Annotated in this window: 51 protein-coding genes, 3 tRNA genes, 3 rRNA genes and 6 pseudogenes (1 of these 63 only partly in view); 42 read left to right on the plus strand and 21 right to left on the minus strand. The window is 45.3% G+C overall.

Annotated elements, in window-relative coordinates:
• From ubiD to CCZ37_RS00595, 9 genes are all read left to right on the plus strand, one after another.
• Positions 1-222, plus strand: partial view of a 4-hydroxy-3-polyprenylbenzoate decarboxylase gene (ubiD, locus tag CCZ37_RS00550; protein WP_094499500.1) — the 3' portion only. The gene continues 1,635 nt to the left of window position 1, outside the view; the window shows 222 of its 1,857 coding nt (coding positions 1,636-1,857); the start codon falls outside the window, past its left edge; its stop codon occupies positions 220-222.
• Positions 219-488 carry a 2Fe-2S iron-sulfur cluster-binding protein gene (locus tag CCZ37_RS00555; RefSeq protein WP_094499501.1) on the plus strand — a complete coding sequence of 90 codons (270 nt, stop codon included), beginning with the start codon at positions 219-221 and terminating at the stop codon, positions 486-488. Before ubiD ends, CCZ37_RS00555 begins: the two co-directional genes overlap by 4 nt.
• A gap of 14 nt (positions 489-502) precedes the next feature.
• Positions 503-1,210 (plus strand): NAD(P)H-flavin reductase, encoded by a 708-nt coding sequence (gene fre, locus CCZ37_RS00560; protein WP_094499502.1) that lies wholly within the window; start codon positions 503-505, stop codon positions 1,208-1,210.
• Positions 1,211-1,791: 581 nt separating this feature from the next.
• Positions 1,792-3,350, plus strand: a 16S ribosomal RNA gene (locus tag CCZ37_RS00570).
• Positions 3,351-3,438: 88 nt separating this feature from the next.
• Positions 3,439-3,514 (plus strand) — tRNA-Glu (locus CCZ37_RS00575).
• Positions 3,515-3,821: 307 nt separating this feature from the next.
• Positions 3,822-6,713: ribosomal RNA gene (locus CCZ37_RS00580) — 23S ribosomal RNA — on the plus strand.
• Between the two features lie 87 nt (positions 6,714-6,800).
• Positions 6,801-6,916, plus strand: a 5S ribosomal RNA gene (gene rrf / locus CCZ37_RS00585).
• The 16S, 23S and 5S rRNA genes sit together here with 3 tRNA genes alongside, the layout of an rRNA operon.
• 79 nt (positions 6,917-6,995) lie before the next feature.
• Positions 6,996-7,072: transfer RNA gene (locus CCZ37_RS00590), tRNA-Asp, on the plus strand.
• Between the two features lie 60 nt (positions 7,073-7,132).
• A tRNA-Trp gene (locus CCZ37_RS00595) sits at positions 7,133-7,209 on the plus strand.
• 257 nt (positions 7,210-7,466) lie between these two features.
• Here the strand turns inward: CCZ37_RS00595 and CCZ37_RS19245 are convergent.
• From CCZ37_RS19245 to hemC, 5 genes and pseudogenes are all read right to left on the minus strand, one after another.
• Positions 7,467-7,595: pseudogene (locus CCZ37_RS19245) on the minus strand (helix-turn-helix domain-containing protein); the annotation flags it as partial.
• Positions 7,596-7,735: 140 nt separating this feature from the next.
• The gene (locus CCZ37_RS00605) at positions 7,736-8,917 is read right to left on the minus strand and encodes a heme biosynthesis protein HemY (RefSeq protein WP_094499504.1); all 1,182 of its coding nucleotides are present in this window, start codon (positions 8,915-8,917) and stop codon (positions 7,736-7,738) included.
• Complete coding sequence (locus CCZ37_RS00610; RefSeq protein WP_094499505.1) at positions 8,917-10,098, minus strand: uroporphyrinogen-III C-methyltransferase; 1,182 nt, start codon at positions 10,096-10,098, stop codon at positions 8,917-8,919. Before CCZ37_RS00610 ends, CCZ37_RS00605 begins: the two co-directional genes overlap by 1 nt.
• Positions 10,082-10,843 (minus strand): uroporphyrinogen-III synthase, encoded by a 762-nt coding sequence (locus tag CCZ37_RS00615; RefSeq protein WP_017042042.1) that lies wholly within the window; start codon positions 10,841-10,843, stop codon positions 10,082-10,084. Before CCZ37_RS00615 ends, CCZ37_RS00610 begins: the two co-directional genes overlap by 17 nt.
• A 3-nt stretch (positions 10,844-10,846) precedes the next feature.
• The gene (gene hemC, locus CCZ37_RS00620) at positions 10,847-11,785 is read right to left on the minus strand and encodes a hydroxymethylbilane synthase (RefSeq protein ID WP_094499506.1); all 939 of its coding nucleotides are present in this window, start codon (positions 11,783-11,785) and stop codon (positions 10,847-10,849) included.
• Positions 11,786-12,135: 350 nt separating this feature from the next.
• Between hemC and CCZ37_RS00625 the strand changes: the two genes are divergently transcribed.
• Entirely contained in the window at positions 12,136-14,664 is a 2,529-nt protein-coding gene (locus tag CCZ37_RS00625; protein WP_094499507.1) for a class I adenylate cyclase, read from the plus strand.
• A gap of 44 nt (positions 14,665-14,708) precedes the next feature.
• Here CCZ37_RS00625 and cyaY read toward each other — a convergent pair whose 3' ends face one another.
• On the minus strand, positions 14,709-15,023 hold the full coding sequence (gene cyaY / locus CCZ37_RS00630; protein WP_017044535.1) for an iron donor protein CyaY: 315 nt from the start codon (positions 15,021-15,023) through the stop codon (positions 14,709-14,711).
• 75 nt (positions 15,024-15,098) lie between these two features.
• Here cyaY and lptM point away from each other — a divergent pair, with 75 nt between their 5' ends.
• From lptM to yigB, 6 genes are read left to right on the plus strand one after another with little or no spacing between them, the layout of a single operon-like run.
• On the plus strand, positions 15,099-15,218 hold the full coding sequence (gene lptM, locus CCZ37_RS19650; RefSeq protein ID WP_033197445.1) for an LPS translocon maturation chaperone LptM: 120 nt from the start codon (positions 15,099-15,101) through the stop codon (positions 15,216-15,218).
• 29 nt (positions 15,219-15,247) lie between these two features.
• Entirely contained in the window at positions 15,248-16,501 is a 1,254-nt protein-coding gene (gene lysA / locus CCZ37_RS00640; protein WP_094499508.1) for a diaminopimelate decarboxylase, read from the plus strand.
• Positions 16,502-16,512: 11 nt separating this feature from the next.
• Entirely contained in the window at positions 16,513-17,343 is an 831-nt protein-coding gene (gene dapF, locus CCZ37_RS00645) for a diaminopimelate epimerase (RefSeq protein ID WP_010319875.1), read from the plus strand.
• A gap of 24 nt (positions 17,344-17,367) precedes the next feature.
• Entirely contained in the window at positions 17,368-18,072 is a 705-nt protein-coding gene (locus tag CCZ37_RS00650) for a DUF484 family protein (RefSeq protein ID WP_094499509.1), read from the plus strand.
• Positions 18,044-18,976 (plus strand): tyrosine recombinase XerC, encoded by a 933-nt coding sequence (gene xerC, locus CCZ37_RS00655; protein WP_094499510.1) that lies wholly within the window; start codon positions 18,044-18,046, stop codon positions 18,974-18,976. The genes CCZ37_RS00650 and xerC overlap by 29 nt, the downstream gene beginning before the upstream one ends.
• 3 nt (positions 18,977-18,979) lie before the next feature.
• Complete coding sequence (gene yigB / locus CCZ37_RS00660) at positions 18,980-19,693, plus strand: 5-amino-6-(5-phospho-D-ribitylamino)uracil phosphatase YigB (RefSeq protein WP_017049936.1); 714 nt, start codon at positions 18,980-18,982, stop codon at positions 19,691-19,693.
• On the opposite strand, the gene CCZ37_RS00665 is transcribed toward yigB, so the two are convergent.
• The 4 genes from CCZ37_RS00665 to CCZ37_RS00680 all read right to left on the minus strand — a co-directional run bounded on the left by CCZ37_RS00665 (position 19,679) and on the right by CCZ37_RS00680 (position 23,479).
• Positions 19,679-20,284 carry a tRNA-uridine aminocarboxypropyltransferase gene (locus tag CCZ37_RS00665; protein ID WP_088728528.1) on the minus strand — a complete coding sequence of 202 codons (606 nt, stop codon included), beginning with the start codon at positions 20,282-20,284 and terminating at the stop codon, positions 19,679-19,681. The two genes, yigB and CCZ37_RS00665, sit on opposite strands and share 15 nt — an antisense overlap.
• Positions 20,285-21,313, minus strand: a complete 1,029-nt coding sequence (locus CCZ37_RS00670) for a COG3650 family protein (protein ID WP_094499511.1) — start codon at positions 21,311-21,313, stop codon at positions 20,285-20,287. It abuts the gene before it with no gap.
• A 189-nt stretch (positions 21,314-21,502) separates the two neighbouring features.
• Complete coding sequence (locus CCZ37_RS00675; protein WP_094499512.1) at positions 21,503-22,330, minus strand: Cof-type HAD-IIB family hydrolase; 828 nt, start codon at positions 22,328-22,330, stop codon at positions 21,503-21,505.
• A gap of 150 nt (positions 22,331-22,480) precedes the next feature.
• Entirely contained in the window at positions 22,481-23,479 is a 999-nt protein-coding gene (locus CCZ37_RS00680) for an alpha/beta fold hydrolase (RefSeq protein WP_094499513.1), read from the minus strand.
• Positions 23,480-23,553: 74 nt separating this feature from the next.
• Here CCZ37_RS00680 and rhtB point away from each other — a divergent pair.
• Positions 23,554-23,667, plus strand: a pseudogene (gene rhtB, locus CCZ37_RS00685) (homoserine/homoserine lactone efflux protein); the annotation flags it as partial.
• A gap of 17 nt (positions 23,668-23,684) precedes the next feature.
• Positions 23,685-24,911, plus strand: coding sequence for an EAL and HDOD domain-containing protein (locus tag CCZ37_RS00690; RefSeq protein WP_094499514.1), 1,227 nt, complete (start codon positions 23,685-23,687; stop codon positions 24,909-24,911).
• Between the two features lie 69 nt (positions 24,912-24,980).
• Here the strand turns inward: CCZ37_RS00690 and CCZ37_RS00695 are convergent, their stop codons facing one another.
• Positions 24,981-25,451 (minus strand): Dps family protein, encoded by a 471-nt coding sequence (locus tag CCZ37_RS00695; RefSeq protein ID WP_010319865.1) that lies wholly within the window; start codon positions 25,449-25,451, stop codon positions 24,981-24,983.
• Positions 25,452-25,674: 223 nt separating this feature from the next.
• Here CCZ37_RS00695 and CCZ37_RS00700 point away from each other — a divergent pair, with 223 nt between their 5' ends.
• Positions 25,675-26,688 (plus strand): acyltransferase, encoded by a 1,014-nt coding sequence (locus CCZ37_RS00700; RefSeq protein ID WP_094499515.1) that lies wholly within the window; start codon positions 25,675-25,677, stop codon positions 26,686-26,688.
• Here the strand turns inward: CCZ37_RS00700 and CCZ37_RS00705 are convergent.
• Positions 26,685-27,014, minus strand: a complete 330-nt coding sequence (locus tag CCZ37_RS00705; RefSeq protein WP_010319863.1) for a DUF2500 domain-containing protein — start codon at positions 27,012-27,014, stop codon at positions 26,685-26,687. The genes CCZ37_RS00700 and CCZ37_RS00705 overlap by 4 nt on opposite strands.
• A gap of 221 nt (positions 27,015-27,235) precedes the next feature.
• Here CCZ37_RS00705 and CCZ37_RS00710 point away from each other — a divergent pair, with 221 nt between their 5' ends.
• The 3 genes from CCZ37_RS00710 (at position 27,236) to CCZ37_RS00730 (ending at position 29,838) form a co-directional block, all read left to right on the plus strand.
• Positions 27,236-27,610 carry a hypothetical protein gene (locus tag CCZ37_RS00710; protein WP_010319862.1) on the plus strand — a complete coding sequence of 125 codons (375 nt, stop codon included), beginning with the start codon at positions 27,236-27,238 and terminating at the stop codon, positions 27,608-27,610.
• Positions 27,611-28,526: 916 nt separating this feature from the next.
• Positions 28,527-29,150, plus strand: a complete 624-nt coding sequence (locus CCZ37_RS00725; RefSeq protein WP_010316907.1) for a lysoplasmalogenase — start codon at positions 28,527-28,529, stop codon at positions 29,148-29,150.
• A 100-nt stretch (positions 29,151-29,250) separates the two neighbouring features.
• Positions 29,251-29,838 (plus strand): YhgN family NAAT transporter, encoded by a 588-nt coding sequence (locus CCZ37_RS00730; protein ID WP_094499517.1) that lies wholly within the window; start codon positions 29,251-29,253, stop codon positions 29,836-29,838.
• Between the two features lie 75 nt (positions 29,839-29,913).
• Here the strand turns inward: CCZ37_RS00730 and CCZ37_RS00735 are convergent, their stop codons facing one another.
• Together CCZ37_RS00735 and rsmD are read right to left on the minus strand one after the other, a co-directional pair.
• Positions 29,914-30,180: a DUF1145 domain-containing protein gene (locus CCZ37_RS00735; protein ID WP_088731368.1), complete on the minus strand. Its 267-nt coding sequence runs from the start codon at positions 30,178-30,180 to the stop codon at positions 29,914-29,916.
• Positions 30,177-30,776, minus strand: coding sequence for a 16S rRNA (guanine(966)-N(2))-methyltransferase RsmD (gene rsmD, locus CCZ37_RS00740; RefSeq protein WP_094500777.1), 600 nt, complete (start codon positions 30,774-30,776; stop codon positions 30,177-30,179). The genes CCZ37_RS00735 and rsmD overlap by 4 nt, the downstream gene beginning before the upstream one ends.
• A 206-nt stretch (positions 30,777-30,982) precedes the next feature.
• On the opposite strand from rsmD, the gene ftsY reads away from it, so the two are divergent.
• The 6 genes from ftsY (at position 30,983) to glpG (ending at position 36,487) form a co-directional block, all read left to right on the plus strand.
• Positions 30,983-32,191, plus strand: coding sequence for a signal recognition particle-docking protein FtsY (gene ftsY / locus CCZ37_RS00745; RefSeq protein ID WP_094499518.1), 1,209 nt, complete (start codon positions 30,983-30,985; stop codon positions 32,189-32,191).
• A gap of 62 nt (positions 32,192-32,253) precedes the next feature.
• On the plus strand, positions 32,254-32,928 hold the full coding sequence (ftsE, locus tag CCZ37_RS00750) for a cell division ATP-binding protein FtsE (RefSeq protein WP_010316903.1): 675 nt from the start codon (positions 32,254-32,256) through the stop codon (positions 32,926-32,928).
• Positions 32,918-33,886, plus strand: a complete 969-nt coding sequence (gene ftsX, locus CCZ37_RS00755) for a permease-like cell division protein FtsX (protein ID WP_094499519.1) — start codon at positions 32,918-32,920, stop codon at positions 33,884-33,886. The genes ftsE and ftsX overlap by 11 nt, the downstream gene beginning before the upstream one ends.
• A 176-nt stretch (positions 33,887-34,062) precedes the next feature.
• Positions 34,063-34,920: an RNA polymerase sigma factor RpoH gene (rpoH, locus tag CCZ37_RS00760; protein WP_010316901.1), complete on the plus strand. Its 858-nt coding sequence runs from the start codon at positions 34,063-34,065 to the stop codon at positions 34,918-34,920.
• A 404-nt stretch (positions 34,921-35,324) separates the two neighbouring features.
• Positions 35,325-35,645: a thiosulfate sulfurtransferase GlpE gene (gene glpE, locus CCZ37_RS00765; RefSeq protein ID WP_094499520.1), complete on the plus strand. Its 321-nt coding sequence runs from the start codon at positions 35,325-35,327 to the stop codon at positions 35,643-35,645.
• A gap of 8 nt (positions 35,646-35,653) precedes the next feature.
• Positions 35,654-36,487, plus strand: coding sequence for a rhomboid family intramembrane serine protease GlpG (gene glpG / locus CCZ37_RS00770; RefSeq protein ID WP_094499521.1), 834 nt, complete (start codon positions 35,654-35,656; stop codon positions 36,485-36,487).
• Between the two features lie 36 nt (positions 36,488-36,523).
• On the opposite strand, the gene CCZ37_RS00775 is transcribed toward glpG, so the two are convergent.
• On the minus strand, positions 36,524-36,931 hold the full coding sequence (locus CCZ37_RS00775) for a flagellar basal body-associated protein FliL (RefSeq protein WP_094499522.1): 408 nt from the start codon (positions 36,929-36,931) through the stop codon (positions 36,524-36,526).
• Positions 36,932-37,166: 235 nt separating this feature from the next.
• Between CCZ37_RS00775 and CCZ37_RS00780 the strand changes: the two genes are divergently transcribed.
• Entirely contained in the window at positions 37,167-37,721 is a 555-nt protein-coding gene (locus tag CCZ37_RS00780; RefSeq protein ID WP_094499523.1) for a chorismate lyase, read from the plus strand.
• Positions 37,718-38,572, plus strand: coding sequence for a 4-hydroxybenzoate octaprenyltransferase (ubiA, locus tag CCZ37_RS00785; protein ID WP_094499524.1), 855 nt, complete (start codon positions 37,718-37,720; stop codon positions 38,570-38,572). Before CCZ37_RS00780 ends, ubiA begins: the two co-directional genes overlap by 4 nt.
• Before the next feature lie 69 nt (positions 38,573-38,641).
• Here the strand turns inward: ubiA and plsB are convergent, their stop codons facing one another.
• Positions 38,642-41,056, minus strand: coding sequence for a glycerol-3-phosphate 1-O-acyltransferase PlsB (gene plsB, locus CCZ37_RS00790; protein WP_094499525.1), 2,415 nt, complete (start codon positions 41,054-41,056; stop codon positions 38,642-38,644).
• A gap of 319 nt (positions 41,057-41,375) precedes the next feature.
• Between plsB and lexA the strand changes: the two genes are divergently transcribed.
• The 3 genes from lexA to dinF all read left to right on the plus strand — a co-directional run bounded on the left by lexA (position 41,376) and on the right by dinF (position 44,318).
• Positions 41,376-41,999 (plus strand): transcriptional repressor LexA, encoded by a 624-nt coding sequence (lexA, locus tag CCZ37_RS00795; protein ID WP_026028591.1) that lies wholly within the window; start codon positions 41,376-41,378, stop codon positions 41,997-41,999.
• 94 nt (positions 42,000-42,093) lie between these two features.
• The gene (locus tag CCZ37_RS00800) at positions 42,094-42,912 is read left to right on the plus strand and encodes a class I SAM-dependent methyltransferase (protein ID WP_081480662.1); all 819 of its coding nucleotides are present in this window, start codon (positions 42,094-42,096) and stop codon (positions 42,910-42,912) included.
• A 62-nt stretch (positions 42,913-42,974) separates the two neighbouring features.
• Positions 42,975-44,318: an MATE family efflux transporter DinF gene (dinF, locus tag CCZ37_RS00805; protein ID WP_094499526.1), complete on the plus strand. Its 1,344-nt coding sequence runs from the start codon at positions 42,975-42,977 to the stop codon at positions 44,316-44,318.
• A gap of 103 nt (positions 44,319-44,421) precedes the next feature.
• On the opposite strand, the gene sthA is transcribed toward dinF, so the two are convergent.
• The gene (gene sthA, locus CCZ37_RS00810; protein ID WP_094499527.1) at positions 44,422-45,822 is read right to left on the minus strand and encodes a Si-specific NAD(P)(+) transhydrogenase; all 1,401 of its coding nucleotides are present in this window, start codon (positions 45,820-45,822) and stop codon (positions 44,422-44,424) included.
• 286 nt (positions 45,823-46,108) lie between these two features.
• On the opposite strand from sthA, the gene fabR reads away from it, so the two are divergent.
• Positions 46,109-46,750: an HTH-type transcriptional repressor FabR gene (gene fabR, locus CCZ37_RS00815; RefSeq protein ID WP_017048583.1), complete on the plus strand. Its 642-nt coding sequence runs from the start codon at positions 46,109-46,111 to the stop codon at positions 46,748-46,750.
• On the plus strand, positions 46,750-47,127 hold the full coding sequence (locus tag CCZ37_RS00820; protein WP_094499528.1) for a YijD family membrane protein: 378 nt from the start codon (positions 46,750-46,752) through the stop codon (positions 47,125-47,127). Before fabR ends, CCZ37_RS00820 begins: the two co-directional genes overlap by 1 nt.
• A 59-nt stretch (positions 47,128-47,186) precedes the next feature.
• On the opposite strand, the pseudogene CCZ37_RS00825 reads toward CCZ37_RS00820, so the two are convergent.
• A pseudogene (locus CCZ37_RS00825) lies at positions 47,187-48,515 on the minus strand (IS4 family transposase).
• Positions 48,516-48,612: 97 nt separating this feature from the next.
• On the opposite strand from CCZ37_RS00825, the pseudogene CCZ37_RS19250 reads away from it, so the two are divergent.
• The 6 genes and pseudogenes from CCZ37_RS19250 to tnpC all read left to right on the plus strand — a co-directional run.
• Positions 48,613-48,708: pseudogene (locus tag CCZ37_RS19250) on the plus strand (GNAT family N-acetyltransferase); the annotation flags it as partial.
• A gap of 9 nt (positions 48,709-48,717) precedes the next feature.
• The gene (locus CCZ37_RS19255) at positions 48,718-48,921 is read left to right on the plus strand and encodes a hypothetical protein (RefSeq protein ID WP_029627189.1); all 204 of its coding nucleotides are present in this window, start codon (positions 48,718-48,720) and stop codon (positions 48,919-48,921) included.
• 99 nt (positions 48,922-49,020) lie between these two features.
• Positions 49,021-49,339: pseudogene (gene tnpA / locus CCZ37_RS00835) on the plus strand (IS66 family insertion sequence element accessory protein TnpA).
• Positions 49,340-49,423: 84 nt separating this feature from the next.
• On the plus strand, positions 49,424-49,519 hold the full coding sequence (locus CCZ37_RS19655; protein WP_425275058.1) for a hypothetical protein: 96 nt from the start codon (positions 49,424-49,426) through the stop codon (positions 49,517-49,519).
• Positions 49,503-49,691 (plus strand): IS66 family insertion sequence element accessory protein TnpB, encoded by a 189-nt coding sequence (gene tnpB, locus CCZ37_RS19660; protein ID WP_162097693.1) that lies wholly within the window; start codon positions 49,503-49,505, stop codon positions 49,689-49,691. The genes CCZ37_RS19655 and tnpB overlap by 17 nt, the downstream gene beginning before the upstream one ends.
• 59 nt (positions 49,692-49,750) lie before the next feature.
• Positions 49,751-50,931, plus strand: a pseudogene (tnpC, locus tag CCZ37_RS00845) (IS66 family transposase).
• 244 nt (positions 50,932-51,175) lie between these two features.
• Here the strand turns inward: tnpC and CCZ37_RS00850 are convergent.
• Entirely contained in the window at positions 51,176-52,708 is a 1,533-nt protein-coding gene (locus CCZ37_RS00850; RefSeq protein WP_094499529.1) for a BCCT family transporter, read from the minus strand.
• 638 nt (positions 52,709-53,346) lie between these two features.
• Between CCZ37_RS00850 and dhaR the strand changes: the two genes are divergently transcribed.
• Positions 53,347-55,311 carry a dihydroxyacetone kinase operon transcriptional regulator DhaR gene (gene dhaR / locus CCZ37_RS00855; protein ID WP_157729192.1) on the plus strand — a complete coding sequence of 655 codons (1,965 nt, stop codon included), beginning with the start codon at positions 53,347-53,349 and terminating at the stop codon, positions 55,309-55,311.
• Here the strand turns inward: dhaR and dhaL are convergent, their stop codons facing one another.
• Positions 55,312-55,950, minus strand: a complete 639-nt coding sequence (gene dhaL / locus CCZ37_RS00860) for a dihydroxyacetone kinase subunit DhaL (protein ID WP_094499531.1) — start codon at positions 55,948-55,950, stop codon at positions 55,312-55,314. It lies immediately after the preceding gene.
• Between the two features lie 24 nt (positions 55,951-55,974).
• Positions 55,975-57,033, minus strand: a complete 1,059-nt coding sequence (locus tag CCZ37_RS00865) for a dihydroxyacetone kinase subunit DhaK (protein ID WP_094499532.1) — start codon at positions 57,031-57,033, stop codon at positions 55,975-55,977.
• Between the last annotated feature and the right edge of the window lie 226 nt (positions 57,034-57,259).

Genomic DNA, 57,259 nt, shown 5'->3' on the forward strand with positions numbered 1-57,259 from the left:
CGAGATTGGAATGATGTGATTTGGGCGATAACCACGCGCATGGATCCGTCTCGAGATACTGATCGTATAGAAGCTAATGAAGGGCAATGTTCCAAGCTCTTACTGGATGCAACCAACAAACTCTTTGGTGAAGTTCAGCGAGAGTGGGGGACGCCAATCAAAAAAGATCACGAGGTAGTCACTAAAATAGACTCTATCTGGGATGAGTTAGGTATTTTATGACCTACACGGTGATCTTGCTGCCGAAAGGCGATACTTTTGAAGTACAAGACGGTACAACGGTGTTGGAAGCTGCGCTCAAAAAGAACATCTCTTTTCCACACCGTTGTCAAATAGGTGCATGCGCTATGTGTATGTGCAGAAAATTAGAAGGTGTAGTGGAATATAACTTAGAGCCGATGTTGACTGACGAAGAGCAGCGACAAGGTTGGATATTCCCTTGCCAAGCCTTTGCAACAAGTAGCTTAGTACTTACTTTTGCAGAGTAAGTCAGAGGAAAAACATGACCACCCAATGTAAAGTAAAGTCAATTGAGCCATTAGCCTCTAATACTTATAAAATCATCCTCCAACCTGAAAGCGTTCTTGCATTTAAAGCTGGGCAATATCTCATGGTAGAAATGGGTGAGAAAGATAAACGTCCATTTTCTATCGCAAGCAGCCCTTGCCGTTCTGGTGAACTAGAGCTGCACATTGGTGCCGCCGAGCATAATGCTTACGCACAGGAAGTAGTTGAGAAAATGAAAACGGCATTAAGCAACAAGGGTTTCGTCAACATAGATGCACCTCACGGTGATGCGTGGGTAAAAGAAAATGAGCGCCCTCTACTACTCATTGCTGGAGGAACAGGTTTTAGCTATGTACGCTCGATTTTAGATCACTGTATTAGCCAAAAAAAAAGTAACGCTATCTATTTGTACTGGGGAGCAAAAGACGTTTACCAACTCTATGCAAAAACAGAACTGAGTGAGATTGCTCAGCAATTTGAGAACATCCACTTTGTACCTGTTGTTGAAACGGCTGATGAAGGTTGGAATGGCAAGGTTGGCAATGTACTCCAAGCGATCAATGATGATTTCGAGTCGTTAGAAGCGTACGACATTTATATTGCAGGTCGTTTTGATATGGCTGGAGCAGCAAGAGAACAGTTTACCCAATACAAAAATGCAAAAAGCGATCACATGTTTGCTGATGCCTATGCTTTTATTTAAGATCGAGAGAGGTTAAAGCCTATCAAAAGAGAGCGAAATGCTCTCTTTTGACGCTTTGTGGCTGCTATTTAAACAAAATAGATGTTTTTCTTGTTTTTTATTAAAAACCGCTTGCACTCATCTCCGTTCTCCCTATAATGCCGCCTCACTGACACGGCACAGCCAGTAAGGGTTCAAACCCAACTAGCCAGCCAATCAGTAGGTCAAATCAGTAAGACGAAATAATGTAAAAAAGTGTTTGACACTCACAATTATCTCGCTAGAATGGCCGCCTCTTCAAAGGAAGCCTCGGCAACCCAACGAAGAACGCTCTTTAACAATATAAACCTATCAATCTGTGTGGGCACTCGTTGATGATAATCGAAAAAGATTTATCAATGAACTGAGTGACCTGAACTAGCAATAGTTCGAATGCTTTTTGATTTCACTTTTTCTTAAAAAGTGAAGACCAAGAAGCGGCACAGTCAATTCATTGTTGTTCTGTTGGAACAACAATAGCTTTAAAATTACTTTTTTACTTTCGAGTAAGAGCAGTTTTGAAGTCAGTATTCATTGAGCCGGTCTTAGGACCAACAAAACTTTAATTGAAGAGTTTGATCATGGCTCAGATTGAACGCTGGCGGCAGGCCTAACACATGCAAGTCGAGCGGCAGCACAGAGGAACTTGTTCCTTGGGTGGCGAGCGGCGGACGGGTGAGTAATGCCTAGGAAATTGCCCTGATGTGGGGGATAACCATTGGAAACGATGGCTAATACCGCATGATGCCTACGGGCCAAAGAGGGGGACCTTCGGGCCTCTCGCGTCAGGATATGCCTAGGTGGGATTAGCTAGTTGGTGAGGTAATGGCTCACCAAGGCGACGATCCCTAGCTGGTCTGAGAGGATGATCAGCCACACTGGAACTGAGACACGGTCCAGACTCCTACGGGAGGCAGCAGTGGGGAATATTGCACAATGGGCGCAAGCCTGATGCAGCCATGCCGCGTGTATGAAGAAGGCCTTCGGGTTGTAAAGTACTTTCAGTCGTGAGGAAGGTGGTGTTGTTAATAGCAGCATCATTTGACGTTAGCGACAGAAGAAGCACCGGCTAACTCCGTGCCAGCAGCCGCGGTAATACGGAGGGTGCGAGCGTTAATCGGAATTACTGGGCGTAAAGCGCATGCAGGTGGTGGATTAAGTCAGATGTGAAAGCCCGGGGCTCAACCTCGGAACCGCATTTGAAACTGGTTCACTAGAGTACTGTAGAGGGGGGTAGAATTTCAGGTGTAGCGGTGAAATGCGTAGAGATCTGAAGGAATACCGGTGGCGAAGGCGGCCCCCTGGACAGATACTGACACTCAGATGCGAAAGCGTGGGGAGCAAACAGGATTAGATACCCTGGTAGTCCACGCCGTAAACGATGTCTACTTGGAGGTTGTGGCCTTGAGCCGTGGCTTTCGGAGCTAACGCGTTAAGTAGACCGCCTGGGGAGTACGGTCGCAAGATTAAAACTCAAATGAATTGACGGGGGCCCGCACAAGCGGTGGAGCATGTGGTTTAATTCGATGCAACGCGAAGAACCTTACCTACTCTTGACATCTACAGAATCCTGCGGAGACGCGGGAGTGCCTTCGGGAACTGTAAGACAGGTGCTGCATGGCTGTCGTCAGCTCGTGTTGTGAAATGTTGGGTTAAGTCCCGCAACGAGCGCAACCCTTATCCTTGTTTGCCAACGAGTAATGTCGGGAACTCCAGGGAGACTGCCGGTGATAAACCGGAGGAAGGTGGGGACGACGTCAAGTCATCATGGCCCTTACGAGTAGGGCTACACACGTGCTACAATGGCGCATACAGAGGGCAGCAAGCTAGCGATAGTGAGCGAATCCCAAAAAGTGCGTCGTAGTCCGGATTGGAGTCTGCAACTCGACTCCATGAAGTCGGAATCGCTAGTAATCGTAGATCAGAATGCTACGGTGAATACGTTCCCGGGCCTTGTACACACCGCCCGTCACACCATGGGAGTGGGCTGCACCAGAAGTGGTTAGTTTAACCGCACTTTCTTCGGAGAGAGTGGAGGACGATCACCACGGTGTGGTTCATGACTGGGGTGAAGTCGTAACAAGGTAGCGCTAGGGGAACCTGGCGCTGGATCACCTCCTTATACGAAGATTACACTGATGAGTGTCCACACAGATTGATGGTTTATACAGTTTAAGAGACGAGGATGTTGCCAAACATTCTTACTTAGTGTCCCGTTCGTCTAGAGGCCTAGGACACCGCCCTTTCACGGCGGTAACAGGGGTTCGACTCCCCTACGGGATACCATCTTTAAATGTTCTTACGAGAATCTTTAAAAATGGTTTCTTTCTTTAGTAGAAAGTCAAATCGTGCTCTTTAACAATTTGGAAAGCTGACTGATAACAACGAACGTGTTTGTTGTTATCAAATAAAAGTTCTCAACATCAATGCGTTTAACGTATTGATACCAAACACATTCAAGTGTTCTTGGGAAAGCTTACTGCGGTAAGTTTTCAAAATTGAGTCCGGCAAAATCAAACGTCTCTCGCTCATTCAAATAATGAGAGACAACCTTGGTGACTTGTCTGCAACACGAAACTTCTTCGGGTTGTATGGTTAAGTGACTAAGCGTACACGGTGGATGCCTTGGCAGTCAGAGGCGATGAAGGACGTAGTAACTTGCGATAAGCGTAGATTAGGCAGTAACAGCCACTTGAGTCTACGATTTCCGAATGGGGAAACCCACGTGCATAAGCACGTATCCTTACCTGAATACATAGGGTAAGGAGGCAAACCGGGGGAACTGAAACATCTAAGTACCCCGAGGAGAAGAAATCAACAGAGATTCCGAAAGTAGCGGCGAGCGAAATTGGACTAGCCCTTAAGCTTTTAATGATGCAGGTGAAGCCTCTGGAAAGTGGCGCAATAAAGGGTGATAGCCCCGTAACTGTTCCATCATTATAAGTGAAATCGAGTAAGGCGGGACACGTGTTATCCTGTCTGAACATGGGGGGACCATCCTCCAAGGCTAAATACTACTGACTGACCGATAGTGAACCAGTACCGTGAGGGAAAGGCGAAAAGAACCCCTGTGAGGGGAGTGAAATAGAACCTGAAACCGTGTACGTACAAGCAGTAGGAGCAGGCATTGTCCTGTGACTGCGTACCTTTTGTATAATGGGTCAGCGACTTATATTCAGTGGCAAGGTTAACCGAATAGGGGAGCCGTAGGGAAACCGAGTCTTAACTGGGCGCTTTAGTCTCTGGATATAGACCCGAAACCGGGTGATCTAGCCATGGGCAGGTTGAAGGTTGAGTAACATCAACTGGAGGACCGAACCGACTAATGTTGAAAAATTAGCGGATGACTTGTGGCTAGGGGTGAAAGGCCAATCAAACTCGGAGATAGCTGGTTCTCCCCGAAAGCTATTTAGGTAGCGCCTCGGACGAATACTACTGGGGGTAGAGCACTGTTAAGGCTAGGGGGTCATCCCGACTTACCAACCCTTTGCAAACTCCGAATACCAGTAAGTACTATCCGGGAGACACACGGCGGGTGCTAACGTCCGTCGTGGAGAGGGAAACAACCCAGACCGCCAGCTAAGGTCCCAAATTACTACTAAGTGGGAAACGATGTGGGAAGGCTCAGACAGCCAGGATGTTGGCTTAGAAGCAGCCATCATTTAAAGAAAGCGTAATAGCTCACTGGTCGAGTCGGCCTGCGCGGAAGATGTAACGGGGCTAAGTAGTAAACCGAAGCTGCGGCAATACAGTTTACTGTATTGGGTAGGGGAGCGTTCTGTAAGCCGTTGAAGGTGTGTTGTAAAGCATGCTGGAGGTATCAGAAGTGCGAATGCTGACATGAGTAACGATAAGGGGGGTGAAAAACCTCCCCGCCGGAAGACCAAGGGTTCCTGTCCAACGTTAATCGGGGCAGGGTAAGTCGACCCCTAAGGCGAGGCTGAAAAGCGTAGTCGATGGGAAACGGGTTAATATTCCCGTACTGCTTATAATTGCGATGGGGGGACGGAGAAGGCTAGGTGGGCCAGGCGACGGTTGTCCTGGTTCAAGTGCGTAGGCTAAGAGACTAGGTAAATCCGGTTTCTTGTTAGGCTGAGACACGACGTCGAGCTGCTACGGCAGTGAAGTCATTGATGCCCTGCTTCCAGGAAAAGCCTCTAAGCTTCAGATTATAAGCAATCGTACCCCAAACCGACACAGGTGGTCGGGTAGAGAATACCAAGGCGCTTGAGAGAACTCGGGTGAAGGAACTAGGCAAAATGGTACCGTAACTTCGGGAGAAGGTACGCTCTTATTGGTGAAGTCCCTTGCGGATGGAGCTGACGAGAGTCGCAGATACCAGGTGGCTGCAACTGTTTATTAAAAACACAGCACTGTGCAAAATCGCAAGATGACGTATACGGTGTGACGCCTGCCCGGTGCCGGAAGGTTAATTGATGGGGTTAGACTTAGGTCGAAGCTCTTGATCGAAGCCCCGGTAAACGGCGGCCGTAACTATAACGGTCCTAAGGTAGCGAAATTCCTTGTCGGGTAAGTTCCGACCTGCACGAATGGCGTAATGATGGCCACGCTGTCTCCACCCGAGACTCAGTGAAATTGAAATCGCTGTGAAGATGCAGTGTACCCGCGGCTAGACGGAAAGACCCCGTGAACCTTTACTACAGCTTGGCACTGAACATTGAACCTACATGTGTAGGATAGGTGGGAGACTTAGAAGCGCAGTCGCTAGATTGCGTGGAGTCGACCTTGAAATACCACCCTTGTCGTTTTGATGTTCTAACGTAGGCCCCTCATCGGGGTTGCGGACAGTGCCTGGTGGGTAGTTTGACTGGGGCGGTCTCCTCCCAAAGAGTAACGGAGGAGCACGAAGGTGGGCTAATCACGGTTGGACATCGTGAGGTTAGTGCAATGGCATAAGCCCGCTTAACTGCGAGAATGACGGTTCGAGCAGGTACGAAAGTAGGTCATAGTGATCCGGTGGTTCTGAATGGAAGGGCCATCGCTCAACGGATAAAAGGTACTCCGGGGATAACAGGCTGATACCGCCCAAGAGTTCATATCGACGGCGGTGTTTGGCACCTCGATGTCGGCTCATCACATCCTGGGGCTGAAGTCGGTCCCAAGGGTATGGCTGTTCGCCATTTAAAGTGGTACGCGAGCTGGGTTTAGAACGTCGTGAGACAGTTCGGTCCCTATCTGCCGTGGGCGTTGGAAGATTGAAGGGGGCTGCTCCTAGTACGAGAGGACCGGAGTGGACGAACCGCTGGTGTTCGGGTTGTCATGCCAATGGCATTGCCCGGTAGCTAAGTTCGGAATTGATAAGCGCTGAAAGCATCTAAGCGCGAAGCGAGCCCTGAGATGAGTCTTCCCTGGCACTTTAAGTGTCCTAAAGGGTTGTTCGAGACTAGAACGTTGATAGGTTGGGTGTGTAAGCGCTGCGAGGCGTTGAGCTAACCAATACTAATTGCCCGTGAGGCTTAACCATACAACACCGAAGGGGTTTTGTGGGCTCAATTTAAGAACATTGAATGTGTGAATGAGAACGAAGCAGCTTTCCGAATTAAGAAATTTGCTTGGCGACCATAGCGTTGTGGACCCACCTGACTCCATGCCGAACTCAGAAGTGAAACACAACAGCGCCGATGGTAGTGTGGGGTCTCCCCATGTGAGAGTAGGACATCGCCAGGCTTTGACTTGTTGTTTTTAGATTTTTTTTAAAAATCTAAAGGCAAAAAAAGTAGACGAAACGTCTAACCAGACACGCTGCGGAGCGGTAGTTCAGTTGGTTAGAATACCGGCCTGTCACGCCGGGGGTCGCGGGTTCGAGTCCCGTCCGCTCCGCCACTTATTAAGAGCCTCAGCAGTCATGTTGAGGTTTTCTTCAATGAGAAGCATAAATTATTTAGGGGTGTAGCTCCAACTGGCAGAGCAGCGGATTCCAAATCCGCGTGTTGGGAGTTCGAATCTCTCCACCCCTGCCATTTATCAAGCCTCTGCAGAAATGCTGAGGCTTTTTGCTATTTTTCATCTCCTTATTATTTTTTTGGAATATTCTGGTTCTTCAATAAAATATTGTACCCATAGGGTATTAATACCACTCTGTAAATTAACGGGTCAGCTCTATCCACCTTCTCGAACACATCTGTCTGACTCTGGTCGAGCATTCCAAAAAACTATTCCAAGCCCGACATACTTTGGAGACAATGTCTTCGTAATCCGCAAAAAACTGATTGGCTTCTAATCCTTTCTCAAGAAAAGTTTGAACCCACTTATTAACACTGGTTCGGCTGACCTTAAGAAACTTGGCGATTTTGGTGCGAGAGTGTCCATCTTTGAAATGAGCGAGGGCCAGCAGTCTCATTTTCATCTGAATAGATTTCTGCTGGCTTGCGAGCTTTTTAAAGTCGATATTATTGAGGCTGTCCATAGCGAATAAGTTCTATCGTTGAATGCCCTCAATTAGTTCATATTTTTATTTAGGCTGGTACTATGTGCTTAGATTGCCATTTAAACATGCTCTATCATGGTCAGAGCCTTACGTGAGACTTCTGCGGCGGCTTTAGGGTAGTTTTGTTTTTCAAGGCTATCGGCAAGATAAGCGTAATCAGATACATTGGCACGGAGCGATAACGCTTTTTCCAAATGGCTTTGCGCCTCAGCCCATTTCTGCTCTCTCATATGCAATTGAGCCAGTGCGCTGTGTGCTTCGGCGTTACCACTATCCTTACTAATGGCTTCTTGTAACAACAAAATTGCTGGGTATCTATCTGGTAAATTGAGCTCTGCCAATAATGAATACAGAGCTGGCATTGGGTGTTTCTTTAATGTTTCTTTAATGACGGTAAATGCTTCCGAGTCTGCTTTTCGTTGGATCAACTGCTCGATGAAGCATTGAGTTAAAATAACGTCGTTTTTGGTTTTCCTTGGGAGCTTGTCCCAATGATTGATTAAGCCTTCGCTACCTTGTTGCTGGGCGACGTTTTTTAGTAAACCGCATTGTGCTTTTTGGTTCAGTTGTTGGCTCTCGTCCGTATCGATCTGTTTTGCTTTTTGGAGCTTAGGTAAAAGCTCAAGCAGCGGTTGCCACTGTTCTAGGTGTAGGTATGTTGTCTTGAGTAAGTTGAGCACGATGGTGTTATTCGGATGAGTGGCTTGTAAGGCTGATAGAGTGCTTAGCGCCTGCTCAAACTCTCCTTCTCGTACTTGTTGTTTGGCACGAGTTAATTCAACAGCTAGACCTGCATTACTTTGCTGACTCGCGAGATCTAAATAATAATCTCGTTTTGCTCTGTCGCCCATTCCCTGCGCGGCTTCCGATGCAACAAGATAGCAGAGCAGCGGCATATCATGGTGGTTCGCCCAGCGAGTGACTTTCTTTTCTGCCTGCTTCCAGTCTCCCTCTAGAAGTTTAATGATACCTTCATTGGTATAACGGCGAGAGCGCTTTAACTTACGTACGCTGAACCAGTTTAATGTGTTTGAACTGGCGTAGAATGCTTTTTTGAGGAGATATTCTAAGCTAAATAATCCAGAGAGGAGTGCAATCACAAAGATCACTAAGGTGGTTACGCTCATCTCTATTGTTCTATTAGCTATAGAGATAAGAACATAACCTTGCTGACCAGCATATTGGGTTCCGACAAATAAACCGGCCCCTAATACTACAAAAAGAAAGATGACTCTAAACATTACTTATCCTCCGTAACGCTCATTGGAGAGACTTCACGGCGTAGGCGTTCAGTGATGACATCAGCGAGTTCGTGCTGAGTTTCAAGTTTAACTGGATATTGCACTTGTATATTTTGTTTACTGAGCTGCAATAGCGCGTGACTAAACTGCTGCACACTCTGATCATCGGAATTAAAGAAGCTGGCTGACCATTTATCTGCTGTGCTCAGTGCCGTTGTATAAATTTCTTGTTGTTCTGCGTATACGGCTTTAATGGCGGTTTCTAATTTTGCTTTGAGATTTTCTTTTAGATAGAAGTGCTGTTCAGGTGACAGTAGCGGAATGGCATTACCCTCTCGAGTGCGGAAGGTAATGAAGTTCTCCGAGAAGTCTTTCAATGAGTTAACGAGATTATTTTGCCAGTCGTTAATATTTTCGGAAACTTGGGGCGCTGATTGCTGCTGAGTTTCAGGCAACATGGCATTGGCCAGCGGTAGAGTGTCAACTTGTTGCTGTAAGGTTGTTAAGCGTAACACTAGCCCTTCACGATCAATCAATGGGATGATTTTGAGCTGAGTAATGTCACGTGCCATGGCTTTGCGTAGCGGCACTAAGCTTGGGTCATTCAGCGCAGCAATACGCTGATCAGCGCTTTCCATTAGCTTGGTCGCGCTGACGATGTCATGTTCTAGAAAAAGTTTACGTCCTGCCAGTTTTACTAAGTAGTCTGCTTCTGCTAGTAGCCAGTCGTTGGGACGGCGGCCTTTGATGTCAGCTATCGCCAGTTGCAAGCTGTCGATACTTTTTTGCTGTTGATTCAAGGCTACGTCAGTTTTGTGAGTGAGTTGGTCCGCTTTGGTTTGTGTTTCTTGCTTTATTTGATTGATTTCAGCGGCGAGCTGACTTTGGGTTTGTGTTAATTGAGTCTGCAATGCGTTGATTTTGGCTTGGTAAAAGGCGTCTTTTTGCTGCATTTGATAAGCTATGCCACCACTGAAAATGATGGATAGGCTAATTGCAATAACAGAAAGTTTAATGCTGCGCTTTGCTCGTTTATCACTCTTTTCTTCAGGCTGAGACGTGGGGTCCTGCACGTAACTTTTTGGTGGCTCAAGGTTATCCGTTGCGTCTTTTTCTGTAACCAGAGGAGGTGTGGCTGCTTTTTCAGGTTCAATATGCGGGTTATTATTTTTGCTTGTCATGCTTAGAGTCCTGTCTAGATTGGCTAATACTAGCCGCGAGTTCTGTATTGGAGGCGCTTCCCACGTCCGTGACGCACCCAAATCCCATGTACAGCGCCTCTTGTCGAATTCGCTCGCTTGGGACAAAAAGAGCTAAATTTAGCAGCCAGAGTCGTTGTGAATCAGAGAGTTGATCCATCATAAAATTGAGTTGGCCTGAGCTGGTGACAACTAACTGAGTGACTTGCTGTTGCTGCCACAGAGATATCGATTCAGCGGCACAGAAGGTGATCGTATCGCGTCGATACACTTCCTTATATACCACATCAGCACCACGCTCGATTAAGCTGTCGTGGATGAGCTCACGTCCGCCATTACCACGTAAAATCATCACCTTAAGGCCCGATATTGATTGCAGCTGTGGTAGGGCAAGCAAGTGTTCACTGTCACTTATCTGCGGATAGTGTACTTTTTGTTGGCTCAATTTGCTGAAAACATGTGCGGTTTTTTGACCAACGGCAAGGTATCTGGCGTCATTTGGCCAAAAATATCGGTGATCTTGCAAAAATTGATGGCTAAACGTCACCGCGTTTTGGCTAACCGCAATAATAATGTCGCATTGCTGAAGTTCTGGGAGTAAATGCGGGAGATCGGTTCCCGCATTAATCTGAATTAGCGGATGATGAACGGAGCGAATGCCGAGATTCGCTAATTGTTGGCAAAGTTCAATCCCTTGATTTTCGGGGCGAGTGACCAACACCGTCATGCTTTATTCGTGCTCGCAATAGAGTTTGGACAGAATATCTCGCGCTCCATCATTGAGCAATTGATGGGCAAGCGTGATTCCTAGTTGCTCGGCATCGGAGCGGTGGCCGCGAATCTCACCTTGCACAATCTTAGAGCCATCAGGCTCACCGACTAATGCTCTTAGCCAAATATGATCACCATCGAGCAATGCGTAGCTACCGATAGGTACTTGGCAGCCGCCTTCTAGTGTTAGGTTCATGGCTCGTTCACATTTCACGCGATCAGCCGTGTCAGAATGGTTGAGTGGCGCAAGCAATGCTCTTAAACGTTCGTCATCTAAACGGCATTCAATCCCGACTGCACCTTGCCCTACTGCAGGAAGCGATTGTTCTGGTTCAATAATGCTGCGAATGCGATCTTCAAGCTTCAAACGTTTTAAACCTGCTGCGGCGAGAATAATCGCATCGTATTCACCTGCGTCGAGTTTTCCAAGACGCGTACCGACATTGCCACGTAATTCTTTAATCACAAGGTCTGGTCGATATGCTTTGAGTTGGCATTGGCGACGCAGGCTGCAGGTGCCGATTATGGCACCTTGAGGCAGTTGTTCAATGCTTTGATAGGTGTTTGAAACGAAAGCATCACGTGGATCTTCGCGTTCACAAATCGTCACTAGTCCAAGCCCTTGAGGGAAATCGACGGGAACATCTTTCATTGAATGCACTGCTAAATCGGCACGGCCTTCAAGCATAGCGACTTCCAACTCTTTGACAAAAAGCCCCTTACCACCCACTTTAGCTAAAGGCGTATCTAAAATGACGTCACCTTTGGTTACCATGGTCACTAATTCCACTTCTAGGCCAGGATGAGCCGCTTGCAGCGCATCTTTAACATAATAAGCTTGCCAAAGGGCGAGCGGGCTTTTACGTGTGGCGATTCGAATGGGTGTTGCGTGAGTCATGATAATCCCGAGTGTAGGTAATGGATGGTTTAATCCTATCATTCCCGCTATGAAAGGTTTACTACTAGATCGTCGCTGTGAAGGATTGATGAAGAGATAGCATAAATTGGTCAAAATTGTGTGATTTATATCTCGTTTATATAATGAGCTATTACGACAAAGTGTAAATAGCTACGACACTATAGCCAAGGTCGTTGGAGTGCATTGTAGGCATGCTCTGCCTGAGTGTGATATGCATCGAGAGGGCTTTACCAAATGGAAAGAAAATGTTAGATTGATCACGTTTTTTTGGTGCTTTAGAATAAAATATAATCAAAGCGCGTGTTAATGTTTCAACCAAGGAATCAACCTTGCAGGCTTACACCAAGACGTTAATTCAACGATTAGACAATCTCAACCAGCAACGTACCGAGCGTGCGCTGGCGCTTATGGATTTGCAAAGTCAACGTGTATTTCATTTCATTCCTGCATTACTGCACTTCAATCACCCGATTATTCCCGGCTACTACGATGCAAAAGTCCCTTATGGTGTCTATGGTTTTGAGCCTGACGACATCCAACGTCAGCTGGTTGAAGATACAGAACTCACCTTAGGTCAACCCTTACCGACTGCAGACACCCCCGCAATTCTTGCTCTGTATACCATGGGCAGTACCTCGTCGATCGGTCAAAGCACCTCGAGTGACTTAGATATTTGGGTATGTGTAGCATCGAGTATGAGCTGTGATGAGCGGGAAAGCTTAAGCAACAAATGTTTGTTGATCACTGATTGGGCAAAGAGCCAAGGGGTGGAAGCTAACTTTTTCTTGATGGATGAGCTACGTTTTCGCAGTAATCATTCTGAGCAGATGACAGGCGAAAACTGTGGTTCATCGCAACATCTTCTGCTATTGGACGAGTTCTATCGTTCTGCCGTTCGGTTGGCAGGTAAGCGTTTACTGTGGCAAATCGTGCCTCCTGAAATGGAAGAGTGCTACGACGAATACGTGCACGAATTGTGCAGCAATGATTACATTAATTGCAGTGAATGGATCGATTTTGGTAAGTTGAACCGCATTCCTGCTGAAGAGTATTTCGGCGCAAACCTTTGGCAGCTTTATAAAAGCATCGACTCGCCTTACAAGTCAGTGTTAAAAGCGATTCTGCTTGAGGCGTATTCGTGGGAGTACCCACACACGCAATTATTAAGCATTGATACCAAACGACGGTTTTTTACTCATGAACCTGATTTGTACAGTATGGATGCTTACTATTTAATGCTTGAAAAAGTGACGCGTTACCTTGAACGCATTGGTGATTCTGCCCGTCTTGATCTGGTGCGTCGTTGTTTTTATCTCAAAACGCATGAAAAGTTATCCCGTGAGCCGAGCTTAGGCTCAGTGGCATGGCGTCGAGAAGCATTAAGCCACATGATTCAGCAGTGGGATTGGACAGAATCTGTTGTTCAAGAATTAGACAATCGCCGTAATTGGAAAGTCGAACAAGTTAAAGTTGTCCACCATGCGTTGTTAGATGCGTTGATGCTGAGCTATCGAAACCTGATCCAGTTTGCGCGTCGTAATGACATCACCTCGGCCATTAGCCCACAAGATATATCAATCCTCGCGCGTAAGTTGTATGCGGTGTTTGAGGTGCTGCCGGGTAAAGTTACGCTACTGAATCCACAAATCTCGCCAGATCTGCACGAGCCGGATCTCTCGTTCATTCAAGTTCGAGAAGGGCGAACCAATAAAGCGGGCTGGTATCTGTATAAACAGCCTCTGGTTGCCTATCGTATGATTGGCCAACCTTTCCTTGAGCATAATGAATACCTCAGTAAGCTGGTTTCTTGGGCCTTCTTTAATGGTTTGATCACAGAATCAACTCATTTGCATTCAGTAGTACGTGACGCACAGTTGGATATTGATAAGTTCTATCAAATGGTTAGCGATTTGCGTAATACCTTCTCGTTGCGTAAGCGGCGGCCGACCATGCAGGCCTTAGCGAGCCCTTGTGAAATCAGCCAACTGGCGATGTTCATCAACTTTGAAAATGATCCTACCGCGGAATTAAGCGGTAAATCGTTCAAAATTGATTTGAAAAATATAGATATTTTCAGTTTCGGATCTGAGCAAAAAAGCTTAGTCGGTAGTGTCGATCTAGTGTATCGAAACTCGTGGCATGAAGTACGGACTCTCCATTTTACTGGCGAAACGGCGATGCTTGACGCGTTGAAAACCGTGCTTGGCAAAATGCACCAAGATGCGCTACCGCCAGAGTCTGTCGATGTGTTTTGTTACAGCAAAAGTCTGCGTGGCGTGATGCGCAATATGGTGTACCAGTTGCTGGCTGAATGTATCGATTTGCGGTTAAAACCAATAGAGCAAGAGAAACGTCGCCGTTTTAAAGCGTTACGCATTGGCGATCAAATGTATGGTCTGTTTTTTGAGCGGCGAGGGGTTTCGGTGCAGAAGTTGGAAAATTCGGTAGATTTTTACCGCAGTATCTCAACCAACAAATTGAAAGGTTCACCGCTGTTAATGCTCGATCGCGATCAAGATTATCAACTACCGGAAATCGTCGATGGTTTTGCTAGTGAAGGCTTGGTGCAGTTTTTCTTTGAAGATACCGATAAAGGCTTCAACATTTATGTGCTGGATGAGTCGAACCAAATTGAAGTCTATCACCAGTTCAGCGGTGAAAAAGATGAGATGATCACTAACGTCAACAGCTTTTATACCTCAGTGCGCGACGGTAACCCACTCTCCGCTAAACTTATTAACTTCAATCTGCCGCAGTATTATCAAATCGTCCACCCAGAAGAAGGGGAGAGTTATATTGTCCCTTATCGTAACGATTCCGCGCTCTATTCTCGTCCTTCAAAAGCGGTCAACGCTTAGTTCGGTAGCGCCAAGTCACATATTTGTCACTTGGCGTTGTTGCTTTACACCCAGTCGATCGTTTCGCCAGCGTGTTTTTCACATTCTTGTTTCACCATCGCAATCAATTCCAGCCCTGTTTTTGAACAAATCCAGTTTTGGTCGATCAGTTTGAAATGGAAACCGCCTGACTTTGATGCCAGCCAAATTTCATGCATCGGCTCTTGGCGGTTAATAATAATTTGGCTGCGGTCATCAAATTCCAACGTCATCACATTACCTGAGGTTTCGTAATCAATGTCGGCACCTGCGTTGTCTATCGCTTGTTCAATGATTTCTAGCTGCTCATCGACAAGTTGGTGAAATTCAGTATCGTTCATCCTGTCTATCCTATTGCTTTTCCTGATTGTGGTGCGATTATAGGGGGCATTGACTCAATAATCACGACATGCAAAATGAAAAAATCAATCGCTGCACTTTTTATGTTGTCACTCCTTGCTTTAGCAGGGTGTGGTCAAACCGGGCCGTTATACATGCCAGCAGAGCCTGAGCAGAGTGAACAACCTCAGCCATAGTCATTGATTTAGCTTAAAGGAAACGAATTTTGGATTACTTCAATTATCAGGACGATGGTCAGCTTTGGGCTGAAAATGTCGCATTAACAGAGTTGGCTGAGCAATACGGCACGCCTTTGTATGTCTATTCTCGCGCTACTTTAGAGCGTCACTGGCATGCTTTTGATAAGTCGGTAGGCGAACACCCTCATCTGGTGTGTTATGCGGTGAAGGCTAACTCAAACTTAGGCGTATTAAACACCTTGGCGCGTTTAGGGTCAGGTTTTGATATTGTTTCGGCAGGAGAGCTAGAGCGTGTTGTGGTGGCGGGTGGTGACCCGGCGAAAGTGGTATTTTCTGGCGTCGGTAAAACGGAAGCGGAAATGAAACGCGCGTTGGAGCTCAAGATTAAATGCTTTAACGTTGAATCCGAGCCTGAATTAGCACGTTTAAATAAAGTGGCTGGCGAGCTGGGTGTGAAAGCACCGATTTCACTGCGCATCAACCCTGATGTGGATGCACAAACCCACCCTTATATTTCAACCGGTTTGCGTGACAATAAGTTTGGTATTGCTTTTGACCGTGCACTGGATGTTTATCGCTTGGCGCAAAGCTTAGATAATCTCAGAATTCACGGTATTGATTGCCACATTGGCTCCCAACTGACCGCTATTGCCCCTTTTATTGATGCAACCGATCGCTTACTTGCGTTAATTGATCAGCTTAAAGAGGAAGGGATCACCATTAAACATTTGGATGTTGGTGGTGGTTTAGGTGTGGTGTATCGCGATGAGTTACCTCCGCAGCCTTCCGATTATGCCAAAGCCTTGTTGGCGCGTTTGAGTAACCATCAAGATCTCGAACTGATTTTTGAACCGGGACGTGCTATTGCGGCTAACGCGGGCGTGTTGTTGACGAAAGTAGAGTTTCTCAAACATACCGAACACAAAAACTTTGCCATTATTGATGCGGCGATGAACGATTTGATGCGTCCAGCGCTTTATCAAGCTTGGCAAGATATTGTTCCTGTTGTGCCGCGCCAAGGTGAAGCGCTAACCTATGACTTGGTTGGGCCTATTTGTGAAACCGGTGACTTCTTGGGTAAAGATCGTTCATTGGTCTTGGATGAGGGAGATCTACTGGCGGTTCGCTCAGCAGGAGCTTACGGTTTTGTGATGTCTTCGAACTATAATACACGTACTCGCGTGGCGGAAGTGATGGTGGATGGTACACAAACCCACCTTGTTCGTCAGCGTGAAGCACTATCGAGCCTATGGGCATTAGAGCGTATTCTGCCGGAGTAAATTGAAGCATTATGCATTTCCATTTTTCTAAAATGCACGGTTTGGGTAATGACTTCATGGTCGTTGATTGCATTACACAAAACGTCTTCTTCTCCCCTGATTTGATCCGTCGCTTGGCGGATCGTCATACTGGCGTGGGGTTTGATCAGCTATTAGTGGTTGAAGCGCCGTATGATCCGGAAAGTGATTTTCACTACCGTATTTTTAATGCTGATGGTAGCGAAGTTGAACAGTGTGGCAACGGCGCACGTTGCTTTGCTCGCTTTGTGCGGATGAAAGGGCTGACCAATAAGTACAGCATCGGAGTCACGACTAAAAAAGGCAAAATGGTTTTAAATGTTGAAGAGGATGATCAAATCACCGTCAACATGGGCATACCAGAATTTGAGCCTAATAAGATTCCATTTCGAGCCAAACAGGCAGAGAAAACCTACATCATGCGCGTTGAAGAGAAAACCTTGTTCTGCGGGGCGGTGAGCATGGGCAATCCGCATGTGGTGACAGTGGTGGAGGATGTGACAACCGCTGAGGTTGAAATTTTGGGTCCACTGCTTGAATCCCATGAGCGTTTTCCAGAGCGTGTTAACGCAGGCTTCATGCAAGTGCTGAATCGCAATGAAGTGAAGCTACGTGTTTATGAACGTGGCGCGGGTGAAACTCAAGCGTGTGGCAGTGGCGCGTGTGGCGCGGTTGCCGTTGGTATTCTTCAAGGCTTATTGGCGGAAGAGGTGACAGTACACTTACCTGGTGGCTCGTTAGAGATCCACTGGCAAGGGCCGGGTAAGCCACTCTATATGACAGGCCCTGCGACTCATGTGTTTGATGGTCAAGTCTCTTGTTAGGGTTAAGTAAGATAAGGAATCGTTTTGTCACACGTTGAAGCGGATGCACTCACAGCCGAAGTTGTGGCTGAATATTTACGAGATCACCCCGATTTTTTCCTCCAGCGTTCAGAGCTGGTTGACAGGCTCTCCTTGCCTCACCCTCAACAAGGTGCGGTCTCTTTGGTGCATTTACAACTGAATCGTCAGCGTCAGAGAATTGAAGAGTTAGAGGAAGAGATCACAGCCTTTATGTCATTAGCGGCCAATAATGACCGCACTTTCCACGAATTTATGGATCTGCAAGAGCAAATCTTAAAATGCCACTCAATGCCGCAAGTATGCAAGACAATAGAAAACAAAGCCCAAACCTTAGGTTTGGTCGCGTATATCCGTTTACTGGCCTCGCCTGAAACCGATTATCAATTGACCCAAGAGCAATGGCAGCGTTTTGCAACTAACCATTTTAATGGCAAAAATGCTTATTTAGGGCGTATGAAAAAGTTGGATCGCCAAGCGTTATTTGGTGAACAAACCGCTGCGCCAGAAATGGGTTCGTATGTGGTTTTACCATTAGGTAAGCGCTCATCACAAGGCGTGTTAGCGTTTGCAAGTGAAGATGGTGGCCATTTTCAACCGAGCATGGATACCCTCTTTTTACGTCATTTGGCGTTAGTTCTCTCTCATTTAATTGAGACTCTACCTTGGCAACCGATTGAGCATGACCGAATCAGCCACACCTCTGCCTAACGGCTTACAGCAGCCCTTAACTCGCTTCTATGAATATCTGCGGAGCGAGAAAGGGTTGAGCTTGCACACCCAACGCAATTACAAACAACAGCTGGAAACCATGGCGCAGCATTTAGTGCAGATGGGGCTGAGTCAATGGCAACAAGTCGATGCCGCTTGGGTGCGACAGCTGGCGAGTAAAGGGATGCGTGAAGGGATGAAAGCCAGCAGTTTAGCGACGCGTCTCTCTTCATTGCGTAGTTTTTTTGATTTCTTGATCTTGCGTGGTGAACTGACGGCTAACCCGGCCAAAGGCGTTGCAGCACCGCGTAAAAAACGCCCGTTACCGAAAAACTTAGATGTGGATGAAGTCGCACAACTGCTCGAAGTCAAGGATGATGATCCGCTGTCAGTGCGCGATCGCGCCATGATGGAACTGATGTATGGTGCTGGGTTGCGTTTAGCGGAGCTCGTCAGCATTAACGTAAAAGACCTGAGCTTTAGCCGCGGCGAGATTCGAGTGGTGGGTAAAGGGGATAAAGAACGTAAGGTGCCTTTTGCAGGGCAAGCCAAAGAATGGGTGGCGCATTGGTTGAAAATACGGGCGCAGTTTGCGAACGCTGATGAGCAAAGCTTGTTTGTTTCAAAGCTGGGTGTTCGTATTTCGCATCGCAACGTACAAAAACGCATGGCCGAGTGGGGGCAAAAGCAGGCGGTGGCTAGCCATATTAGCCCACATAAACTGCGCCACTCTTTTGCGACTCACATGCTTGAATCGAGCAATAATTTACGTGCTGTGCAAGAGTTGCTGGGTCATGAGAATATTTCGACGACGCAAATTTATACGCATTTGGATTTTCAACATCTTGCGCAGGCCTATGACCAAGCGCACCCAAGAGCACGTAAAAAGAAACAGAGCGAGTAACGCATGCACTTTTATCGCAATATCGGCCCCATTAAAGCGATGAGCTTTGATTTGGACGACACGCTGTATGACAACCATCCAGTGATCCGTCATGTTGAGCAGCAAATGGTCGTGTGGCTGCACACTCATCATCCACTTTCCGCGACGCGTCCGATAAGTTGGTGGCAGCAACTTAAACAGCAACTGGCGCTGCAAGAGCCACTGCTCGGCCATGATGTCACTCAGTGGCGATTTAAGCAGATAGAACAAGGCTTAATTCAGTTAGGCTATTCGCCGCAACTTGCTTTACAGGCTGCGCAGAATGCCATTGAAGAAGTGTTGCGGTTACGTCACTTAATCACGGTGCCAGAGAAGACGCACCGCGTGATGACCGAACTGGCAAAGCGCATGCCGTTAGTGGCGATTACCAACGGCAATGTTGACCCGCACAAAATTGGCTTGGGGCATTATTTTCAACAAATTTTTAAAGCGGGTCCCGATGGCTTGGCCAAGCCGTATCCGGATCTTTTTGACAAAGCGCAGGCTGCATTACAGCTACCTGCAGCCTCGATTTTACACGTTGGTGATCATCTGATAACCGATGTGCAAGGCGCAAAATGTAATGGTTTTCAAGCCTGTTGGTATAACGATCAAGGCCAAACCTTGCTCGCCACTCGTAAGGCCAAAGTGTTGCCTGATATTGAAATCCATCAACTGGATTCATTACTGCAGCTTTAGGGCGTGACCGCTTTTATCCGCTTGAAAAGCTTTGAGATAGTAAGTGAAAAAGGCGCGTAACTCTCTCGCATTATTTGCTTCTCCGAGAGAGTTGAGCAGCTCAACGCCCACTTCTAACGTGCATAAATGACCAGCATCTTGATTTCGCCTTAATCCATACTGAGAGATTTGATTTGGGGTGAGGTGTAGCTGCGGTAAATCGGATAACCAAGGGCTCTTATTGAGCATCTTCTTGGCTTCTTGCCATGTCCCATCCAGGATAATAAACACGATTTCTTGAGTGTCAGACGTTGAGAGAGATTGGTATTCGGTGAGCGATTGACTGCGCGTCGAAGGGAAAATAACCACCGCGTTTAACTTCTCATCCAGAATTCTCTTTTGTAATGATTTCGCCGTAGAGACTCGGTCCCAGATGTACACAGAGGAATTGGGCAAGCTACGCAGCAGCAGCTTGCCAGTATTGGTCGCTCGATGCGGTTCATTTTCATGCATCAGTAGTGCAATGCGCAGTTGGCTATCCAGTGTTGGTTGCAGTGAACAGAGGCATTGATAGCTAAAATGGCAAACTGGGCAAGGGCACGGTCTGGTCACTTATGGTGTCTCGATATTTTCAGAAAATAACGTTAAACCGCCATTGGCGATAGGGTAGAGAACATCGCCCACCTTCTCTTTTTCTGCTTTCAGTTGGTGGCCATTGCGAGTAAATATACGTTCGGAAAGCAGATATTGTTGCTGGTGGCGCGTCATGACAACTTGGATCTGATTCAGGTTTAATGGTTGCCAAAACCCCTTTTCGACGGTCGATGGCTGACCATCGTTGTAGTCATAATGAGTGCTAGCGGTATGATCCGCATTCAGTTGCAAACGAATCGTGAAATCCCTATTTTGGGTCGAAGTAGCATAATAAGCCCCAACCCATGGAAGCGTCGCATCACTATTACCTAAAGTGGCACACCCTTGATAGCTTTTTTCGCCCACCTTTAAGGTGGAGCTCCAGCCGTACAGCGAGTCACTCATCCCGTCACTGCACATTTTTTGTGTGAGGAGCAGCGAACCTTGATTTATTTGGTACTCACGCTTGGTTTCAGATAGCTGACTTTTTGTGATAGCGAATGTTTGAGTTTCACCGCTGATGGTTTGAAAGTTAAGGTTTTTCCCTTCAAAGTGAATGGACCATGACGGTTCGTTGCCAAAAGCGCGTGTCGATTTGAGTGGTTGATTGCAGCGTTTCGGATTTTCAGCACTGAGCATATTGATGCTGGTCACGTTGAAACGTGCGCTGGAATCGGCATCGAAGCCTGTGCGGCTTGGCGCTGATAAAGTACCGATGAGCTCTCCATACAAAGGCTGATAAGGCGAGCGAGCCAAACTCAAGGCTTGCTGAGTCTGCTGTGGCGTCAGTGCTAGCCAATATTGTTGATTGCTACCACAAGGTGTAAAGGTTTGCGCCTCATGACCTACCACGACTTCTCCACGCATAATAAAGGATTGCGCTTTGATTGAACTGGGGTTATCCAAACTCGCCATCGGTACGGCTGGTGGCTGTGATGCGTTGTGTGTCGCACAGGCTTGCAGCATTAATGTGGTCAATAACAGCGCGGAACAGTGAAGCACTTTCATAGCAGACTCTTTTTGGGCAATGCAACGAGGCTAGATTATGGCACAAAGGCGCTGGCAAATTGAACTGATGGGTGTGAATTTAACAACCCGCGGACAAGTATCAGAGATAAATCGCAAAGCTGTTATGAACAAAAAAACAGCGCTCAAATGGCGCTGTGTTTTGTGACCGCTCGTTACTGCAGGCTGCTGTTACAATAAATGTTCACGCAAATAGTGAGCCACGGCGTCTTCTGCATTGCTACCAATCACGGTGTTATTCGGCAGTGCATTGAACACTTTTTGATGCGATGTGCCCATCACCAAGCCTTTACCAGCCATCGACAGCATTTCCACATCGTTCATACCATCGCCAAACGCAATACAGTTATCTAGGGTCAGGTTTAATGATTCTGCAACGGCTTTGAGCGCATCCCCTTTCGACACTTCTGCTGCCATCACTTCCAAACACCAAGGTGTTGAGAAGGCGACGTTCAGTTTGTCGCCAAAAACATCGTTTAAGCGTTCTTCAAATTGGGCTAATAACTCATGATCTTGCGCTGGGTGGGTGAAGAATATTTTGGCGACGCCCTCGGTAGGTGCGTTATTGACATCAAATACTTGGTAGCTAAAGCCGGATTCTTCGTGGAAATCACGCAGCGTTTCATCTTCTTTATTCAATAACCACGATTCATCTTGATAGATGTGAACAAAAATATCAGGGTTTTGCTTAAACACGTCAATGACGGGCTGTACCAATTCTTGCGGTACATTTTTACTGTACATCAGGTTGTCATGTTGATCGTGAACGCGCGCGCCATTGGAAGTAATCATGTAGGCTGGAATGCCCGCTAACTGGCGAATACCCGCCACATCAACGTGATGGCGACCAGTAGCGAAGATGAAAGTAAAGCCTTTTTGGTGAAGCGCTTGTAGCGTTTGCTTGGTGAATTCGCTCAATTGGTGGTTTGGCGCAAGTAGTGTACCGTCGAGATCGGACGCCACGATATGAATCGCGTGCTCTTTACATTCGGTGGTCATAAAACCCTCATTATCATGGTCGATTTGGTTTGCAGATCGCAGATGGTGGAGAAACTTTGGTGTGGCTTAGTTTACGCCATTTTAAAGAGGAAAAAGAGGGTAAAACTCTCAATTGAAATTTCCTCTATTTGCTCAGTTCTAACACCGCGATTAAACCGTGTTCTCAAGAGATTGGAATTGCTTAAATAGCTCATCAAGTGCTTGGTTTCGATAGCAATCCTTTTCAAAAAAGAGCTCATGCTTTGCTCCTTCAATGATGACCAGCTTGCTAGATGGATTGGTTTTCGCCAGCTTAGTGACAAAGCGAATTTGATCCGCATTACTGACAATTTCATCCTGTCCTGCTTGTAAGATGAATGTCGGTAACTTCACTTGACGAGTCATCAGTTGGCACTGCTTTGCCGCCATGAGTCCTTGCCATACCCAGCGCGTGCTAGGGCCGCCGACTTGCAATTCGGGTTTGCGTTGGTACAGGTCTCGAAACCATTGGTAACGCACCTGACTTTGACTTAATGGGTTGATCTCAAAAGGCTTTGCAGAATAGGCTTGATAGCCTGGCGCATAGGTTGGTTTGGTATACATTGCCGTTAGCACTTGGCTCAGTGTCATGGCGATGGGACGTAATTGCCATGGCATGTTGACACCAAACATTGGCGCGCTGAGCACCATAGCCGCAAATGGGTGTTGAGGGTATGTTTGTACATACCGAGTCGCAATGGCACCGCCCATTGAGTGAGCGACGAGAAAACGTTGTGCATAATGGCTTAAGTCAAAGTGCTCAATGACACGCTGCATGTCTAAAATGTAGTCATCAAATTCACCGACATGGCCGATTTGTGGATCGTCGATTAATCGATCTGAAAGCCCTTGGCCACGGTGATCAAAAGAATAAATATCATAGCCTTGTTGGAAAAAATCATAAAATAGCTCTTGATATTTCCAGCAAGATTCAATTCGCCCGTTGACGACGAAGATCGCCTTTGAGTGTTGAGGCGAGGTAAGTTTGCACCAATAAAGTTTTGTTTTATCAGCAGATTTGATAAAACCTTCTTCTCTGGAGTGCCAGAAATCGGCAATCGTGGTATTGATCACTTGCTCAAAGAAAGACTCTTGAGTATAAGGTGGGGAGTTTGGACTCGTCTGATTCATGGATTATTCTTATTGGACAGATTCGAGGAACAGTTCATTTTTACGCTAGATTAGTCTAGTTTAGAGGAATTGCAATGGATACTCATGTTTGGCTTACCTATGTGGTGACCGCTATACTGTTTAGTTTGGCGCCGGGTTCAGGTACAGTCAATTCCATCAGCTATGACCCTATCTACGCTACACCAAAATGAGACACTAACCGTTAATGCATTATTCTTATGTTGCACGACAACCGATTTTAAATGCCAAGCAACATACGCTTGGTTATGAGTTACTCTTCCGTGATGGGGAAAAAAACGCGTTTCCAGCGCACATTGAGTCGAATCGAGCCACGTATCGATTGATCGTCGAAAACTTTCTGGCGGTGGGGATCAATCCCAATATTTCCAAATCACGCTGTTTTATTAATTTTCCCTACAAGAGTTTAATTCGTCGTTTGCCTTTAACGTTGCCGCGAGAACAAATTGTGGTGGAAGTGCTCGAAACCTGTGAACCAACCGATGAGTTGTTTGAGGCGGTAAAAGAGTTATATCGGCGTGGTTATCTGGTGGCATTGGATGACTTTGTTTATACGCCGGAATGGGAACGCTTTCTGAGTTATGTGCACATCGTTAAGCTCGATATTATGGCGCTGGGTTTAGATCACGCGTGTGAGTTTGTTCGTCAGCGTTTAGCGGAAGGCAGTAAGCGCCGCTATTTAGCGGAGCGAGTTGAAACCGCTCACCAGTTCACTGTAACACGCAATGCCGGCTTTAGCTTTTTCCAAGGCTATTTCTTTAGTAAACCAGAAATGATCAAGCAGCGTTATGTTGGGCCTGAACAGATTATCGCTTTGGAGCTGTTTCGAGAAGTTTGTAAGCCAAATGCTGATTTTGAGCGAATTGAATATATTGTGGCGCAAGATGTCGCTCTCTCCTATAAGTTGCTCAGATTTGTCAACACTATGTCTGATCGCTTATCTGTGCCGATTTCCTCTTTTCGTCAAGCTTTGGTTTATCTTGGTCAAGATAAACTCAAAACCTTTGTATCATTAGCCGTTGCTTCATTTGTCTCAGCCAAAAAGCCGAAAGAGTTGTATAACCTCTCTTTGCAACGAGCTCAATTTTGCCAATTAATGTCCGGGCATCCTTCATTTCGTCAACATCGCGAGCAAGCTTTTTTAATTGGCCTCTTTTCTGTGTTAGATGCTTTACTGGATATTTCAATTGAAGAGTTAGTGGCTCAGTTGCCTTTGTGTGATGTGGTTAAGTTGGCACTGCAAAAGCGTGAAGGTCCGATTGGTGTATTGCTCGCATTGGAAGAGTGTTTTGAACAAGCTGATTGGCAAGGTGTTGAAAATCACTGTGATTTATTGGGGTTAGAAGTAAGTCAAGTGAGTGATGAGCTGTCGGCCGCCCAACGTTGGAGCCAAGATATTCATCGCTTGGTATGATTCTCTAATTCTAATTCGCACATAAAAATCCGCTGCCATTGTTGGTAGCGGATTTTTTAAGCGTAGCGCTTATTGCAGCCAAGCATTCAGCATCCATACTAATTTCTCTTGTTCACGGATGTAGTCACTCATCAGTGCTGAAGTGCCTTCATCTCCTGCTTGCGCTGCAATTTGAAGAATTTCTCGTTGCTGGTGGATTAAAATACTGAAGCCTTTAACCAACCCTTGCATGGTTTCTTGGCCATTGGTTACGTTAGTGTGTTCTGACACTTGTGCTGTTGCTAAATAAGCGCTGAAGCTATGCAAGGGTTGATAACCTAAAGTCAAAACTCGTTCCGCTAACTCATCAATTTTGACCTGTATGTCAGTGTAAATCTCTTCAAATTTTGCGTGCAGTTCAAAGAACTCTTTTCCTTTGATATTCCAATGGTAACCACGAGTATTCATATAGAGCACTTGGTAGTTAGCCAATAATTGGTTTAACGCTTGTGCAAGTTGTTGGCTTTGGTTGGTATCTAAACCGATCAAATTTGTTGTCATCTGTTCACCTCATTGTTGTACTTAATAAGTGATCTCTCTTGTTAAGCATTAGATTGCACCTCTAAGAGAACAAAATAAATTCGTTTTTATTGATTTATTTGATAGGCATTGACTATTAATTATAACGAAATGAGTGATCCCTTACTGATAAATCACCTGCTGATTACATAACCACAGATTTCAACCTTATAGTAGAAATCCCAAAACACTGTGAGTAAACCCTATGACCAAACGAGTTGTTTTTTTTGATTTATTGCGCTGTTTGGCGGCTATGGCAGTGATTGCTATTCATGTGTTGGCTCCTTATCGGCAACAACTTGGCGACATTCCTTTTGATGCGTGGGCGGTTGCGGTCGGTATCAACAGCGTAAGTCGCTGGGCTGTGCCCGTTTTTATATTGATCACTGGAGCTTTAATGCTCAGTGATCGTCGCCCTTTTGATGCGCGTTATTATGTTCAGCGACGTCTTGGCAAAGTTTTGCTGCCATTTATCGTTTGGTCACTCTTCTATGCTTATTTGTCCGGCTGGAGTGCAAATGGATTTGATGGGCAAGTTGCAAAGGCGGTGCTGAGTAACAGTACGCACCACGCAACCTATTACCATTTAGGTTTTTTTTATTACTTTATCCCACTCTATTTTGTGATCCCTTTTTTACAGCAGCTAGTTCAAAGGGTTGATGACAAGGCCTTATATGCATTGGTCGCAGTATGGCTGTTAACGACCACCTTATTTTTGTGTGGTATTGATGGCCCCTGGAGTAATGAACTATGGTTATTTGCAGGTTATCTGCCATTGGGTTACTTGCTCTATCAGAAGGTGCCACTCAACCGGGTAACGCTATGTATGGCGATTCTGCTTGGCTGTCTGGCACTATTGACGACGGTATGGATGGTGGTCAGCCACAGTGTCGCAGCGGGTGAGTATACGATTGGCCGCTGGCTCTCTTATAAAACACTGAACGTCGTTTTAGCCGCCAGCATGATATTTATCGTGTGTCGATATTTTGCTGAGAGATTGCCGGTTCGTGCTCAGCAATTAGTCAGTTTGATAAGCCAGCACAGCTTAGGCATCTATTTATTACATCCCATTTTTCTATGGCCTGTTAAAGCGTATGGGTGGGATCAAGGGCATCCTGCGTGGGTGATTCCGCTATGGATACTGGTGAGCGGCGCAGGATCACTGGCAGTGAGTATATGGGTTGCTCGCTCTGCAAAAACACGTTGGTTATTACCTTAACGCTTGAGTGCAAAGTGTAGAAACTTGAGTCCGCAATAAGTCAGCATTCCTTGGTCGCCTGGGTTAAGTGCATGGTAATAATGCACGCCAACTTGAAATTCCCGCTTTGGGCCAAGCTTGCCTTTTTGTACATAAATCCAGAATTCTTGATCCTCTTCACCGGGGCGAGCGTGAGGGATTGTGATTGATTGTTTGTCGATAATGGTGACATTAGCGGTACGTTCTGGAGCATTCTCGCCTTGCATATGGCGACGGTAGAAGAGGCTGAATACCCAAATAGCAAACACAGCCAATAAAGCGACAACGATAAGTAATGAAAACGGCATGATGAACTCCTTAGCGATGAAGGCGACATTTTAGCGTGCAACATATGGCAAAGGAGTGTTGCTTGCTACTAAAGCGTGAGTTTGATTGGTTTGACGGTTTTTTTTCCGGCGGATATCACATTTCCTCGGCAGATTAGCGAGCAAAAATGCTCAACTATCTTGTGGGGAAGTATGATAAAAATAGATGGAGCGCCACCAACAGTTGGCAAAGGAGGGCGATAATGTCAGAGATTGAAAAGGTAGTGTTGCGAACGCGTCGATTGGAAAGCTTGTTGAGAGAGCAATATCACGCTGAGGGGAAGGGGTTACATCAATTGGTAACCAGTTGTGAAGAGCGTCTACCACATGATGTGGTGGGCAAGCTGAGGTTCATTGCCACTATTCGTAACAAAGTTGTTCATGAGGATAACTATCAGCTAGAGGATCGCAAAGCATTCCTTTGTGTGTGTGATGAGTGTGAGAAGGAACTGACCCCACGTAGCGGCCGTTTTATTTGGCGCGTAGCCATTTCATTAATGACCTTAATCACGTTAGCGGCGCTGCTTTTTTACTATCTTCATTGGGAAGCGCTATCGAAACACGTCACAATGCCATAAATGGTATTAGGCCGTTTTACTCAATCGTTAGATAAAAAAAGAGGACACCAAGGTGTCCTCTTTTTTATTGGGAATTAGATACTTAGTACATCATTGGCAGTGTCATTAGGCCGACGATAACCGCGATCATTACAAGTCCCTGTTTTTGAGATGAAGAAATCATAACACTGCTCCTTTATGCTGTTGTTTCATTCTATGAATATGAGAATAGCACTACTTTGTTTAGTTGATCAACCTCAATTTGATGAAGCATCCAAAATAACACCTTAACATCATCATATTCAGGGAATATTGGCAATGTTTAGTGCTTGTTTTAGTGTGTTTATATAATGTTCTTCTTGGTGCTGTTTTAATCTTTGTTTATTTAATTCGTTGAATTTGTTTGATTTTATTAGGTTAACTCGATGTTGCTTGTATGGTTTTTTTTGGTTTTACTATCTTAGGTGTCCTATCGTTGTCAGAGTTTGGTGAATTCTCATTTTTCGAGAAAAATTAATTTAATAATGAGATCTTATCGCAAATAAAATTGGCTAAACTGGTTTTTTTGCTAGTTAGTAAGTCATTTTTTGCGGTTGGTCTGTTGGGTGATTTAAGTTCTGGTTTTTCTTTTGTTTTTAATTTAATTCATTGTTTTTAATTTTGTTTTTATTTTTATGATTTTTATTTTTGTGGTGTTTTTTGTTAGTTTTTCTTTGTTTTTGTATTGTAAATGATTAAAATATCTCTGTTTGCTGCTGTTGTGATTGAAAGTAAGAGTTAGTGGATAAAAAGTGAGCTTTGGTTGTTTTGTCCCCCCTTTGATGTTGAATAAACTCAACATTCTGATTCGCTAGCAAGATCCAATTTTTGCGTTCATCTGCTGGACTTCAATGACGACATGCCTACACTGACCGCAGATTTTTAAAGGGGAAATGAGATGTGGAGTTGGCTCTCCGTTGCTTTGTCTGGATTCATTAGTATTTCAGCTGTTGAAAGTAACAAAATCAAGCAAGCGGTAATGTTTAAAACACTCAGTATGCTGTTATTGGTGGTGATAGTTTTAAACCATACCACGCAGCTCACTTCTCCTATCTTATGGGTAACACTCGGTCTGCTGATTTCGGCCATTGCAGACACATTGCATCTGTTGCAACGTTACTCAAAACTCTGCTTTGCTAGCTTTCTTGTCGCACAGTTGATGTACAGTAAAGCCTTTTGGGCGCAACTTTCTGACACTATGGTGTGGTGGCTACCTGCCCTTTTGATTGCGACCAGTATTGTGGCTTTTTTCCTATTGTTACCACAAATTGACACCTTGATCTTTCCCGTAACCATTATGGGTATGATGTTAGTTCAGTTGGCGTGGGCGGCGGGAGAGTTGTGGCTACAAACGCAAACAGTGCCTGCTTTTGCTGGGTTTGTTGGCTGTTTGGTGCTGATGCTCTCGGCCAGTTTGTTAGCTATTCACGATTACCGCAGGCCATTGCCTTATGGGCGCTATCTTATTTCTGGCAGCTATTTATTAGCGCAAGCGTTAATCTCTGCCTCGGTGGCCTTGTAAATATTATTGCTTCATAAATATCGTTATTTTGAGGAGCATCGAAATCTCATGATGGGGCTGATATACTGCGGCCACTTTAAATTGATGTGAGTAGTGATAGATGGATATTTTATCGGCGGCGACCATGCTTTTTTTGATCATGGACCCGCTTGGCAATCTACCGGTCATGCTCTCCATCTTAAAACACCTTGATCCCAAACGTCGCCGTGTTGTGCTCGTGCGCGAACTCTGTTTTGCGTTGATCATTTTGATGCTGTTCCTGTTTGCTGGCAAAAACATCATGAGTTTTTTGCACGTGCAACCGGAAACTCTCAGCATTTCTGGCGGTATCATTCTCTTCATCATCTCGATTAAAATGATTTTCCCTAGTGCAGGTAGCATTACTGGATTAGCGGCGGGGGAAGAGCCCTTCATCGTACCGATGGCAATTCCGATGATCGCGGGTCCTTCGGTGATTGCGGCCTTGCTGCTTCTTTCGACTCAGCATCCTGACAAACTCCTCGAGCTGTCAGCCTCTGTGCTGCTCGCGTGGGGCGCCACTTTCATCATTTTGATGTTCTACGGTTTCTTCCACAAAGTGCTGGGTGAACGTGGTTTAAAAGCGGTCGAGCGTTTGATGGGATTATTGCTAGTGATGATCTCAACGCAAATGTTCTTAAATGGCGTAAAAAGCTATATGGGGTTGTAATTTTCCGATAAAAAAGCCGCCTTTCGTGTGAACGTGAAGCGGCTTTTCCTATGTTGCTTTTTCTGTACCGTTAACTTACATCATGTGTTTACGGCGGATATCGAGCAGTGCGAAGACTCCAAATACCAGAATCGACCATTTTTCCCAACGACTCATGCTGATCTTGTCACCAAACGCACCGATAAAAATCAGCATTTGCAGTCCGTGCATAATGAACAAAAATGCCGTCATAATATAAAGTGCAATCGCCGCTTTACCGGGGAATGGCATGAAAATATTCAGTAATAGAATCAACCAAACAAAAGCAATCGCCGCTTTTGCAAGTACCAGTAACACTCTCATTCCGAGCTCCTCTCAAATAGTCGATAACTGACTTGGCCTGCGTTTTTCTCACGGTGCAGACGCCAATTGGCAGGAATACCTTCTAGCGCCAACTCTTTTTCTGTCTCAATATAAATCAGCGCTTCATCGGCAAGCCAGCCATTTTGTTCTAAAAGCGAGACGGCTTCGCTTAATAAGCCTTGTCGAAAAGGCGGGTCGATGAACACCAGATGGTGAGGCGTCCCTTGCTGCTTGAGAAAGGCCAGCGCATCACTATTTATCGCTCGCAAGTTAGTTGCGTTGAGCGCAGCAATATTGTGTTCAAGCTGTTTGAATGCCGTTGGGTTGAGCTCAATCAGCGTCACGGCTTGTGCTTGCCTTGAGGCAGCTTCAAACCCAAGGCTGCCAGAGCCTGCAAATAAATCTAAGCAGTGTGCACCAGCGATCTCCTGTGCTAACCAGTTAAAAAGAGTTTCTTTGACGCGATCCGTTGTGGGACGCAGACCTTGGGCATCATGAACAGGCAGTTTGCGACCTCTCCATAAGCCACTAATAATGCGAACAAAGCCCGTTGAAGGCTTATTTTGTGATGAGTTTTGCTGGCGACGTCTTACCATAGATTTTTTGACCGCTAATAAAGTGATACTATACCCAATCTGCCAACCCGAAGCGGGTTTGGTATAGCCATTGAATTTCAATAATGACAAAGTTTACCAATCTAATTGGAAACTTTTCACTGCTTTGTCATTTTTCTTTTTCTTACGAGGGATAATCCTTCAAGAAAAAGGTCGTAGTTAGTTAGGTAAATCTAGGATATCCCCAGATGACGGAAAAAAAGAAACGTGGATTACTCTCTTGGCTCGGTTTTGGTGACGAAGAATCAAGTAAATCAACCAGCGAAACAGAACAAGTGCTTGAGCCATCTACGCTTGTCGAACCAGTTGATGCTGAGCAAGAACAAGAAACAACGGTCGTTGCTCAATCGATCGAAGAGCCACACACTGCGCTAGCAGAAGCAGAAGCAGAAGCAGAAGCAGAAGCAGAAGCAGAAGCAGAAGCAGAAGCAGAAGCAGAAGCAGAAGCACGAATTCAAGAGCAAGAAAAACCCAGCGAGAGTTTTTTCGCACGCTTAAAACGCAGCCTTAGCCGAACCAAAGCCAACATTGGTGCGGGTTTCTTTGGTCTGTTTAAAGGCAAGAAAATTGATGATGAACTGTTTGAAGAGTTGGAAGAGCAGCTGCTGATTGCCGATGTTGGGATGGAGACCACACTCAAAATCATCAGTAATCTGACAGAAAAAGCCTCTCGTCACGCGTTGAAAGATGGAGAGGCACTCTACAGTTTACTGAAAGACGAAATGGCCGATATTTTGGCCAAAGTAGAGCAACCGTTAGTGATCGATAGCCAAAAAATGCCCTATGTTATTTTAATGGTCGGCGTCAACGGTGTAGGCAAAACGACTACGATAGGTAAGCTGGCCAAACAGTTTCAAGCTCAAGGTAAAAAAGTGATTTTAGCGGCGGGCGATACTTTTCGTGCGGCGGCTGTTGAGCAGTTGCAGGTGTGGGGCGAGCGTAACAATGTACCTGTGATTGCGCAGCACACTGGCGCAGACAGCGCATCGGTGATTTATGATGCGATTGAGGCTGCCAAAGCACGTGGCGTGGATGTGGTGATCGCCGATACCGCTGGTCGCTTGCAAAACAAGAGCAACCTCATGGAAGAGTTGCGTAAAATTGTACGCGTCATGAAAAAAATTGATCAATCAGCGCCGCATGAAGTGATGCTGACGTTAGATGCCGCTACTGGGCAAAACGCCATCAGCCAAGCCAAACTCTTTAGTGAAGTGGCCCCGGTGACGGGGATCACCTTAACCAAGCTGGATGGCACGGCGAAAGGCGGCGTTATTTTTGCGCTGGCCGATCAGTTTGAAATTCCGATCCGCTTTATTGGCGTTGGAGAAGGGATTGACGATTTACGTCCGTTTGAAACGCAGCAATTTATTGAAGCTCTGTTTAGCCGCGAAGAGTAAGTGTGCGTGGGTGCTCAATGAGCACCTCATCATCCAATGGAGACTGGTGAGAGGAATAGCGAGTGATTAAGTTTCAACAAGTGAGCAAAGCGTATCGCGGAGGCCGTCAGGCGCTGCAAAAAGTCGACTTTCACCTACGCCGAGGAGAAATGGCGTTTTTGGGTGGGCACTCCGGAGCCGGTAAAAGTACCTTGTTGAAGTTAATCTGTGCGATTGAGCGCCCAACCGATGGGCGTATCAGCTTTAACGGTCACGATATTACGCGCATTCCCAATCAAGATATTCCCTTTTTACGCCGCAACATCGGCATCGTGTTTCAAGATCATCGCCTGCTGATGGACAGAACGGTTTACGACAATGTGGCATTGCCAATGCGCATTGAATCGATTTCAGAAAATGAAATTAAGCGTCGCGTCTCAGCCGCGCTCGATAAAACCGATCTGCTAGACAAAGCCCGCTGTTTACCGAGCCAACTTTCTGGGGGTGAGCAGCAGCGAGTTGGTATTGCACGAGCAGTGGTGAACCGCCCGACTTTACTACTGGCAGATGAACCCACGGGTAACTTAGACCCAGAGCTTTCTAACCGTGTGCTCAAACTGTTTGAGGAGTTTAACCGTGCCGGTGTTTCTATCTTGCTTGCGACGCACGACATTAGCTTGGTCAACACACGTCCTCAATATCGTCATTTAGAACTGAACCAAGGTTTTTTAAGCGAGGTGGAAGACTATGGCCGTTAAGTCACTAAATAAAAGAAAGACTAAAGCGCGTGAACCGAAACGGGCCAAGACCGATAGTTTCTTCTCCATCCATTTTAAACAGGCTAAGACCTCATTTTCCATTATGTGGTTACGCCCGTTGGGTAATGTGTTAACGCTTGCGGTCATTTCGATGGCGCTTGCGATGCCTGCCTGTCTGTACCTACTGAGCAAAAATATCGCGTCTGCAGCCAATAATGTCACTAGCCCTGCCCAGATCAGCGTCTATCTACACGAACGCACACCTGAAGCACGAATTATGGTGTTGAAAGATGAGCTGGAAAGCTTGGCCGATATCGCCAGTGTCGAGTACATTTCGTCGCAGCAAGGATTGGATGACCTGAGTCAATACGCTGGGTTTGAACAAGCCATCAGTTTATTGGATGATTACGCTTTACCTGGCGTGCTTATTGTTACCCCGCAGGCTGAGCAGCAAGAGCAAATCAAAGCGCTGGTGAAAAACATCCAAGCAGAACAGGATGTTACGGATGTGCGTTTAGATGAAGATTGGCTTGCTAGGTTAAACGCCATTCGAACTTTAGCGGCGATTATTGTTGTAAGTTTATCGATATTGATGTTAGGCGCGGTGTTCCTCATTGTGGGCAACACCTTACGTTTTAATGTACAAGCCAATAAAGAAGAGATCCAAACCATGAAATTGATCGGCGCTACCGATCGCTACATTTTACGTCCTTATCTCTACTCTGGTATGTGGTTTGGCTTGTTAGGCGCATTCGCTGCTTGGTTATTAACGGCTTTTGTGACTATTTTATTGAACGGTGCCGTTGAAGATCTTGCCCTACTGTATGACAGCCGTTTTCGTCTGATTGGCCTAAGTTGGGACGAATCCTTACTGCTGTTGATGCTCGGTACTTTCTTAGGATGCGTAGCGGCAAAAGTATCTGCGCAGCGTCATTTAAAAGAAATTGAACCGGTTTAGTCGAATATTGTCATATGTAGTCAATAACTATTGACTCGCTTTGGCTACAGCACTTGTATAGCCGACTTGTTTATGCATAATAGTTTCCCCTTGCTTGAATCTTGTTCATTTTAGGTTCAAGATTGTCGGGTTAAAAACATCCATTACTCCAGATCAGAAATTTGATGAGGAATTGAATGACAAACCAAACGTATCAAATGGCTCTCGTTTCACAAGACAGCTTAGACAGCTACATTCGTTCAGTGAACAGCTACCCAATGCTGAGCGCGGAAGAAGAGCGGTCACTCGCAGAGCGATTACATTACAAAGGTGAAATTGAAGCGGCGAAAGGGTTGATCTTATCGCACCTTCGATTCGTTGTTCACGTTGCTCGTGGCTATTCTGGTTACGGCCTACCCATGGCGGATTTGGTTCAGGAAGGCAATATTGGCTTAATGAAAGCGGTGAAGCGTTTTAACCCAGAAGTTGGGGTGAGACTGGTTTCATTTGCTGTGCACTGGATCAAAGCTGAAATCCACGAATACGTGTTACGCAATTGGCGCATTGTAAAAATTGCGACCACGAAAGCGCAACGTAAGCTGTTCTTCAACCTACGCAAATCGAAAAAGCGTTTAGGCTGGTTTAATAGTAGTGAAGTGGAAGCGGTTGCCCGTGAGTTGGGCGTTGACCCGGCTGAAGTGCGAGAAATGGAATCACGCTTAGCCGCGCAAGATGCCACCTTTGAAATGTCGGCGGAAGACGATGATTCGAGCGCTTCTTACACCGCGCCTGTGCTTTATCTTGAAGACAAGCATTCCGATCTTGCGGACAACATTGAAGCTGATAATTGGGAGCATCATACTAACAATCGCTTAAGTCTGGCGTTGGCTAGCTTAGATGAACGCAGTAAACATATTGTGCGCTCTCGTTGGTTGGATGATCAAAAAGCCACGCTACAAGAGTTAGCGGAAGAGTATGGCGTCTCAGCTGAGCGTATTCGTCAGCTAGAAAAAAATGCAATGAAGAAGCTAAAGGATGCTGTCGGCGAGTTCTAATCACTGACTTATTGTGAATATTGTGAATCGCATTAAAAGCCGAGATCTTACGATCTCGGTTTTTTTATTTTTGATCGGTTGAAGTGATCAAATTTTCAGCGCGTTGATTGTGGATAACTCTGTGACAAAATTATTTACGAGTTGTCATCAAGTCGGTGAAATCAAGGCTTGAACACTGTTTTGTATTTGGGGATATGTATTGTGTTACACACAGAAAAGTAAGGATCATTACTACATGTTGTGGATCTATTTCTCATTTACTACTTTATCAACGCAATCCACAAGATTATCCACAAACGGCGAAAAAGTGATCAGTAGTGGATAACCTTATAAAGGCCGTGTACTTGATTGCCTTGGGATAGGTTACAATCAAACGCTAAAAATAAAACCAATCAGAGGAAGCGATGGATCAGTTTCAACATATCAATGCTCAAGCAGCACAAGCTTTAATGGAACAACATGATGCGCAATTAGTGGATATTCGTGATGCGCAATCTTTTGCGGTTGCACATGCAAATGGCGCATTCCACTTAACCAATGACAGCATGGTTTCATTTATGGACAAAAGCGAATTTGACCAGCCCATTTTAGTCATGTGTTATCACGGCATTAGCAGCCAAGGTGCTGCACAGTATCTGGTTAACCAAGGTTTTGAACAGGTGTATAGTGTGGATGGTGGATTCGAAGCTTGGCATCGTGCAGGCTTGCCCGTAACCAGCAATTAGGATGACTTATGTTTAGATTGATCACGCTCAATAACCCAAGAATGGCGCAAGCCTTTATTGATTATATGGCCTCTCGTGAAATTGAGATTCAAATGATGCCGGAAGGGAGTGGTCAATTTGCGTTATGGTTACTTGATGAGCAACATCAGATTGAAGCCGAAGCGGAACTCAACCATTTTCTGCACAATCCAAATGACAGAAAGTATCAAGCCGCTTCATGGGATGTGGCTGAAAGCCGAAAAAGTCACTTTCAATATCGTTCACCGAGCATGTTGGCGATGCTCAAAGCCAAAGCTGGGCCTTTAACACTGGGCGTGATGATGGTATGTACCATTATCTTTGCATTGCAGCAGTTTGGACTAGCCAATCAAGTATTTTCTGCATTACATTTTCCTGCTTTGGCTGGCCAGCAATGGCAGATTTGGCGCTGGTTTAGTCATGCTTTACTTCATTTCTCTGTGCTGCACATCGTCTTTAACTTGTTATGGTGGTGGCAGTTGGGAGGCGATGTTGAAAAACGGCTTGGCTCATTCAAACTTGGACAGCTATTTTTAGTGTCAGCACTGTTGTCCGGTGCAGCTCAGTACTGGGTTGAAGGCGCCAATTTTGGTGGTTTATCGGGTGTGGTCTATGCGTTGGTCGGTTATCTATGGATGCTCGGTTGGAAAGCCCCTCACCTTGGCTTACAAATGCCCAAACCGGTGATCGGTTTCATGCTGGTGTGGTTGGTGCTTGGCTTTGTGCAGCCTTTTATGGCGATTGCGAACAGCGCACATTTAGCCGGTCTATTGACCGGCATCGTGTTTGGTTTGAATGATGCCAATCGTTACCAAGCCCGTTAGGTGAAAGGTTTAATCCGCACAATGCCGAGCTTCGCTCTACTGGTAGATGTATTTGGTAAACAGCAAGTCAGCAATAATGGTTCGGCCTATTTCCGGCAGTAGCACAGCGTTGAGCTCTTTCACCAACGTTTTTCTTAAATCTTCCCGTCCTGCGAGTGATTTTATCGTCTCTTCGGTTTGTTTGCCAAGTAGCTCGACAATGGCATCGCGAATGAGTGGTTGATGTTGTTCAACCGCAGGTAAATCGGCACCACTGGCGACCATCACATCGATGCGAACTTGGATATAGCCCAACTTGTTCCCTTTAGTGAAAAAGTTGGTAGTGAGATCCGGCTCTAAGGTAAAGTACGCCAATTTAGGTTCTTTTTCTTCTTGCGCATAACTTGGTAAGGCACACATCAGACTTAGGGCGACAATTATTTGGGTTACATAACGTTTAAGCATATTTCTATCTTTTCTTTAATGGGTACACGATACTCGAATTGCTTTAGTCTTGTTACAATAGAGCATCGAATTGTAATCAGAATGCTTATCTCGTTGTTTGGAATATACCGCAGTTGTCTTTCCCTATGTTTCAAATGGGATGAGAACCTCCAACCTAGGCCATTCTTTGAGTGAGCGCTTTTATGGTTGTGTTAACCAAAAATGGAGCTTTATTGTACGTCGATAAAGCCACTAATTGAATACTAGTATGAATCAATCAATTTCGCTCTATCTGTCTGCATTACGAGAAGTTATTTGGCAGCAACCTGACGATTTCTCTTTTCCCGATCGGGTTTCTCAGTCTTGGCTTTTAGAGCAAGGATCATTATCTCGCGTGTTAGAGGCGCAGTGCCAGCAACTGAGCGTTGAGCTACTCTACAACAAGCTCGTTGAGGCAGAGCAATTACAGGGCGATGAGATAGCTTTGTTATCTGATGAAGCCTGTTTGCTACGGCAGGTGGTATTGCGTGGCGATCAACAGCCATGGGTTTTAGGCCGTACTTTAATTCCTCAATCTTCGATGCTGGGTCAGCAATATGACTTAGCGCGCCAAGGTGATATCCCGCTTGGATTAACGGTTTTTCGTGCTGAGCACGTTAAGCGTGACGCACTACAAGTGGGCTGGGCAATGATGGAAGAGCGGCCGTTGCTCGCACGCCGTTCACGATTATGGATGAATAACAAACCGATGTTAGTTGCGGAGCTGTTTTTACCCTTTTCACCGATTTACTCTAAGGAGAGAGTGTCATGACTTTGGTTAAGGCGCGTGCTTATTGGCAACTGATGCGCATGGATCGCCCCATTGGATCTTTACTATTGCTGTGGCCAACCTTATGGGCATTGATTTTAGCCGCCCAAGGGTTCCCTGATCCTAAAGTGCTACTGGTGTTTGTGTTAGGAGTGCTGTTGATGCGCTCGGCGGGCTGTGTGATCAATGATTTTGCCGATCGCAACGTTGATGGGCATGTGAAGCGAACTAAACAGCGCCCCTTGCCAGCAGGTCGAGTGACAACCAAAGAGGCGATTGCGCTGTTTTTAACGCTAGGTATCACTTCTTTCCTGCTGGTTTTGGCCATGAATCCACTCACGGTTCAGCTCTCCTTTGTCGGTATCGCATTAGCGTTTGTTTATCCGTTCATGAAACGTTATACACACCTTCCGCAGTTGGTATTAGGGCTGGCCTTTAGTTGGTCTATTCCGATGGCATGGGCGGCGCAAGCCAACGAATTGCCAGCGGTGATGTGGGGGCTATTTTTGATCAATGCGTTGTGGACAGTGGCGTATGATACGCAGTATGCGATGGTTGATCGCGATGACGATATCAATGTCGGAGTTAAATCGACCGCTATTTTATTTGGCCGCTTTGATAAAATCATCATTGGTATTTTACAGTTGTTGGTTGTGGCGTTGATGATTGCACTTGGTGGCTATTATCAGTTAGGGGCGAGTTTTTATTGGTCAGTGCTGGCTGCTGCAGCGCTATTTGTCTATCAGCAGCGCTTAATTCGTCATCGCGATCGCGACTTATGCTTTCACGCTTTTCTCAATAACAATCACGTTGGCATGGTGTTAACGTTAGGTCTGCTTTTTGCCTTTTGGTAAGTACTTCACGAATAAAGTAAAGGCATCCATTGGGATGCCTTTACTGTTTCTGACGACTGATTAATTCGTTTAGCAGAGACTTTCTTGAATGGTTAAGCGAATTTCAGGATAGAGCATTGAGTAAAGTAGGTGTGCGAGCTGAACGGTTGGCTCTAAATGGCAATTGCCATCAACATCCAAATAGCCCTGCTCTTTGAGCGTGACAAACATGGCGGAGAAGACTCCTTTATCAAAAAATTCAGGGGCATTGATGCCATGCAAACGGCCAAGACGTTGTGCAATTTCTTGGCTCTTTTGCTCTAAATCTGATTTGCCTACGTCAGGGTTGGCGGCCAGTAGATTGAGAGCAATCGCGTAGCGTTCTAGGGTTTCTGAAATGGTACGACCGAGCAGCATCAACACTTGTGTTTTGGCTTGATTAATAGCCACGACACCCTCTTCTAGCGTCACTAATTGTTGACGTTGCAGTTCGTTAACGTAAGCGTTGACTACATCCGCGAGTTCATCTTGCGCAAAGCTTAAAAACAGCTCCTGCTTTAAGAAGGGATAAATCAGTGCCACATTAGCGGTTATTTGCTCTAGTGATAAAGTCTGCTGGCGGATCAGCATCTGCGCAATCAGCGAGGGAATGGCAAACAGATGAATGATGTTATTGCGATAGTAGGTCATCAAAATCGACTGATTGCGATCAAGGGAAATAATCTCACCCATGGTATCGGATTCAATTACAAATTTGTCGAGTGACTGTGCGTGGTTAACCAGTTCTTCAGCACTGGCTTTAGGCACAGTGCAGGTTGCTGAATAGCGCACGTTATTTAGTAGCGATAAATAGCAGTCGATCTGCTTAATTAAATTGTCGCGAGCCAGTGCACTTTGGCGTGAAGCAAGTAGCGCAGTGGCACATAAAGTTAACGCATTGGCCGCCGCTGCATCGTTAATGTGCGTCATCATCTTGGTGGCCAGTTGGTTAACAATCGGGTTGATCCACTGCGGTTTGGTGCTGCCCATTGGGTCAATATCTTGCGTCCATTCTGGAACTTGCTCGTTAAGGTATTGATTCAGTGGGATCGGTTCGCCGAAATTGACATAGCCTTGGCCAAAATTACGCAGCTTGCGAATCGTGCGCAGCACTAAACCCGCATTTTCTTTCTCCTTACTTTTGCCGCGCAGCTCTTTGGCATAAGTGCTTACTTCCATCACGTGTTCATAGCCGATATAAACTGGAACGAGTGTCACCGGGCGGTTAAGGCCGCGCAACATGGCCTGGATGGTCATCGCTAGCATGCCCGTTTTCGCCGGCAGTAAACGACCAGTACGTGAACGGCCACCTTCGCTGAAATATTCAACTGAATAGCCTTTGGTAAATAGCTCAGCCAGATATTCGCGGAAAATGGTCGAATAGAGCTTATTGCCTTTAAAACTGCGACGAATGAAGAATGCGCCGCCACGGCGAAAAATCGGCCCTGCTGGGAAAAAGTTCAAGTTGATTCCAGCGGCAATATGCGGTGGTACCATGCCTTCGTGATACAGCACATAAGAAAGTAAGAGATAATCCATATGACTTCGATGACAAGGGACATAGACAATTTCGTGTCCATCTTGCGCAAGGCGACGTACGGTAGCGGCATTATTAATATTGAGACCTTGGTAAATGCGGTTCCATAGCCAGCCCAGTATGAGATCACCTTTTTTGATTAGGGAGTAAGAGAAGTCAGCAGCAATCTCATCCATGATGTCATGCGCTTCTTTACGCGCTTTTTCGAGGGAGATATTGTTGGCTTTCGCTTGATCCTCAATCGCTTTTTCAATCGCTTGTGATTTAATTAGGCGGTTAAACAGCGCTTGGCGATTGGGCAAATTTGGCCCAGAAGCTGCCAGCTTTTGGCGAGAGAAATGAATACGAGCCACTCGTGCCAACTTATGCGCGATAGATTCGTCGGTGCCGTGTGAATCAGCCATATAGCGCAGTGAAACCACTGGGCTAAAACGCACCATGCAATCGCGTCCAGCAAAAATTACCGCGAGTGCTTTTTGTGGGCCATTTAAGGCTTGGAGATAGGGTTTCTCTTGCCCCTCTTTACCTGGTTTACGTCCCCAAAGCACCGTCGCAGGGATCATCTGAACGTCCAATTCCGTATCAAACTTATGCAATTCAAGCAGTTCAGAAAAAAGAGCGATAGAGTCACTAGGAACGTGCTGATCATTGCGCATCAAGGTTGGACGCGCCGAGATGAAAACATAACGGACAAAACTTTTGCCGTTTAGCTCAAGCGGTTGTAGCGGGTCAGGTAAACCCAGTTGTTTGGCGTGAGTTTGCAAGGTGAGCAAATCAACACTTGAGCGAAAAGGTAAGGCGTAAACAATCGGCTTGTGAATATCAATGCCGTGATCTTCTATTGGATTGGAAGGGATCGCCGTGCCTTTGACCAACGCAGACAAAGGTAATTTTAGTAGTGAACGAGATAATGAGTGTCCAGAAGACATAAAGGTCGTTGCCTCAAGAATATTTCAATATGCTTAAGCGCATGTCCATTTCCCTGTGAGTTGATAGTCAAAGAAATCGATATGCGCCGAAGCGGCTAGCTATTTTTGAGCGGCAAGGATACCAGAAACTGGTCAAACCTTTTAATCATTATTGTTTAGTAAAACAGCATCACTTGCGAGGAGGGTCACTGAATCTGTGAGGTATTTATCGGTCGATTGAGCCATTTTTTGTAAATAGCCAAAAAATAAGCGTCCGCTCTTCCATTTATTCGATTACTGGATATACTCACAGTTAACTGTATAAACAGACAGGTGAGATATGAAGCCGTTAACGCCCCGCCAGCAACAAGTATTTGATCTTATCCGCAGTAAGATCGACGAAACCGGAATGCCACCGACTCGCGCTGAAATCGCACGCGAGCTGGGTTTTCGTTCCGCCAATGCCGCAGAAGAGCATTTAAAAGCACTGGCTCGTAAACAAGCGATTGAAATTATTCCGGGTGCCTCTCGTGGGTTGCGTATCTTACTTGAAGCTGCCAATGAGCCAGAAGATCTTGGCCTGCCTTTAATTGGTCGAGTCGCGGCGGGAGAGCCTATTTTGGCGCAAGAGCATGTCGAAGCGCATTACCAAGTGGATCCCAATATGTTTCGCCCTCAAGCGGATTTCTTACTGCGTGTGCAAGGCGAAAGTATGAAAGATATTGGCATTATGGACGGTGACTTACTCGCGGTGCACAAAACACAAGATGTGCGTAATGGGCAAGTGGTGGTGGCGCGTGTTGAAGATGATGTGACAGTAAAACGTCTAGAACGCAAGGGCTCTACCGTGTTATTGCACGCAGAGAATGAAGCGTTCTCACCGATTGAAGTGGATCTTAAATCTCAGCAGCTCACCATTGAAGGTGTGGCCGTCGGCATTATTCGCAATACCGATTGGATGTAATTTATTATTGAGATCTATTCTCAATAACTTGTTATTCTAACTGATATTCATTATCATCTTCCTTGTTGTTACATCGAGTTGCGACATAAGGAAGATGGTAATGCCTACCGATAAACATTCACTAACCCCACGTCATCATATTCCAACCAATTTAGTTCAACCGTTGTGGTTTCGTAGCCGCGAAAGTTTGGTTGATAACGGGTTAGTGTATGATCCGATCGCTGCAAAGGCCTGCCAGAGCTGTCACTTAGCCCCCGAATGTTTAAGCGGTGATATCGATCAAAAACAATTACTGCATGCCACCTTAACGCAATTGTGCGATCAACAAGTGCGCGCGTTTATTGAGCGCAATCCTGATGGATGGATCATTAATGTCGGTGCAGGGTTAGATACCCGTTTTTATCGGGTAGATAACGGGCGTTGCCATTGGATAGAACTCGATATCACCGAAAACCTGCTGTGGCGGCAGAAATTGTTTCATCGCAGTGAGCGTTATCAACATGTGTGTGGCAGTGTCGATGATCTTCAGTGGTTGGATGCATTGCCTATTGCGGAATCCTCAGCCGTTTTAATCGTTTGTGAGCATGCGTTATTAGATTGTACGGTGCAGCAACTCACCTATTTTATCCGCGCATTGGGTTTGCATTTTTCTAATGCAGCGGCTTGTTTAATGCTGGCTGGAGATAAAACCGCTTCCACTTTAGGTCAGAAAATGGGCTCAGGCCATTACGGACATGGTTTTGCTAATCCAACCGAAGCGGTACTCAATGTCTTGCCTTGGGCTTCGTCGGCAAAAACGTTTTCACCGCTCGATCAACATTGTGGCCGCTGGAAATTATGGCAACGTTGGTTAAGTAAGGTGATGGTTTACAAGCTGCGCTTAACACCCGTTTTAGTTTATGTCCGTTGGTGAGTAACCGCTAGCCGTCCTCCTATCACTCCGCTACACTTTGCTCTCACCCATGAGAGGTCAACGTGTCGCACTCTATTTTACAAACCTTATCGAACCGTTCCATACATCGGCAAGTGTTGCTACTTGCGATACCTATGGTGCTGTCCAATATTACCGTACCGCTGTTAGGTTTAGTCGATGCGGCGGTGATCGGTCATCTGGAACACGCTTGGTATTTAGGTGGTGTGGCACTTGGCGGTACGGTAGTCAGTGTCACTTTCTGGTTACTCGGCTTTTTAAGAATGTCGACCACAGGCCTTGCGGCGCAAGCATACGGTGAACAATCGCCACAAAAACTGGCGTTAGTCTTGTTGCAAGGGCTCTTGATGGCACTGGTATTTGCGTTGTTGTTTTTGATTCTGCATCGATGGATTGGCGATGCGATTTTTTCAGCCAGCAGTGCCAGTGAGCAAGTAAAACAATATGGGTTGCAGTATTTTGTGATTCGAGCGTGGAGCGCGCCCGCCGCATTGGCCAACTTTGTACTGCTCGGCTGGCTGTTAGCCACGCAAAATGCTAAAGCGCCGATGTGGATGGTGATCATCACTAACTTAACCAACATCGCGTTGGATATTCTGTTTGTGTTGGGTTTCGGCTGGAAAGTGGAAGGTGCTGCGCTGGCATCGGTTATCGCCGATTATGCGGGCATGATCTTTGGCTTACTGTGTGTTTGGCGCTATTGGTTGCGGCATCAACTCCCTTCGCCACTGCAGCTAGGTGTTTTAGTGACACAAGGTCTTAGCCGCTTTGTGAAATTGAATCGCGATATTTTCCTGCGTTCACTCTGTTTGCAGGCGGCGTTCAGCTTTATGACCTTTCAAGGGGCGGCGTTTGGCGATCAAACCGTGGCGGCTAACGCTGTCTTAATGAGTTTTTTGATGATGATCTCCTATGGCATGGATGGTTTCGCTTATGCGATGGAGGCCATGGTTGGCAAAGCAATTGGTGCAAAAAGTGAGGCGCAGCTCAAAAGTGCTCTGATCGGCAGTTTTTTCTGGAGTGCGATAATTTGTTTGGCATTGACGGTGATGTTTGCGGTGTGGGGATCGGCGTTGATCACGCTGATCACTGACATTAACGCAGTTCAGCAAGCGGCTAACCGTTATCTACCGTGGCTGGTGGCGATGCCGTTAACCGCGATGTGGTGTTTTTTATTGGATGGTATTTTTATCGGCGCGACCAAAGGTAAAGAGATGCGCAACAGCATGTTTGTCGCGATGTGCAGTTTTTTCAGCGTTTTCTATCTGGCTCAGTCTTTGGGTAATCACGCCCTGTGGATGGCGATGCTCAGCTTTATGGCAATGCGCGGCATCAGTTTAGGTGTGCTATTTATCTCACAATGGCGACGCGGTGTTTTTCTCACTTGATCAGCGAATCTATCCCTAAGCACTTCACTCACTAGGTTACCAAAAAGAAAGCCGCACTCGTTAGCGGCTTTCATTCCATTAGCAGGCAGAATTAGATCGATGATTAGAACAATCGATTCAGGCCATTTAACGCCGCTACGCGGTAGGCTTCGGCCATGGTTGGATAATTGAAGGTGGTATTGACGAAATATTCGAGGGTATTGGCTGCGCCTTTTTGCTCCATAATTGCCTGTCCGATATGGATGATTTCAGCCGCGCGTTCTCCAAACACATGAATACCTAAAATTTCTTTTGTCTCTCGGTGAAACAAAATTTTCAAGCTGCCGATATCTTTGCCAGAAATTTGTGCTCGTGCGAGGTGTTTAAACGAAGAGCGGCCAACCTCATACGGAATTTTGGCCGCGGTGAGTTCTTGCTCTGTTTTGCCCACTGAACTGATTTCAGGAATGGTGTAAATCCCAGTTGGAATGTCATCAATTAAGTGCCCTTGCGCTTGACCATGAGCAATCGCTTGAGCGACAAATCGACCTTGATCATAGGCTGCGCTCGCAAGGCTTGGGTAGCCAATGACATCACCGACTGCGTAGATGTGCTCCACCGAGGTTTGATAGTTACGATTGACGGCCAGTTGGCCACGTGAGTCGGCATTCAGGCCCACCGCTTTGAGGTTCAATTTGTCAGTGTTGCCCGTGCGTCCATTGGCATACAAGATACAGTCGGCTTTCATTTTTTTGCCCGATTGCAAGTGAACGATCACACCATCGTCAGTGCCTTCAATCTTTTCATGGGTTTCATCATTACGAATCACAATGCCGCTGTTCCAAAAATGGTACGAGAGTGCATCAGACGTTTCGTTATCCAGAAACGACAGCAAGCGGTCACGGGTATTGATGAGGTCGGTTTTGACCCCTAATCCGCGGAAAATAGAAGCGTATTCGCAACCAATGACGCCAGCGCCATAAATGATGATGTGGCGAGGATCGTGTTTAAGCGAGAGAATCGAATCGCTGTCATAAACTCGTTCATGAGTAAAATCAACATCATCAGGTTGATAAGGGCGTGAGCCAGTCGCAATCACAAATTTGTCGGCGCTGTATTTTTCGACGCTGCCGTCAGCGTGCGTAACCGCCACGGTATTTTTGTGGGTAAACTTAGCGTTACCAAAAATCAGCGTACACTGATTGCGATCGTAAAAGCCTTGGCGCAAGCGAGTCTGTTTATCAATCACAGATTTAGCATGGCCTAAAATATCAGAGAAAGTGAGATGAATACTGGTGTTGTTTTTACAAAATAGAGGGTTACTGTTGAATTCGATGATGCGGCTGACCGCATGGCGTAACGCCTTGGAGGGAATGGTGCCCCAATGGGTACAACCTCCGCCAACACTACTCTCTTTTTCGATAATGGCGACATTAAACCCCGCTTTAGTCAAACCCATTGCGGCGCCTTCTCCGCCTGGGCCGCTACCAATTACGATGACATCGAAGTGGTTTTGGTTCGCCATACTCTATTCCTTGTTGTATTTGTTTAACATTGCTGTAGCGAGATTTTAACTGATCCATCAGTGCGGTAAACGATGTTGCCATCAGAGAGTGGAGAGGATCACGCTCGAGAGGTGAAAACGCCACTTTATGCTATTGCTTTGCCCATCTTACTGTGGCGAGTGATTGAAATTAGGTTAGGTAACTGTTTAATTGGTTACTTCGTCCCAAGAGGCGATGTTGTGGCTTAGACAACGTGCTCAATCACGTTATAGTATGGCTCAGATAGTAAAAGAGAAGCGACTGAATATGAAATCGATGGGAATTCGCGCATTACAAAAAGAAAAAACACGTCGTTCATTGATTGATGCAGCATTTAGCCAATTAAGTGCCGATCGGAGTTTTTCTAACTTAAGTTTACGAGAAGTGGCCCGCGAGGCGGGGATTGCGCCCACCTCATTCTATCGACATTTTAAAGATATGGATGAGTTGGGTTTAACCATGGTTGATGAAGGCGGTTTACTGCTGCGCCAATTGATGCGCCAAGCACGGCAGCGCATTGTCAAAGAGGGCAGTGTGATTCGCACGTCGGTTGAAACCTTCATGGAATTTATTGAAAGTAGTCCCAATGTGTTTCGCTTATTACTGCGAGAACGCTCAGGTACTTCTTGTGAGTTTCGTGCTGCGGTAGTGCGAGAAATACAGCACTTTTCCGCAGAGCTCACCGAGTATTTGATGACGACAGGCATGGGCCGTGACGAGGCCTTAACTCAGGCCGAAGCTTCCGTTATTTTGGTGTTCAGCTCCGGCGCTGAAGCTTTAGATTTAGATCGACGTGAGCGAGATGAGCTTGCTGAACGTTTGATCATGCAGTTGCGAATGCTAGCCAAAGGGGCATTTTGGTATCGCAAAGAACGTGAACGTAATCGGCTCAAAGGGGGGATAGAGTAATGTCGAATGAAAACAACACAACCCATCGTGGTTCGGAAAGAAAAACACTTGTGCTAGCGCTCATCGCAGGTATGTGCGGCGATGCCTTGTTGTCTTGGGTAACCATTAGCCAAGTTCCGTTCTCCATTTTCCCACTGATTGCATTAGTGCTTTCTGTGCAGGCGTTGTATCAAGAATATTTGCGCCATCCGGTGGCGGAAGATCTTCCATTGGTAGCGCTTGCCTGTTTCTTTGTCGGTGCTTTTGGTCACTCGGCGTTTATCAAGGCGCAATATCCAGATTCTGGTTCTAACTTTTTCGCCATTCTCGTACTGCTGTTGTTGCTACTCTGGGTTGGAAGAAAATTGGGTTTTCTTGGCCGTTATCGCGCCGACTAAGTTCACAGAACAAGTATGATTCAAAACTAAAAAAACGAGCCGAAAGCGGCTAATGCCAGTCAGTTAAGCTGACTGGCATTCTTTTTATTAGGGTATTTCTTCGCTTTAGGCTTTATAGCTCTTGGGTACATTCTATCTTCCCGCTTAACAGGAAGAACATGGTGGGGAGCTTCTTCAAGCAACTGATTTATTCGTTTCGGTATCGTCCCAGCCGACTCGAGCCAGAAGCTGTGGATTAAGTGGATAATGGCATTGGCGCTTGTCGTGAAGCTCAGCTGATTCGGATGTAACCCCGGTATTTGTTTTGCCATATTTATCATCTGATAACGGATGATATTGTAGCTCAGTAGTAGCCCCCACAGCTCTTGACGTACTATCTCAGGTTTTTTACTGCGTAAGGTAAATTGGTTCTTAAGTAGCGATGATTTCATTTCTCTGTAACCCACCTCAATTTCCCATCGATGGCTGTATAGGTCAGCGATTTCTGCGCTAGGGTAGCGCAAAGCATCGGTCATCGACGTGAGGATATTGACCTCTTTTCTCTTAATCGTTTTGGTTAGGAGCCTAACCATCACTGACTCTGGTAAATCCGAGAACTTCTTTCTGGCTTGAGGGTTAGACTGCAAGCGGATTATTTTGTCATTTCTACCGAGCTTGCTGATGGTCGTATATTACGTGCCTTTCTTCATTGGCATTAACCAATGGCGAGCAACGCCTGTCGACGCCCAGCGATTGAGTAGACCTAGTGAGAAAAAGCCTCTATCAAACAGGGTTAAGCTGTTATCTGGCGTCGTTTCGATGAGTTGTTCTGCCAATGCCATTTCATTGGTTTTGTAGCTATCGAATACACTTGCAATGAGCATATGACTTGTTACCTCCATCTGGTACACCATACGGACTTGAGGGAAAGCTCCTTCGCCGTTTTGGTTCGAGGGAGCTTTAAAAGTGTCTCTATTTTCATCGCTATCAGGTGTTCGCCATACCACCCCATCGACAGCAAGAAGCTTTAAGCCTGCCCAAGTAGGATGTTGAGTCTCTTCATTCCACAACTTCTGACTTTGAACAAAAACCTCTTTCACTGCTTGCTCGCCTAGTCTCTGTCTCGCCTGAACGATGGCGCTAGGAGCGACAAGTGCTCGTTTTTCAGGCAGCACCAATTGAGCTTTTGAAACGATACTCCACAGAGGTTCTTGTCGATAAAGAGACATAGCAATGACAGACCAAACCGCCATATCAAGAGGGATTCTACGCTTTCGAACCGTTGCAACCCCTGAAGTTTCAAGACACTGATTAATAAAGTCTGGACACAGAATGTCACTGAGTTGTCCTAGTTGCTCTGTATTTGGAGCATAGCCATTGGCGAGTGAGAGGGCTGTCGTTAATTGCAAAAGAAAAAGCTCTAAGTGGGAATACTTAGAGCCTTTATAAGCTATCTGCTGGGTCGTTCAACCGATCATTTTTGGCTTAACTGATCGGCATTACGCTATAGCTCCTAATTATCAGGGCAAAGGGTATGTTTTTGAAGCTGCATATGCAGTTTTGGAACAAACTTTCCGCGTAGGTAAACATTCGAAAATTTATGGAGTAGCATTGAAAGAAAATTTACCTTCTTTAGCAATAATCAAAAAGTTAGGTATGACTCCAGAACCAACAGATAGCCTTTACGGTAACGTCGATAATCTAGAAACGTATGCTTTAGAAAAATTCATACAAACGGTTCAAGAGGGACTACCAACGCTTGGCTGTTTTGGTTCAAATTGGTTTTCGTGGTTAAGGCGGTTATTTTTAGTTTAGCGGAATGCGTTGTTAGCTCGTAAGCGCATCATAAACCCCACATTCTAATCATCCTCAGTCCGCCATAAGATCAAATCTCCAACCACAAGGAGATTTGAAATGGCAAAACGGCGCACCAACAAAGAATGGCAAACCCTGTTTGAAAAATACCAATCCAGTCATCTATCCCAGCGTCTTCTGTGAGCGTAACGAGCTAAGTTTGTCTACCTTTTATGCCAAACGCCAGCAGTTACAAACAACGGAGTCAGCCAATATCAGTGGTTTTGTTAAAGCAGAAGTTATCGAAAAAACGACTCGCTACCAGATGGCTCAAGCATCCGTAGCCAATATGACCTTATCGATAAATAACGTTGAACTTAGCGTACCGCAAGGCACTCCCGTCCGTTACTTAGCCGAACTAATCGGGGCACTGTCATGAAGAGAATGCTCAGTGTACCCAATATTTACCTATTGATAAGAGCGTGTCGACTTTCGAAAGTCTATCAATGGCCTGGCGGCGATTATCGAGTCCGAAACCGATTTGCCGCTCGGCACGGGTGCGCTATTCCTGTTTACCAATAAACAACGCGACAAAGTACAAAGTGTTGTACTGGGATAAAACGGGCTTTGCCCTGTGGTACAAACGGCTCGAAAAAGCCAAATTCAAATGGCCCACTCAAGAGAAAAAACAGGTCTACACCCTGACTCAATTTGACTTAGATAGACTGTTATCTGGCTTCACAATAATCGGCCATAAACCGATAAAAATAGAGAACTTTACAATGAGTTAACTTCGGTAAAAGTCAGTTATACCAAGCCTTGGTGTGGTGTTTTTAGTATAATCAATGCCATGAAAAAGATGCCCGATATTAACCCAGAAAGCCAAGACATCGCCGAGCTTCAAGCTATGGTGAAAGCGTTGATGTCGGAGAGAAATGCGCTGCAAAAGAAGGAAGCGCAATGGCAACAAGATTGCCAATCCTTAATCGAACAGTTCAAACTCGCCCTTGACCGTCAATTCGCCAAACGCTCGGAAGCGTTAAAGCCTTATGATGAAGCGCAAGGTGACCTCTTCAATGAAACGGAATGTGAAGCGGCGAAAGTTATCGTCAGGAAACCTTGTTCACCCAATCAGGTATCGAGTTATCGAGAACGACCATGGCCAGGTGGGTAATCCAGGTGAGTGAAAAGTTCAAACCGCTTTATCAGGCACTGAAGGCTCACTTACTCGAACAAGTGGTGGTTCAGGCCGATGAAACGCCGCTCAATGTGCTCAAGGAAGACAAGCAATGTTACATGTGGTTGTACTGCTCGGGAGCCGACTCCCCTGAAGCTAAACTCCCTGACATGAAAAATATCGTCTTGTTCGACTATCAAAACAGTCGCGCGAGAGTGTGCCCCGTGAACTTCTTGGGTGATTACTCAGGCTATCTGCAAAGTGATGGTTACGCGGCTTATGATGGATTAACCAACGTCACCAATGTCGGTTGCTTGGCTCATGCACGTCGTAAGTTCATGGAAGCGAAGAAGCTTCAGGGCAAGGGTAAAACAGGTAAAGCGGATGTGGCGTTAGCCAAAATCCAAAAGTTGTACGCACTTGAATCTCGATTAAAACTGGCTTCGGTCGAAGAGCGTTGGGCAGAAAGACAAGCGCAGGCTAAACCGATGTTGGATGACTTCTATGACTGGTTAACCACGCAGAAAGTCATCGAATCGAGTCCTCTTGGTAAAGCCATCAAGTACACCTTGGGTCAGTGGCCTAAGCTGATACGCTATGTTGAAGATGGGCATTTATCTATCGACAACAACCGAGCGGAACGCGCAATCAAATCGCTGGTCATTGGCAGAAAAAATTGGTTATTCTCGACGAATCCACTTGGTGCTGATGCGAGTGCTTTGCTGTATAGCATCATCGAGACGGCGAAAGCGAACGGACTGATACTCTACGATTACATGGTCAAATGTATGAAAGAACTGGCAAAGCCAGAGCCTGATATCAACTCACTGCTTCCTTGGAACTTCTCACACTAAAACGCCCCGTGGGATCATGGGGCGCATACATTACCTTGAAGAGCAGTTAGTGGTATTACAAGCCTGGGGCAAGAAGTTGCAATCTCTGATGGTTGACAATGTAGTGCCATTGTAATTGACTAACCTAATTTAATGACACAAAGATCGTAGTTCTTGGGTTCTAAAGTAAAAACTAATTTAGCATTGCTCAGTGTAGAACGTTCTCTTTTAAATTAGATTATTTTGAGTTCATCTTATTTATTACCTAGTCTTGTTTTTTGGGGAAATGCGCATAGCTTTGATAGATCCATACTAAAAGGGCGGCATTCATCGTAATAACGACAAATAACGCAGGAAGCCCTCCAAGATTAGACATCATCTTTATACCGTCAATACCAGAAAACGCGGTCATAAACCAAGCTATGACTGCAATAATACTTCCCCATAATATTTTAAATTTTGACTTCTGTTGGTTAGATTTTTCTTCTGCTCCACGTGTGTTAATGCAGAGAGATGAAATTGCTTCGGTATTGGAATCAGCTGCCGTGACGTATGCTAGGAAGGTAATACAAATAAACAGACCAATCAGTAGGTTTGACGCGGGCAACTGTTCTAGCAAGGCAAATATCACCGCACCTTCACCACTCTTAGTTAATATTGCGTAGAACAAACCATTCTGGTTTAAATCAAGCTCCAATATCATGCCGGCAAAGATGGCCATCCAAATTAAAGAGAAGCATGCGGGAATGATCATGTTTACAACAATAAACGATCTTACTGAATGACCACGAGCTATTTTGCCCAAGAATAGTGCCACAATCGGAGCCCATGCTAGCCAGTTAGCCCAATAAAATACAGTCCAACTTTTTGCCCAATCATCTCCTTCAGATAGATGAAAAGAAAAACTGCGAGCGACAAACTCAGACACGTAATTTGCAAAAGCGTTCGCACCGTTTGTAATGATCGTCTGGGTAGGTCCAAATATAAATGCAACTAAAGCGATGAGCACAAAAATAGCTGTATTTAATGCTGAGAGCCTAGCAATGCCTTTATGTAGCCCTGATACTGATGAAGCAACGAATGATATAACAATAAGCGCAATAACTAGGCCCAATAGAATCGGCCCGTTATCTATACCTGTTAAGTTGGACACCCCACTGGATAGTACGAGAGCTCCAGTTCCCAGTGATGAAGCCATACCAGCTACAAGTGCAAACATAGAGATCGAATCTACTACGCCACCTACATTTTGTGACACTCTGCTACCAAGAACGGGTTGCAATGATGCGCTGATCGAAAAACGATTGCTGAGATTGTAGAATGCCAATGCGAATGAAAGAGCTGGTATTGTATAGATGGCAAATGGAGTAAAAGTCCAATGCATGTACATGGTAGATAGCGCAAACTCTGCTGCTTCTTTTGAATTTGGTGTGATACCTAAAGATATTGGTGGCGAATAGATGTGAAATAAGGGCTCTGCTGTTGCCCAAAATAACATGCCTGCAGCCGTGGTTGTACAAATCGTGATAGAACACCAACGCCACTTAGTGAGTAGTGGTTTTGCCTCTTTGCCCCCAATCGTCACTTTTCCTAGTGGTGAGAAAAACACTACAACACAAGTCACAACCATGAAAAATGCACCAGCAGAAAACAACCAATCAAAAGTATTGAGTATCCAGTCATTAATTATCGTTGTGACAGTTAAAAAACCTGATAGGTTTAAAGAACTGGAGATTACAGCAATAGTTAATAATAAAAATGGTGGTATGAAAACTCTATATCGTAAATTATTGTTCATATTTAATCTGCGTTATATGGATACCGTAGGGTTTGTTAAATAGATACAAATTCAATGTAAATTTTTTTGTTTAATTATTTGGTTTAATGTTTTTTTTGGTTCAGCCTAAAGGTTAATGATCTTTGTTCCCTTTTATTTGAATCTATAGAGATGTTGGCTACGCACGTTCACCACAATTGCATGCCTATGCTCACGGTTGACACTTACTTGCCTTCCTACAACTCCAAGTAGTTTAGGAGGATCTAGTTATCTACTCAGAGGAAAGCTGTCCTGAGGAGGTGTCTTATTGACTTTTTTCACCTTACCACTATCAGATGGTGTGGTTTAATGTTGGTACTAAGTGCGTTGCTGAACTTTGAGCAAGCTTGGAAAAGGGATGAGTCAGTCACCGGTATAGCCACAAAACTATGCAGATGTCACAATGTTTGGATGATTTGATTCTTATTTGTTTCAAAATGGGACAATGGTTGAGTTTTCCTTGTTTCAAAATGAAGTGTTTAGGTTTGAGGTATCTCACATATTGGAAGAGTATTTCTGCTTCGCTAAGCAGAAAGGGCGCGATTGTGATTTCGATCAGCAACAGTACGCTGTGTACTTGATAGTTTCATTTGCAATGAATCCGTATATTAAGTGTATCCGTGTACTCTTTAGAAGATAGCAAGAGTCGTTGGGAGTTCTTTCAAAAACACCAATGGGTTTCTCCCGAATTTTCTAACTCCCTCATCTTTCAGTCATGGCTGCGTTGTGCCAGGCTGATGAACGCCTATGAATGGACCAGACCTCATATTGCGTCCGGTTTTACTTTCACCTCAATGAAGCGACGTTCTGAAGCTATTATCAACAGTTCAATACGTGCTTTAGAAGATGGCTATGATGTTTTAGAAGGCGAAAAGCTCTTTTTGTTCGTCACAGATGATAATGCTTGTGTGATGTATGCTCTTGGTCATGATGAACTGGCTTTGAAAATGAAAGAGCTGGGAATAAAAGAGGGAAGTTTCCTGACTGAAGATAAGATCGGGACTAATGCTGTCAGCCTTTGCATTGAAACTTATATACCAAGTGAGGTGATCGGCTTTGAGCATTTTAAGCGTGAGCTACACGATGTATTAACCGTTGCTTCACCAATTGTTGATGTCTATGGGAAATTATTGGGTACAGTGGCGATGGTTAGATATGTAGATACTTTTTGTCGTGAAAACATCGTTGTAACGTCTTCATGTGCCAAAGAGATTAGCTTGTACCTGCATGTCCATAGTGAACAAAAACTCATGAATCGTCTTTTGTCTGCTCACAACGCTGCATTAGATTATATGGAAGATGGTGTTATAACTTGGGATAGTGAGCAGGTCATATCTTATGTAAGTCCTCAAGTTGGAACATTGCTCAATGTGGATGGTAATAAATTGTTAGAGAGGAATATTTTCCGTGCTATACGATTTGCCCCCCATGTGGCACGCTGTATTGAAAAAGAAGAGATCGTACGTCGTCAGCAAACCACATTTGAAATTGACGGCTACTTTGTTGAGGCAGTTGTTACCTATCAGCATTCAGCAGATGGAACAAATTTACTTTTCATACACCCTGTTGAGCAGATAGAGCAAGCTTATCGCCCAGCGATAACCAGCGATATACAATATTCTTTTGAGAGCCTGAGCTATACCTCACCTCAGATGCTGCATTTAATTGCGGTCGCTCGCCGCCTAGTTAACGCCCGAGAACCAATATTAATTACGGGGGATGAGGGGGTTGGGAAAGAGCAATTAGCTTTGGTGATGCACAGTGAGAGCAACTACTCTAGCGGAAACTATGTCAGTTTTAACTGTAGTTCACTTGATAAAATGCAGCTAGCAGAAGAACTGTTTGGAGTTGATGGTCAACAGTCGAAGTTTGAGCTTGCTAACAAAGGTACACTCCATATCAGGCAGGTTGAAGCTCTTAACATGAAGCAGCAGCTTATGTTGCTAGAACTTATTGATTCCGGCGTGATGGCTAGAAGCGGCAGTCGCCAAGCCATAAAACTTAATCTTCAACTGATCGTCAGTTCGTCTAAAGATCTTAGAGATCTTGTTGAGCAAGGCAAATTTTCGCGTCAACTCTATTATGCATTATCATCCAATGAGCTAAGTATCCCTCCTCTCTGTGAGCGAAAAGACGATATTCGGGCTCTAATAGATAAATTTGTCAATTTTTTTGCTAGGCAGCATAAAGTCTCGATAATCATTGACGAACAAGCTGTTGGATTGCTTGTTAACTATAATTGGAACGGTAATGTAGCACAGCTTAAAAATGCCATTAATCGCTTGTTGGTTAATCGTAAGCAAAATACGATCGTGGCCGATGATATCCCAGAATCAATTAAGTCATTTAAAGATGAGTGGGAAGCTCAGCGTGTAGTAAAAACATTGTCTTTAGAAAAGTTGGAAGAGCGCGCCATTATGGAAGCTTGGAAAGAATTTGATGGGCGAATGCAAGATATGGCTGCAGCGCTAAATATTGGGCGAACAACGCTTTGGCGTAAAATAAAGAAATACCAACTTCTTCAAATAATGGATGCTGAACAAGGTCTAGACGAGACTAATGACTTGTCTAACAAACAACTTTAATTAATCTAGTTTGCTTTTTAGCGCAATGCCTAGCGCCTTGATCATCAACAGGGTAGATGTGGCGCCAGGATCTTGATAGCCAACGCTATCTTTGCCAAGTCGCCGTGCTCGTCCCTTTTTCGCCTGCATGTCGACAGTACTAACTGCCGATTCTTCGGCTGCTTTCTGCATCCTTTCTAATACTTCCTCATCTGAGACGCCTGCCTCAAGGCTTTTTATCGCTTCTAGTGTAGGAAGCCAAACGTCACACATAGTCTTATCACCCTTATTCGCTCTTCCTCTACTGATAATCCCTTCTGTACCTTGCTTTAATACTTCAATTAGTTGTTCGAGGGAAATATGGGTTCTGTTACCTACCGCGTTGGATGCACAGAAGAAAAACGTCGAGTAAAACATACCCCCAGCTCCCCCAAGATGCATACTCAATGTAAGTCCAGTATTTTTCAAGATGGTTGAAATGCTTTGTTTATGGAGTTGATCTAAATTATTAGCTGCAGAAGAAAAACCGCGAGACATATTGAAACCGTGGTCTCCATCGCCGATATCGGAGTCGAGTTCATCAAGATAAATCTGGTGTTCACGATAGGTTTGCGCGCAAAGCGCTATCCATTGGATAATGTGCTGTTTTTCTATCTGCATAATCAAGTCCTAGGTTATCAAAGTTTACCAACGTAGTTCGGCAGTATCGACGGGGGCGTCAAAAAGCTCGACCATTTCAGGGTCAGCTTGGAGAAGGGTAATCGAGAAACCTTGCATATCAATTGCGGTACAATAGTTTCCCACCATATTGCGAACAATATGATATGACTCTTTGTCGCAATTATTGAGTAACTGCTTATATGCGATATACAACTGGGATACTGGAGTGCTGCCCAAGCCGTTTACAATGGCAATATAGTTTTGGTTTGTCACGAAGTCTTCAACCCGAGTATTCACTTCATCCCATATTCCTTCTTTACGATTCCACTGACTCAATGTGCGTTCATAACGTTCATTTTCTTTTAAAGCCATAAACATCTTGTCCACTAAATCGTTTGCATTTGTAAAGTTAATTTGCGCTGTCCCAGGCTCTCCATGAATCCCAACACCGAATTCAACATCGTTCGGATTGAGATTAAAAGTAGGTATACCAGACGCTGGAACAGTGCATGGTTCTAAGGCTACCGCAATACTTCGACAATTATTAACTACCCGTTTTCCGAGTTCCTCACATTCAGCTAATGAATAACCTTGTAACGCAGCTGCGCCAACTATTTTCTCTAATAAAACGGTACCAGCACCACCGCGACGACCTTGAGTATATAAGCTATCAGTTACCGCGACATCATCATCAATTAACACGTACCCAACGTTTACTCCATCGGCATGCAGGAGCTCAGTTGCCAACTTAAAATTAATGATGTCACCAACATAGTTTTGTACAAAGAATAGTATGCCGTGTTCGGTCTTTACCTTATTGGCGCATTCGTAAATTTGGTCTGGAGTTACCCTAGTAAACATTTCTCCAGGGCAAGCCCCCGTCAACATACCCTTACCAACAAAACCAGCGTGAAGCGGTTCATGACCGGATGCACCTCCAGAAATGAGAGATACTTGGTTTGGTGATTGTTCGTGCCAGACATAACGAGGATCCGCATTAAATTTTAGCCCTGGACGCGACGCTACTAATCCATGTAGTTGATCTAACGCAACATTATTGACGCAGTTTATAAGTCCTTTCATTTTTATTCTATATTAAGTGAATTTTACGCAATTTTAAATCAGACACGATCAACTATCAAAAAAATAATATATTTCATATTGAAACGTACTTTTTTTGTGGGTTTGTTTCATTATGAAACGTAATATTTGGCTGTTTTATTTAAATATGAACTTCATCTAGTTTTAACTCAGGATTAGAAACGCTTGATATGTAATTTGACGAAGCAATCAAAGAATTGCTCTGAAG

Origin of the sequence: Vibrio qinghaiensis (genome assembly GCF_002257545.1) — a bacterium.
GTDB classification, from domain to species: domain Bacteria; phylum Pseudomonadota; class Gammaproteobacteria; order Enterobacterales; family Vibrionaceae; genus Vibrio; species Vibrio ordalii.

Bases quoted from the DNA above. Each gene is read 5' to 3' on its own strand.
- CCZ37_RS00555 (WP_094499501.1), top strand. From the start codon at position 219: ATGACCTACACGGTGATCTTGCTGCCGAAAGGCGATACTTTTGAAGTA.
- fre (WP_094499502.1), top strand. From the start codon at position 503: ATGACCACCCAATGTAAAGTAAAGTCAATTGAGCCATTAGCCTCTAAT.
- CCZ37_RS00605 (WP_094499504.1), bottom strand. From the start codon at position 8,917: ATGTTTAGAGTCATCTTTCTTTTTGTAGTATTAGGGGCCGGTTTATTT.
- CCZ37_RS00610 (WP_094499505.1), bottom strand. From the start codon at position 10,098: ATGACAAGCAAAAATAATAACCCGCATATTGAACCTGAAAAAGCAGCC.
- CCZ37_RS00615 (WP_017042042.1), bottom strand. From the start codon at position 10,843: ATGACGGTGTTGGTCACTCGCCCCGAAAATCAAGGGATTGAACTTTGC.
- hemC (WP_094499506.1), bottom strand. From the start codon at position 11,785: ATGACTCACGCAACACCCATTCGAATCGCCACACGTAAAAGCCCGCTC.
- cyaY (WP_017044535.1), bottom strand. From the start codon at position 15,023: ATGAACGATACTGAATTTCACCAACTTGTCGATGAGCAGCTAGAAATC.
- lptM (WP_033197445.1), top strand. From the start codon at position 15,099: ATGAAAAAATCAATCGCTGCACTTTTTATGTTGTCACTCCTTGCTTTA.
- dapF (WP_010319875.1), top strand. From the start codon at position 16,513: ATGCATTTCCATTTTTCTAAAATGCACGGTTTGGGTAATGACTTCATG.
- xerC (WP_094499510.1), top strand. From the start codon at position 18,044: ATGACCGAATCAGCCACACCTCTGCCTAACGGCTTACAGCAGCCCTTA.
- yigB (WP_017049936.1), top strand. From the start codon at position 18,980: ATGCACTTTTATCGCAATATCGGCCCCATTAAAGCGATGAGCTTTGAT.
- CCZ37_RS00670 (WP_094499511.1), bottom strand. From the start codon at position 21,313: ATGAAAGTGCTTCACTGTTCCGCGCTGTTATTGACCACATTAATGCTG.
- CCZ37_RS00675 (WP_094499512.1), bottom strand. From the start codon at position 22,330: ATGACCACCGAATGTAAAGAGCACGCGATTCATATCGTGGCGTCCGAT.
- CCZ37_RS00680 (WP_094499513.1), bottom strand. From the start codon at position 23,479: ATGAATCAGACGAGTCCAAACTCCCCACCTTATACTCAAGAGTCTTTC.
- CCZ37_RS00690 (WP_094499514.1), top strand. From the start codon at position 23,685: ATGCATTATTCTTATGTTGCACGACAACCGATTTTAAATGCCAAGCAA.
- CCZ37_RS00695 (WP_010319865.1), bottom strand. From the start codon at position 25,451: ATGACAACAAATTTGATCGGTTTAGATACCAACCAAAGCCAACAACTT.
- CCZ37_RS00700 (WP_094499515.1), top strand. From the start codon at position 25,675: ATGACCAAACGAGTTGTTTTTTTTGATTTATTGCGCTGTTTGGCGGCT.
- CCZ37_RS00705 (WP_010319863.1), bottom strand. From the start codon at position 27,014: ATGCCGTTTTCATTACTTATCGTTGTCGCTTTATTGGCTGTGTTTGCT.
- CCZ37_RS00710 (WP_010319862.1), top strand. From the start codon at position 27,236: ATGTCAGAGATTGAAAAGGTAGTGTTGCGAACGCGTCGATTGGAAAGC.
- CCZ37_RS00725 (WP_010316907.1), top strand. From the start codon at position 28,527: ATGTGGAGTTGGCTCTCCGTTGCTTTGTCTGGATTCATTAGTATTTCA.
- CCZ37_RS00730 (WP_094499517.1), top strand. From the start codon at position 29,251: ATGGATATTTTATCGGCGGCGACCATGCTTTTTTTGATCATGGACCCG.
- CCZ37_RS00735 (WP_088731368.1), bottom strand. From the start codon at position 30,180: ATGAGAGTGTTACTGGTACTTGCAAAAGCGGCGATTGCTTTTGTTTGG.
- rsmD (WP_094500777.1), bottom strand. From the start codon at position 30,776: ATGGTAAGACGTCGCCAGCAAAACTCATCACAAAATAAGCCTTCAACG.
- ftsY (WP_094499518.1), top strand. From the start codon at position 30,983: ATGACGGAAAAAAAGAAACGTGGATTACTCTCTTGGCTCGGTTTTGGT.
- ftsX (WP_094499519.1), top strand. From the start codon at position 32,918: ATGGCCGTTAAGTCACTAAATAAAAGAAAGACTAAAGCGCGTGAACCG.
- rpoH (WP_010316901.1), top strand. From the start codon at position 34,063: ATGACAAACCAAACGTATCAAATGGCTCTCGTTTCACAAGACAGCTTA.
- glpE (WP_094499520.1), top strand. From the start codon at position 35,325: ATGGATCAGTTTCAACATATCAATGCTCAAGCAGCACAAGCTTTAATG.
- glpG (WP_094499521.1), top strand. From the start codon at position 35,654: ATGTTTAGATTGATCACGCTCAATAACCCAAGAATGGCGCAAGCCTTT.
- CCZ37_RS00775 (WP_094499522.1), bottom strand. From the start codon at position 36,931: ATGCTTAAACGTTATGTAACCCAAATAATTGTCGCCCTAAGTCTGATG.
- ubiA (WP_094499524.1), top strand. From the start codon at position 37,718: ATGACTTTGGTTAAGGCGCGTGCTTATTGGCAACTGATGCGCATGGAT.
- plsB (WP_094499525.1), bottom strand. From the start codon at position 41,056: ATGTCTTCTGGACACTCATTATCTCGTTCACTACTAAAATTACCTTTG.
- lexA (WP_026028591.1), top strand. From the start codon at position 41,376: ATGAAGCCGTTAACGCCCCGCCAGCAACAAGTATTTGATCTTATCCGC.
- CCZ37_RS00800 (WP_081480662.1), top strand. From the start codon at position 42,094: ATGGTAATGCCTACCGATAAACATTCACTAACCCCACGTCATCATATT.
- sthA (WP_094499527.1), bottom strand. From the start codon at position 45,822: ATGGCGAACCAAAACCACTTCGATGTCATCGTAATTGGTAGCGGCCCA.
- fabR (WP_017048583.1), top strand. From the start codon at position 46,109: ATGAAATCGATGGGAATTCGCGCATTACAAAAAGAAAAAACACGTCGT.
- CCZ37_RS00820 (WP_094499528.1), top strand. From the start codon at position 46,750: ATGTCGAATGAAAACAACACAACCCATCGTGGTTCGGAAAGAAAAACA.
- CCZ37_RS00850 (WP_094499529.1), bottom strand. From the start codon at position 52,708: ATGAACAATAATTTACGATATAGAGTTTTCATACCACCATTTTTATTA.
- dhaL (WP_094499531.1), bottom strand. From the start codon at position 55,950: ATGCAGATAGAAAAACAGCACATTATCCAATGGATAGCGCTTTGCGCG.
- CCZ37_RS00865 (WP_094499532.1), bottom strand. From the start codon at position 57,033: ATGAAAGGACTTATAAACTGCGTCAATAATGTTGCGTTAGATCAACTA.